Source organism: Delftia sp. PE138, from assembly GCF_018320755.1.
Taxonomy (GTDB): domain Bacteria; phylum Pseudomonadota; class Gammaproteobacteria; order Burkholderiales; family Burkholderiaceae_C; genus Comamonas; species Comamonas tsuruhatensis.
This window is the reverse complement of the sequence record NZ_JABEPN010000008.1, coordinates 107,465-158,972: the sequence shown is the minus strand read 5'-3', so window position 1 is coordinate 158,972 and position 51,508 is coordinate 107,465. Positions and strand designations below refer to the sequence as shown.

65 protein-coding genes, 1 tRNA gene and 1 pseudogene (2 of these 67 cut by a window edge) are annotated in these 51,508 nt (G+C 66.5%); 17 read left to right on the top strand and 50 right to left on the bottom strand.

Annotation, left to right across the window (positions count from 1 at the left end; genetic code table 11):
* From HFGMBDPB_RS23910 to HFGMBDPB_RS23880, 6 genes are all read right to left on the bottom strand, one after another.
* Window positions 1–2,246, bottom strand: the 5' portion of a protein-coding gene (locus HFGMBDPB_RS23910) for a TonB-dependent siderophore receptor (RefSeq protein ID WP_212646439.1). The gene continues 136 nt to the left of window position 1, outside the view; only the first 2,246 of its 2,382 coding nucleotides appear in the window; its start codon is at window positions 2,244–2,246; the stop codon falls past the left edge of the window.
* Between the two features lie 88 nt (window positions 2,247–2,334).
* On the bottom strand, window positions 2,335–3,411 hold the full coding sequence (locus tag HFGMBDPB_RS23905) for a FecR family protein (RefSeq protein WP_212646438.1): 1,077 nt from the start codon (window positions 3,409–3,411) through the stop codon (window positions 2,335–2,337).
* Window positions 3,408–3,971: an RNA polymerase sigma factor gene (locus tag HFGMBDPB_RS23900; RefSeq protein WP_034366104.1), complete on the bottom strand. Its 564-nt coding sequence runs from the start codon at window positions 3,969–3,971 to the stop codon at window positions 3,408–3,410. The genes HFGMBDPB_RS23905 and HFGMBDPB_RS23900 overlap by 4 nt, the downstream gene beginning before the upstream one ends.
* 146 nt (window positions 3,972–4,117) lie before the next feature.
* The gene (locus tag HFGMBDPB_RS23890; protein WP_249343665.1) at window positions 4,118–6,934 is read right to left on the bottom strand and encodes a sensor histidine kinase; all 2,817 of its coding nucleotides are present in this window, start codon (window positions 6,932–6,934) and stop codon (window positions 4,118–4,120) included.
* Window positions 6,935–6,949: 15 nt separating this feature from the next.
* A complete protein-coding gene (locus HFGMBDPB_RS23885; RefSeq protein ID WP_017407051.1) occupies window positions 6,950–7,120 on the bottom strand; it encodes a hypothetical protein in 171 nt (56 codons plus the stop codon).
* A complete protein-coding gene (locus HFGMBDPB_RS23880; RefSeq protein ID WP_017407052.1) occupies window positions 7,120–7,491 on the bottom strand; it encodes a response regulator transcription factor in 372 nt (123 codons plus the stop codon). The genes HFGMBDPB_RS23885 and HFGMBDPB_RS23880 overlap by 1 nt, the downstream gene beginning before the upstream one ends.
* Before the next feature lie 113 nt (window positions 7,492–7,604).
* On the opposite strand from HFGMBDPB_RS23880, the gene HFGMBDPB_RS23875 reads away from it, so the two are divergent.
* A complete protein-coding gene (locus HFGMBDPB_RS23875) occupies window positions 7,605–8,255 on the top strand; it encodes a response regulator (RefSeq protein WP_016450119.1) in 651 nt (216 codons plus the stop codon).
* Entirely contained in the window at window positions 8,252–9,064 is an 813-nt protein-coding gene (locus HFGMBDPB_RS23870; protein WP_046240185.1) for an Hpt domain-containing response regulator, read from the top strand. The genes HFGMBDPB_RS23875 and HFGMBDPB_RS23870 overlap by 4 nt, the downstream gene beginning before the upstream one ends.
* Before the next feature lie 24 nt (window positions 9,065–9,088).
* Here HFGMBDPB_RS23870 and HFGMBDPB_RS23865 read toward each other — a convergent pair whose 3' ends face one another.
* The 5 genes from HFGMBDPB_RS23865 to HFGMBDPB_RS23845 all read right to left on the bottom strand — a co-directional run bounded on the left by HFGMBDPB_RS23865 (window position 9,089) and on the right by HFGMBDPB_RS23845 (window position 16,667).
* The gene (locus HFGMBDPB_RS23865; RefSeq protein ID WP_016450117.1) at window positions 9,089–9,286 is read right to left on the bottom strand and encodes a hypothetical protein; all 198 of its coding nucleotides are present in this window, start codon (window positions 9,284–9,286) and stop codon (window positions 9,089–9,091) included.
* A complete protein-coding gene (locus HFGMBDPB_RS23860) occupies window positions 9,283–10,425 on the bottom strand; it encodes a PepSY-associated TM helix domain-containing protein (RefSeq protein WP_047219775.1) in 1,143 nt (380 codons plus the stop codon). Before HFGMBDPB_RS23860 ends, HFGMBDPB_RS23865 begins: the two co-directional genes overlap by 4 nt.
* A gap of 100 nt (window positions 10,426–10,525) precedes the next feature.
* Window positions 10,526–12,694: a TonB-dependent receptor gene (locus tag HFGMBDPB_RS23855; protein WP_046240187.1), complete on the bottom strand. Its 2,169-nt coding sequence runs from the start codon at window positions 12,692–12,694 to the stop codon at window positions 10,526–10,528.
* 75 nt (window positions 12,695–12,769) lie between these two features.
* Window positions 12,770–15,301 carry a TonB-dependent siderophore receptor gene (locus tag HFGMBDPB_RS23850; protein ID WP_212646437.1) on the bottom strand — a complete coding sequence of 844 codons (2,532 nt, stop codon included), beginning with the start codon at window positions 15,299–15,301 and terminating at the stop codon, window positions 12,770–12,772.
* A gap of 169 nt (window positions 15,302–15,470) precedes the next feature.
* Window positions 15,471–16,667 (bottom strand): MFS transporter, encoded by a 1,197-nt coding sequence (locus HFGMBDPB_RS23845; protein ID WP_212646436.1) that lies wholly within the window; start codon window positions 16,665–16,667, stop codon window positions 15,471–15,473.
* 95 nt (window positions 16,668–16,762) lie between these two features.
* On the opposite strand from HFGMBDPB_RS23845, the gene HFGMBDPB_RS23840 reads away from it, so the two are divergent.
* Window positions 16,763–17,350 carry a TetR/AcrR family transcriptional regulator gene (locus HFGMBDPB_RS23840; protein WP_212646435.1) on the top strand — a complete coding sequence of 196 codons (588 nt, stop codon included), beginning with the start codon at window positions 16,763–16,765 and terminating at the stop codon, window positions 17,348–17,350.
* On the opposite strand, the gene HFGMBDPB_RS23835 is transcribed toward HFGMBDPB_RS23840, so the two are convergent.
* Window positions 17,347–18,726, bottom strand: a complete 1,380-nt coding sequence (locus tag HFGMBDPB_RS23835; RefSeq protein ID WP_047219778.1) for an aminotransferase-like domain-containing protein — start codon at window positions 18,724–18,726, stop codon at window positions 17,347–17,349. The two genes, HFGMBDPB_RS23840 and HFGMBDPB_RS23835, sit on opposite strands and share 4 nt — an antisense overlap.
* A 124-nt stretch (window positions 18,727–18,850) precedes the next feature.
* On the opposite strand from HFGMBDPB_RS23835, the gene HFGMBDPB_RS23830 reads away from it, so the two are divergent.
* Window positions 18,851–19,714, top strand: a complete 864-nt coding sequence (locus HFGMBDPB_RS23830) for a DMT family transporter (RefSeq protein WP_012203816.1) — start codon at window positions 18,851–18,853, stop codon at window positions 19,712–19,714.
* A gap of 51 nt (window positions 19,715–19,765) precedes the next feature.
* Here the strand turns inward: HFGMBDPB_RS23830 and HFGMBDPB_RS23825 are convergent, their stop codons facing one another.
* Together HFGMBDPB_RS23825 and HFGMBDPB_RS23820 are read right to left on the bottom strand one after the other, a co-directional pair.
* Window positions 19,766–20,695, bottom strand: coding sequence for a tripartite tricarboxylate transporter substrate binding protein (locus HFGMBDPB_RS23825; RefSeq protein ID WP_203399880.1), 930 nt, complete (start codon window positions 20,693–20,695; stop codon window positions 19,766–19,768).
* Between the two features lie 3 nt (window positions 20,696–20,698).
* Window positions 20,699–21,628, bottom strand: a complete 930-nt coding sequence (locus HFGMBDPB_RS23820; RefSeq protein ID WP_012203818.1) for a LysR family transcriptional regulator — start codon at window positions 21,626–21,628, stop codon at window positions 20,699–20,701.
* A 145-nt stretch (window positions 21,629–21,773) separates the two neighbouring features.
* Between HFGMBDPB_RS23820 and HFGMBDPB_RS23815 the strand changes: the two genes are divergently transcribed.
* Window positions 21,774–23,162: a hypothetical protein gene (locus tag HFGMBDPB_RS23815; RefSeq protein ID WP_212646434.1), complete on the top strand. Its 1,389-nt coding sequence runs from the start codon at window positions 21,774–21,776 to the stop codon at window positions 23,160–23,162.
* 363 nt (window positions 23,163–23,525) lie between these two features.
* Here the strand turns inward: HFGMBDPB_RS23815 and HFGMBDPB_RS23810 are convergent, their stop codons facing one another.
* Both HFGMBDPB_RS23810 and HFGMBDPB_RS23805 read right to left on the bottom strand, forming a co-directional pair.
* Window positions 23,526–24,416, bottom strand: a complete 891-nt coding sequence (locus tag HFGMBDPB_RS23810) for a LysR substrate-binding domain-containing protein (RefSeq protein WP_016450106.1) — start codon at window positions 24,414–24,416, stop codon at window positions 23,526–23,528.
* Window positions 24,417–24,480: 64 nt separating this feature from the next.
* Window positions 24,481–24,879, bottom strand: coding sequence for a hypothetical protein (locus tag HFGMBDPB_RS23805; protein WP_212646433.1), 399 nt, complete (start codon window positions 24,877–24,879; stop codon window positions 24,481–24,483).
* 713 nt (window positions 24,880–25,592) lie between these two features.
* On the opposite strand from HFGMBDPB_RS23805, the gene HFGMBDPB_RS23800 reads away from it, so the two are divergent.
* A complete protein-coding gene (locus HFGMBDPB_RS23800) occupies window positions 25,593–27,671 on the top strand; it encodes a bifunctional 2',3'-cyclic-nucleotide 2'-phosphodiesterase/3'-nucleotidase (RefSeq protein ID WP_017406749.1) in 2,079 nt (692 codons plus the stop codon).
* Window positions 27,672–27,743: 72 nt separating this feature from the next.
* Here the strand turns inward: HFGMBDPB_RS23800 and HFGMBDPB_RS23795 are convergent, their stop codons facing one another.
* A complete protein-coding gene (locus tag HFGMBDPB_RS23795) occupies window positions 27,744–28,352 on the bottom strand; it encodes a PaaI family thioesterase (protein ID WP_017406748.1) in 609 nt (202 codons plus the stop codon).
* A 105-nt stretch (window positions 28,353–28,457) separates the two neighbouring features.
* Here HFGMBDPB_RS23795 and HFGMBDPB_RS23790 point away from each other — a divergent pair, with 105 nt between their 5' ends.
* Complete coding sequence (locus tag HFGMBDPB_RS23790; protein WP_126313096.1) at window positions 28,458–28,931, top strand: MarR family winged helix-turn-helix transcriptional regulator; 474 nt, start codon at window positions 28,458–28,460, stop codon at window positions 28,929–28,931.
* A 35-nt stretch (window positions 28,932–28,966) separates the two neighbouring features.
* Window positions 28,967–30,250, top strand: coding sequence for an MFS transporter (locus HFGMBDPB_RS23785; RefSeq protein WP_012203827.1), 1,284 nt, complete (start codon window positions 28,967–28,969; stop codon window positions 30,248–30,250).
* Between the two features lie 30 nt (window positions 30,251–30,280).
* On the opposite strand, the gene HFGMBDPB_RS23780 is transcribed toward HFGMBDPB_RS23785, so the two are convergent.
* Window positions 30,281–30,940, bottom strand: a complete 660-nt coding sequence (locus HFGMBDPB_RS23780; protein WP_013803859.1) for a Smr/MutS family protein — start codon at window positions 30,938–30,940, stop codon at window positions 30,281–30,283.
* 62 nt (window positions 30,941–31,002) lie between these two features.
* A complete protein-coding gene (radC, locus tag HFGMBDPB_RS23775; RefSeq protein WP_016454292.1) occupies window positions 31,003–31,683 on the bottom strand; it encodes a RadC family protein in 681 nt (226 codons plus the stop codon).
* A gap of 97 nt (window positions 31,684–31,780) precedes the next feature.
* On the opposite strand from radC, the gene HFGMBDPB_RS23770 reads away from it, so the two are divergent.
* A complete protein-coding gene (locus HFGMBDPB_RS23770; protein WP_016450099.1) occupies window positions 31,781–32,251 on the top strand; it encodes an FKBP-type peptidyl-prolyl cis-trans isomerase in 471 nt (156 codons plus the stop codon).
* A gap of 1 nt (window position 32,252) precedes the next feature.
* Window positions 32,253–33,251: a 4-hydroxy-3-methylbut-2-enyl diphosphate reductase gene (gene ispH / locus HFGMBDPB_RS23765; protein ID WP_212646432.1), complete on the top strand. Its 999-nt coding sequence runs from the start codon at window positions 32,253–32,255 to the stop codon at window positions 33,249–33,251.
* 76 nt (window positions 33,252–33,327) lie between these two features.
* Here the strand turns inward: ispH and HFGMBDPB_RS23760 are convergent, their stop codons facing one another.
* Window positions 33,328–34,026: a CBS domain-containing protein gene (locus HFGMBDPB_RS23760; RefSeq protein WP_016450097.1), complete on the bottom strand. Its 699-nt coding sequence runs from the start codon at window positions 34,024–34,026 to the stop codon at window positions 33,328–33,330.
* Window positions 34,027–34,163: 137 nt separating this feature from the next.
* Between HFGMBDPB_RS23760 and serS the strand changes: the two genes are divergently transcribed.
* Together serS and HFGMBDPB_RS23750 are read left to right on the top strand one after the other, a co-directional pair.
* Window positions 34,164–35,480, top strand: coding sequence for a serine--tRNA ligase (serS, locus tag HFGMBDPB_RS23755; RefSeq protein WP_016454294.1), 1,317 nt, complete (start codon window positions 34,164–34,166; stop codon window positions 35,478–35,480).
* 33 nt (window positions 35,481–35,513) lie between these two features.
* Window positions 35,514–35,603: transfer RNA gene (locus HFGMBDPB_RS23750), tRNA-Ser, on the top strand.
* A 37-nt stretch (window positions 35,604–35,640) separates the two neighbouring features.
* Here HFGMBDPB_RS23750 and HFGMBDPB_RS23745 read toward each other — a convergent pair.
* The 28 genes and pseudogenes from HFGMBDPB_RS23745 to HFGMBDPB_RS23615 form a co-directional block, all read right to left on the bottom strand.
* On the bottom strand, window positions 35,641–36,642 hold the full coding sequence (locus HFGMBDPB_RS23745; protein WP_212646431.1) for a tyrosine-type recombinase/integrase: 1,002 nt from the start codon (window positions 36,640–36,642) through the stop codon (window positions 35,641–35,643).
* A gap of 53 nt (window positions 36,643–36,695) precedes the next feature.
* Window positions 36,696–36,794 (bottom strand): annotated as a pseudogene (locus HFGMBDPB_RS30095) (helix-turn-helix domain-containing protein); the annotation flags it as partial.
* A 44-nt stretch (window positions 36,795–36,838) separates the two neighbouring features.
* Complete coding sequence (locus tag HFGMBDPB_RS23740; RefSeq protein ID WP_212646430.1) at window positions 36,839–37,255, bottom strand: hypothetical protein; 417 nt, start codon at window positions 37,253–37,255, stop codon at window positions 36,839–36,841.
* Between the two features lie 104 nt (window positions 37,256–37,359).
* Window positions 37,360–37,599, bottom strand: coding sequence for a hypothetical protein (locus HFGMBDPB_RS23735; RefSeq protein WP_212646429.1), 240 nt, complete (start codon window positions 37,597–37,599; stop codon window positions 37,360–37,362).
* Window positions 37,596–37,994 carry an MreC domain-containing protein gene (locus HFGMBDPB_RS23730; RefSeq protein ID WP_212646488.1) on the bottom strand — a complete coding sequence of 133 codons (399 nt, stop codon included), beginning with the start codon at window positions 37,992–37,994 and terminating at the stop codon, window positions 37,596–37,598. Before HFGMBDPB_RS23730 ends, HFGMBDPB_RS23735 begins: the two co-directional genes overlap by 4 nt.
* A complete protein-coding gene (locus HFGMBDPB_RS23725; protein WP_212646428.1) occupies window positions 37,991–38,215 on the bottom strand; it encodes a hypothetical protein in 225 nt (74 codons plus the stop codon). Before HFGMBDPB_RS23725 ends, HFGMBDPB_RS23730 begins: the two co-directional genes overlap by 4 nt.
* Window positions 38,212–38,553, bottom strand: coding sequence for a hypothetical protein (locus HFGMBDPB_RS23720; RefSeq protein WP_212646427.1), 342 nt, complete (start codon window positions 38,551–38,553; stop codon window positions 38,212–38,214). Before HFGMBDPB_RS23720 ends, HFGMBDPB_RS23725 begins: the two co-directional genes overlap by 4 nt.
* Before the next feature lies 1 nt (window position 38,554).
* Window positions 38,555–38,863 (bottom strand): hypothetical protein, encoded by a 309-nt coding sequence (locus HFGMBDPB_RS23715; RefSeq protein ID WP_212646426.1) that lies wholly within the window; start codon window positions 38,861–38,863, stop codon window positions 38,555–38,557.
* Window positions 38,860–39,276, bottom strand: a complete 417-nt coding sequence (locus HFGMBDPB_RS23710) for a hypothetical protein (protein ID WP_212646425.1) — start codon at window positions 39,274–39,276, stop codon at window positions 38,860–38,862. The genes HFGMBDPB_RS23715 and HFGMBDPB_RS23710 overlap by 4 nt, the downstream gene beginning before the upstream one ends.
* Window positions 39,273–39,992, bottom strand: a complete 720-nt coding sequence (locus HFGMBDPB_RS23705; protein ID WP_212646424.1) for a hypothetical protein — start codon at window positions 39,990–39,992, stop codon at window positions 39,273–39,275. The genes HFGMBDPB_RS23710 and HFGMBDPB_RS23705 overlap by 4 nt, the downstream gene beginning before the upstream one ends.
* 120 nt (window positions 39,993–40,112) lie before the next feature.
* Window positions 40,113–40,556 (bottom strand): hypothetical protein, encoded by a 444-nt coding sequence (locus tag HFGMBDPB_RS23700; protein WP_212646423.1) that lies wholly within the window; start codon window positions 40,554–40,556, stop codon window positions 40,113–40,115.
* 113 nt (window positions 40,557–40,669) lie between these two features.
* Window positions 40,670–41,590 carry a DNA cytosine methyltransferase gene (locus tag HFGMBDPB_RS23695; protein ID WP_212646422.1) on the bottom strand — a complete coding sequence of 307 codons (921 nt, stop codon included), beginning with the start codon at window positions 41,588–41,590 and terminating at the stop codon, window positions 40,670–40,672.
* A gap of 64 nt (window positions 41,591–41,654) precedes the next feature.
* Entirely contained in the window at window positions 41,655–42,146 is a 492-nt protein-coding gene (locus HFGMBDPB_RS23690) for a hypothetical protein (protein ID WP_212646421.1), read from the bottom strand.
* A 2-nt stretch (window positions 42,147–42,148) separates the two neighbouring features.
* The gene (locus HFGMBDPB_RS23685; RefSeq protein WP_212646420.1) at window positions 42,149–42,403 is read right to left on the bottom strand and encodes a hypothetical protein; all 255 of its coding nucleotides are present in this window, start codon (window positions 42,401–42,403) and stop codon (window positions 42,149–42,151) included.
* Window positions 42,404–42,412: 9 nt separating this feature from the next.
* The gene (locus HFGMBDPB_RS23680) at window positions 42,413–43,021 is read right to left on the bottom strand and encodes an ERF family protein (protein WP_212646419.1); all 609 of its coding nucleotides are present in this window, start codon (window positions 43,019–43,021) and stop codon (window positions 42,413–42,415) included.
* Between the two features lie 224 nt (window positions 43,022–43,245).
* Window positions 43,246–43,572, bottom strand: coding sequence for a hypothetical protein (locus HFGMBDPB_RS23675; RefSeq protein WP_212646418.1), 327 nt, complete (start codon window positions 43,570–43,572; stop codon window positions 43,246–43,248).
* Window positions 43,569–43,751: a hypothetical protein gene (locus HFGMBDPB_RS23670; RefSeq protein WP_249343664.1), complete on the bottom strand. Its 183-nt coding sequence runs from the start codon at window positions 43,749–43,751 to the stop codon at window positions 43,569–43,571. Before HFGMBDPB_RS23670 ends, HFGMBDPB_RS23675 begins: the two co-directional genes overlap by 4 nt.
* 8 nt (window positions 43,752–43,759) lie before the next feature.
* Window positions 43,760–44,161 carry a hypothetical protein gene (locus HFGMBDPB_RS23665; protein WP_212646416.1) on the bottom strand — a complete coding sequence of 134 codons (402 nt, stop codon included), beginning with the start codon at window positions 44,159–44,161 and terminating at the stop codon, window positions 43,760–43,762.
* The gene (locus HFGMBDPB_RS23660) at window positions 44,158–44,562 is read right to left on the bottom strand and encodes a hypothetical protein (protein ID WP_212646415.1); all 405 of its coding nucleotides are present in this window, start codon (window positions 44,560–44,562) and stop codon (window positions 44,158–44,160) included. The genes HFGMBDPB_RS23665 and HFGMBDPB_RS23660 overlap by 4 nt, the downstream gene beginning before the upstream one ends.
* A 1-nt stretch (window position 44,563) precedes the next feature.
* Window positions 44,564–44,869 carry a hypothetical protein gene (locus tag HFGMBDPB_RS23655; RefSeq protein WP_212646414.1) on the bottom strand — a complete coding sequence of 102 codons (306 nt, stop codon included), beginning with the start codon at window positions 44,867–44,869 and terminating at the stop codon, window positions 44,564–44,566.
* Between the two features lie 67 nt (window positions 44,870–44,936).
* Entirely contained in the window at window positions 44,937–45,317 is a 381-nt protein-coding gene (locus HFGMBDPB_RS23650; protein WP_212646413.1) for a hypothetical protein, read from the bottom strand.
* Window positions 45,318–45,326: 9 nt separating this feature from the next.
* Window positions 45,327–45,812 (bottom strand): hypothetical protein, encoded by a 486-nt coding sequence (locus tag HFGMBDPB_RS23645; RefSeq protein ID WP_212646487.1) that lies wholly within the window; start codon window positions 45,810–45,812, stop codon window positions 45,327–45,329.
* Complete coding sequence (locus HFGMBDPB_RS23640; RefSeq protein ID WP_212646412.1) at window positions 45,802–46,098, bottom strand: hypothetical protein; 297 nt, start codon at window positions 46,096–46,098, stop codon at window positions 45,802–45,804. The genes HFGMBDPB_RS23645 and HFGMBDPB_RS23640 overlap by 11 nt, the downstream gene beginning before the upstream one ends.
* On the bottom strand, window positions 46,095–46,436 hold the full coding sequence (locus tag HFGMBDPB_RS23635; RefSeq protein WP_212646411.1) for an XkdD/Y8K6 family phage-associated protein: 342 nt from the start codon (window positions 46,434–46,436) through the stop codon (window positions 46,095–46,097). Before HFGMBDPB_RS23635 ends, HFGMBDPB_RS23640 begins: the two co-directional genes overlap by 4 nt.
* 218 nt (window positions 46,437–46,654) lie before the next feature.
* Window positions 46,655–46,810 carry a hypothetical protein gene (locus tag HFGMBDPB_RS23630; RefSeq protein WP_212646410.1) on the bottom strand — a complete coding sequence of 52 codons (156 nt, stop codon included), beginning with the start codon at window positions 46,808–46,810 and terminating at the stop codon, window positions 46,655–46,657.
* Between the two features lie 48 nt (window positions 46,811–46,858).
* A complete protein-coding gene (locus tag HFGMBDPB_RS23625; protein WP_212646409.1) occupies window positions 46,859–47,149 on the bottom strand; it encodes a hypothetical protein in 291 nt (96 codons plus the stop codon).
* Window positions 47,150–47,242: 93 nt separating this feature from the next.
* Window positions 47,243–47,440 carry a hypothetical protein gene (locus HFGMBDPB_RS23620; RefSeq protein ID WP_212646408.1) on the bottom strand — a complete coding sequence of 66 codons (198 nt, stop codon included), beginning with the start codon at window positions 47,438–47,440 and terminating at the stop codon, window positions 47,243–47,245.
* Window positions 47,437–47,622: a hypothetical protein gene (locus HFGMBDPB_RS23615; protein WP_212646407.1), complete on the bottom strand. Its 186-nt coding sequence runs from the start codon at window positions 47,620–47,622 to the stop codon at window positions 47,437–47,439. The genes HFGMBDPB_RS23620 and HFGMBDPB_RS23615 overlap by 4 nt, the downstream gene beginning before the upstream one ends.
* 1,105 nt (window positions 47,623–48,727) lie before the next feature.
* On the opposite strand from HFGMBDPB_RS23615, the gene HFGMBDPB_RS23610 reads away from it, so the two are divergent.
* Complete coding sequence (locus HFGMBDPB_RS23610) at window positions 48,728–49,051, top strand: hypothetical protein (protein WP_212646406.1); 324 nt, start codon at window positions 48,728–48,730, stop codon at window positions 49,049–49,051.
* 172 nt (window positions 49,052–49,223) lie between these two features.
* Here the strand turns inward: HFGMBDPB_RS23610 and HFGMBDPB_RS23605 are convergent, their stop codons facing one another.
* Complete coding sequence (locus HFGMBDPB_RS23605; RefSeq protein WP_212646405.1) at window positions 49,224–49,904, bottom strand: hypothetical protein; 681 nt, start codon at window positions 49,902–49,904, stop codon at window positions 49,224–49,226.
* Between the two features lie 15 nt (window positions 49,905–49,919).
* Window positions 49,920–50,579: a LexA family transcriptional regulator gene (locus HFGMBDPB_RS23600; protein WP_249343662.1), complete on the bottom strand. Its 660-nt coding sequence runs from the start codon at window positions 50,577–50,579 to the stop codon at window positions 49,920–49,922.
* A 67-nt stretch (window positions 50,580–50,646) separates the two neighbouring features.
* On the opposite strand from HFGMBDPB_RS23600, the gene HFGMBDPB_RS23595 reads away from it, so the two are divergent.
* The 4 genes in view from HFGMBDPB_RS23595 to HFGMBDPB_RS23580 are tightly spaced (at most 27 nt apart) and all read left to right on the top strand, a layout consistent with a single transcriptional unit that may run on beyond the window.
* Entirely contained in the window at window positions 50,647–50,874 is a 228-nt protein-coding gene (locus HFGMBDPB_RS23595) for a hypothetical protein (protein WP_249343660.1), read from the top strand.
* Between the two features lie 27 nt (window positions 50,875–50,901).
* Window positions 50,902–51,108: a hypothetical protein gene (locus HFGMBDPB_RS23590; protein WP_212646404.1), complete on the top strand. Its 207-nt coding sequence runs from the start codon at window positions 50,902–50,904 to the stop codon at window positions 51,106–51,108.
* 18 nt (window positions 51,109–51,126) lie between these two features.
* On the top strand, window positions 51,127–51,345 hold the full coding sequence (locus HFGMBDPB_RS23585; protein WP_212646403.1) for a hypothetical protein: 219 nt from the start codon (window positions 51,127–51,129) through the stop codon (window positions 51,343–51,345).
* Window positions 51,335–51,508, top strand: the 5' portion of a protein-coding gene (locus tag HFGMBDPB_RS23580; RefSeq protein WP_212646402.1) for a hypothetical protein. Its footprint extends 132 nt past the window's final position; only the first 174 of its 306 coding nucleotides appear in the window; it begins with the start codon at window positions 51,335–51,337; its stop codon lies off the right edge, out of view. Before HFGMBDPB_RS23585 ends, HFGMBDPB_RS23580 begins: the two co-directional genes overlap by 11 nt.

Here is a 51,508-nt window from a genome sequence, read left to right as displayed (position 1 = left end):
GTCAGCGGGTAGGCGGCGTAGACGGACCAGACGCCGTAGCCGCCCGCGCGCCAGCGCACGGTGCCCAGGGTGTCGTAGAACTCGCTGACGGCGCGCACGCCCGCGCCCAGCTCCAGCCCCTGGGCCACGGGGCCGGCCACGCGGTAGCGCGCCCACAGGTTCACGCTGTGGCGCGGCGACATGGTGCTGAAGTCGGTGCCCGTCTGCGTGACGGTGCCCTGCAGGTATTTGGAGCGCATGTAGGCGTAACTGGCCGCCACGTCCCAGCGCGGCGACAGCGAGCCGACCACCTCGGCCTCGAAGCCTTCGGAGCGCACCTTGCCTGCGGGGATGACGAAGGCGGCGTCGGCGGGATCGGCCAGCGCGCGGTTGCTGTCCTGCATGCGGTAGACGGCGGCGGTGGCATTCAGGCGTCCGTCCAGCAGGCTGCCCTTGATGCCGGCTTCCACCTGCCGGCCCTCCCGCGGGGCGATCTGGCCGCCACCGGCCAGGCGCCCGCTTTGCGGCTGGAAGATGCGCGACTGGCTGGCGTAGAGCGTCCAGCTGTCGTTCAGATCGAAGAGCACGGCGGCGAAGGGCGTGAACTGGCCATCGACCTCGTAGCCCGAGCGCGTGTTCTGCAGCCGGTCCGAGGTTTCTGTCTTCCACCAGCTCTTGCGCGCGCCCGCCACCAGGGTGAGGGCCTGCGTGGGCTTGATGCGCAACTGGCCGTAGACGCCGCGCAGGCTGGTGCGCGTAGTGTCGTCGGCAAAGGGCTTGAAGCTGGGCTCGGGGATGGAGGAGGGGTCGTAGTGGAACAGGTCGGCCGGCGTGTTCATGGCGCCGCGCAGCATGCGCAGGTGCATGTTGGAGCTGCGGTAGTCCGCGCCCGCGATGAAATGGTGCGTCTGCCCGGCCCATTGCCAGGGCGTGCTGTAGTAGATGTCGGCCGTGGTGTCGGCGTAGTCGCGGTCCACGGTCTGGGCCTGGGTGAAGCGGCTGATGCCGGTGTCAGAGACGGCCGAGTAGCCGTTGATGTACTTGTCGCGCTGCTGGCGCAGCACACGGCGCGCGGCCAGCTTGAACAGGCCGCCGCCGTCGAGCCGCGTCTCCGACTCGATGAAGCCGGCCAGCGATTCGGGCGCGGCGCGGCCCCAGTCGGCGGCAATGGCCACGTCGCGCGGAATGGGGGCCAGCCTGCCGTCGGCGTGGGCGGGCAGGCCGGTGTCGTAGTTGCCCCGGCCGCGCTGCCAGGTGGCGCCCACCGAGACCGTGCTTTGGGAAGTGATGTCCAGCTCCACCGTGCCGTACAGCGCCTGCTTGTGGCCGTCCATGGCCATCACGGGGCTGCCGAAGTTCTCGTGCAGCGCCACCACCCGGCCACGCAGGCGGCCATCTTCGGACAGCGCTCCGGTGACATCCACCTCGGCCCGCTTGCGCCCCCGCGAACCCAGGCCGATGGAGCCCTGGCCCTGGTAGTCCGGCAGGGCGCGCTTGCGCACCAGGTTGAGCATGACGCTGGGCTCGCCCGCGCCCGAGAACAGCCCGGCCGGCCCGCGCAGGGCCTCGACCCGGTCGAACAGGGCCAGGTCCAGCGTTTCCTGGGTGGCCGGATTGCCGCTGACGGTGAGACTGTCCAGCTGGTAGGTGGAGGACTGGTAGCCGCGCGAGAGGATGTCGCTGCGCCCGCCCGTGCTGCTTTGCCGGCGCACGACGATGCCGGGCACCACCTTGGCGGCTTCGGTGAGCTCCACGAAGTTCTGGTCATCGAGCCGTGCGCGCGAGATCACGGATACGGACTGCGGCGTCTCCCGGGCCGTCAGCTCGATCTTGGTGGCCGCGCTGGCATAGGGCGCCCGGTAGCTGCCCGTGCCTTCCGTGCGGCCGTCGCGCAGGGCCGTGGCCGTCACCCGCACTTCGTCCAGCGCGGTCTGCGGGCGCGCCGGGGCGGGGCGCAGCAGCCAGCCGCCCCGGGGCTGGGCAGAGGCTTGCAGGCCGCTGCCGGCCAGCAGGCGCTGCAGTGCCTCGGCCGGCTCCAGGCGGCCCTGGACGGCGGGCGCGGTCTTGCCTGCGAGCAGGGCGCTGTCGGCCGCGATGCTGGTGCCGGTGGCGCGCGCCAGGGCCTTGATGGCGTCGGCCAGCGGCTGGGCCGGCAGGTCGATGTCGGCAGGGGCGGCCAGGGCTGGCGTGCAGGCCAGGGCCGCCGCGCAGGCGAGCAGGGACAGGCAGGCGCGTGCCGGGCGGGAGGAAAGAGGGCGGGCGGGCATGGCGGGAACGTTCTCCTGGGTATCGGTTGTGCTCGCCTGTATGACGGGGCAGCCCGCCGGATCCCTGATGTGCGTTGGCCGCTTTTTTTCAGTTTTTCCGGATTTTTTCCGGCGCCGTGCTGCGCGGGGCCAGCCAGGTGGCGCCGTCGCGCTCCTGCACGCGCACGGCGGCGATGCGCGGCAGCGCGTCCAGGAAGCTCTCCACATCGGCGCGCTGCACGGCGGCCGTGATGCGCGGCCCGCCCGTGCCGTCGGCGACGGCCGCACGCACGGGCTGGCGGCGCCAGCGCGACAGCGTGGCCGCGATCTCGCCCAGCCCGGCGCTGTCGAAGACGATGAGGCCGCGTTCGATGGACGAGAAGCTGTCGCGCGCATCGCGTTGCACGCGGCGGGGGAGGGGGCTGGCGTGGGCGCCATCGGCTCCGGGTGCGGCACCGGGGGCGGCACCGGCGCTTTCGTCCGGCAGTTCCCCCACTTCGCCAGCCTGCAGCAGCAAGGACGGTTCTCCGTCACCACCTTTCACCGCCAAACGCACCGTTCCATGCTCCACGCCCACCCGCACCAGTCCCGGCAGGCGGTTGACGGTGAAGCGCGTGCCCAGCACGGTGATGCGGGCCTGGCCGGCGGCGATGGTGAAGGGGCGGTCTGCATCCCTGGCCACGTCGAACAGGGCCTCTCCCTGCTCCAGCACCACGGCGCGCTGGCGGCGCGTGTAGCGCGTGGCGATGCGACTGGCCGGTCCCAGGGTCAGCACGCTGGCGTCGGGCAGGTTCAGCACGATGCGTTCGCCAATCGCACTGTCGCGGGCCAGGGCGAACACGGTGGTGTCCTGCCATTCAAGCCAGCCGCGCCATGCCAGCAGGCCCGCCGTGCCCAGGCCGGCAACGCCCAGCACGCCGCGGGTGATGATCGCGCGGCGCGTGTTGCTGCGTGTGTTGCGGCGCTGGCGTGCGGCGGTGTCCACCGCCGTGGCCAGGGCCTCGGTGCGGGGCGTGGAGTCGAAGTCCTGCCACAGCGCCTCGAAGGCGGCGTATTCGGCGGCGTGGCGCGGGTCGGCGTCCATCCAGCGGCGCCAGGCAGCGGCATCGGCGGCGCCCGGCCGCGCTCCCGCATCCCGGTGCATGCGTATGAACCAGCGCGCGGCTTCCTCGCGCGGCGTGCTCATGGCGCGAGCAGCTCGCGTGCGGCGCGCAGGTCCAGCAGGGCGCGCATCAGGTGGCGCTCCACCATGTTCAGGCTGATGCCCAGCATGGCGGCAATCTGGGGCTGGGAGTGGCCTTCCACCTTGCACAGCCAGAACACCTCGCGGCAGCGCGCAGGCAATCCCTGGATGACACGCTGCACGGCGCCCAGGCGCTGCTGCAGGTCGGCCAGCATCTCGGCCGAAGGCGCCGTGAAGGCTTCCTGCAAGGCGATTTCGTCCGCGCGTGCCACCGGGTGCTGCGCGGCGCCGGCCTCGCCTGCCAGCTCGGGCAGGGGCACGAAGCGGCGCTCATGCGCCATCAGGTCGGCCAGCACGGTGCGCGCCACCACGCGCAGGTAGGCATGCGGCTGGGCGATGCCTTCGTGCCGGCCGCTGAGGGCGTAGCGCACGAAGGCGTCATGCAGCACATCCTGCGCGCGGTGGATGCAGCGCGTGCTGCGCCAGATGGCGGGCAGCAGGCTGCCATAGGCCCAGTGCAGGTCCAGGCCCAGCCAGGCGGCAGGAGTCGGATGGCGTGTCATACAAGCAAGCGGGGAGGAAAGGCAGGCGGGCAGGGCGGGACGAAGTGCTGGCATTCTAAATGAGACTTTTTCTCATTTGTTGCCACCCGTTTGCCACTTGTTCACCACCCGTTTGCCGGCCGCAGGCGCGCCGGCCGGCGGTGCCGCTACAGCAGCTCCGCCGGGCGCGTCTCCGATGCGCTGCGGCAGGGAAGGGTGATGCGAAACAGCGAGCCGCCCTCGGGCCGGTTGCTGGCCACGATGGTGCCGTCCATGGCGTCGATGATCTTGCGGCAGATGGCCAGCCCCAGGCCCGTGCCGCCCGAGCCGTTGCGGGTCTTGCTGGACTGCACGAAGGGCTGGAAGATCTTGTCCAGCTCCTGCGGCGGAATGCCCGGGCCCTGGTCGGAGAAGGCGATGCAGATGTCGCCCTGCCCGTCGATGCGGCCCTGCACATCGATGCGCCCGCCGATGGGCGAGAACTTGATGGCATTGGCCAGCACATTGCGCACCACCTGCTGGAAGCGCACGGGGTCGGCCTTGGCGATCAGCGGGGCGTCGTCGAGTTCGAGCCGCAGGTCGATGAGCTTGTGCTGCTGCTGCGGCTCCAGCTCGCGCACGACCGGCCGGATCAGGCTGCGCAGGTCCGTGCGCTCCAGGTGGATGGTTCCCACGGCGCTGTCCAGCTTGGCCACATCGAGCAGGTCATTGACCAGGGCCAGCATNCCGTCGATGCGGCCCTGCACATCGATGCGCCCGCCGATGGGCGAGAACTTGATGGCATTGGCCAGCACATTGCGCACCACCTGCTGGAAGCGCACGGGGTCGGCCTTGGCGATCAGCGGGGCGTCGTCGAGTTCGAGCCGCAGGTCGATGAGCTTGTGCTGCTGCTGCGGCTCCAGCTCGCGCACGACCGGCCGGATCAGGCTGCGCAGGTCCGTGCGCTCCAGGTGGATGGTTCCCACGGCGCTGTCCAGCTTGGCCACATCGAGCAGGTCATTGACCAGGGCCAGCATGCGCTGGCCCGCCGCATGGATGTCGTTGAACATGTCGGCCATGGCGGGATTGCCGCGCGAGCGCAGGCTGCCCAGCTCGGCAAAGCCCATGATGGACTGCAGCGGGGTGCGCAGCTCATGGCTCATGTTGGCGACGAATTCCGACTTCACGCGGAAGGCCTCCTCGGCCGCGTCGCGGGCCTCGCGCGTGGCATGCTCGGCCGCGCGGAATTCGCTCACATCCACAAAGATGCTGAGCACGCCGGTGGTCTGCCCCTGGGCATCCTTGACCGCCGCCTTGGAGATCTGCACGTCGCGGTAGCTGCCGTCCATGTGGGGCAGCCGGGCCTCCAGCACCATGCGCTGGCCCGAGCGCATCACGACCTGGTTGCTGCGTATCTGCAGCAGGGCATCGTCGCGCGAGTGCAGGCCCTTGATCTCGTGGCCGAGCACGGCATAGCGGCCGCGGCCGAAGAAGTCCTCCCAGGCCTTGTTGACCAGTACCACGCGGTGGTCCGCGTCGGTGACCAGCATGGGCAGGGGCGTGGTCTCGAACAGCAGGTGCTGGAAGGCCAGCTGGGTCTGCAGTTCCTGCTGGGCCTTCCAGCGGGCCGTCACGTCCACGGCGCTGCCCGCGAAGCCCACGAGCCGGCCGTCGCGCAGCAGGGGGACGACGGCGATGTCGCAGAGTATTTCCCGGTGGCCCGGCAGCTGGAACATGGCCTGGCAGTTGCGCGGCGCCAGCCGGGCCAGGGGATCGAGCAGGGCCTGGATCTGCGCGCGGTACGGGCCGTCCACGATGTTCTCCAGCGGCTGCCCTACGGCCTCGGAGCTGGGCTGGCCGGTCAGCTGTTCCCAGCGTGCGTTCACGAAGGTCAGCAGACCCTCGCTGTCAGTGCGAAAGATCAGCTCCTGCACGCTGCGCATGAGCACGGCCATCTCATGCTCGCTGCGCGCCAGGCGCGCCTGGGCCTGCTCCATGGCCTGCTGTGCCGTCTTCTGCTCCCTGCGCGTCTTGAGCACCGACCAGCTCAGGCCCAGCACCAGGGCCAGCAGGGCCACGCCGGCCACGAAGAAGGCGAAGGCGTCATCCCTCCAGCGCGCCACCAGGGCTGCGTAGGGCTCCTCCACCACCAGCAGCAGCGGCCAGTTGCGCACGGTGCGAAACGACACGATCTCATGGGAGCCGAGCATGCCCGCGCCGATGTAGGAGCCGAATTCGCTGTGCGGCAGCCATTGCCGGAACAGCGGTGTCTGCAGCACGGCGGTCGCCTGCACGCCCGTGCCCGCATTGGTGCTGGCCAGCGGCCGGCCGTCGTAGGTCAGCAGCACGGCCTCGTAGCTGAGGATCTCCAGCGTGGCCTGGTAGAAGTTGGCCACGGCGTCGGGGTTGATCAGGGCCACCAGCACGGCGGGCATGCCGTTGTCCTGGTGAAAGCCCAGCAGCTGCGGCAGAAACGATACGCCGCGCGGCGACGGGTGCGCGCGGGGCGCCAGGGCCGACAGGCCACGGCCGGGCACCAGCCGGCCCAGCAGGGGCTTGCCGGGCACGACGACGGCGCTCTTGTCGTGCAGCAGCTCCTGCATGTCGATCTGCTGGCCGGCCTCGCCCGCCTGGGTGCTGGCCAGGATGAGTCCCTTGTCGTCGAGCAGGGCCATGCTGCGCAGGTAGGGCAGCTGGGCGATCAGCTGGGCCATGGCGGCCTCGCGCGTGCTGCGCGTGCTGCCGGCGGCCAGGATGGCGGGGTGGTGCGCCAGGCTGGACAGGGCCATTTCGGTGTTCTCGAAGGTCTTGGCCGTCTGGTCCTCCAGCACGCGCGCCAGCAGTGCGGCCTGGGACTTGCTCTGGTCGGCCTCGGCGTGCAGCTGGCTCCAGACGAAGAGCACCAGCCCGGCAAGCACGCATAGGGCAAAGGTCAGCACCAGTGCCTTGATGTGGGCGCTGCGTCCGGCACCCAGGAAATGATGCGCGGTAGCTCGATCAGACATGATGAAGATGCTCCATCAGAAATTCCGGGGCGCGACGATGGCGGTCAACCCGTCGTGCGGCACAGGAACGGGCCGGGCCGGCGCGAACGCCTGCATCCAGTGCCAGCCGTCCGCCAGCCTGCGGCTGGACGGGCCGTCTGCCATGGACAGGTCCACGCGGCCGGTCTCCCGTGCGCGCATCATCATCAGTCGCTCCTTTCAAGGCTGGCCAGGATCTGCAGCAGCCGGGTCGGGCTGAAGGGCTTGACCAGGTATTCGTCGGCGCCCGCATTGAAGCCCGCCTCGCGGTCCTCTGCGCTGTCCCGGGCGGTGAGCAGCACCACCAGGGTATGCCGCAGATCGTAGGAGGTCTTGATGCGACAGCACACCTCCAGGCCGTCCAGCGTGCCGGGCATCATCATGTCCAGCAGCACGATATCGGGCTTGTTGCGCTGGGCCACGGCCCAGGCTTCGTCGGCGGTGGGCACCTCCATGACCTCGTAGGCGCCGGACTCCAGCGTCATGCGCAGCAGTTTGCGGATGTCGGCCTGGTCTTCGACGATCAGTATCTTCTTCATGGCGGACCTTTCACAACGCAGTTGAAGGGGGCTGCGTGAGGCTAAATCATAAATATCAAATTCATCAAATTTATATTGAATTTTTCAATCGTATTTGATGCAAAATTGCTGCCATGTCCGAGAACAGCACCCCATCAGGCCAAATTCCGCACTACACGACTGCCGAGGTGGCAAAGCTGCTGGGCATGGCCGTGCGATCGGTCCAGCTCATGGTCGATCGCGGCGAGCTGGAGGCCTGGAAGACGCCCGGAGGCCATCGCCGCATTACGCGCGCTTCCGTGGAGCGCTGGCGCAGCAGGCAGGGCGAGCGCGCAGCGCCCGGGGTGCCCGGCGCACCAGCGGTGGCACAGGCGCCGGCCCCTGCCCAGGCGGGATCGGGCACCGGGCAGCGCGTGCTGCTGATCGAGGACTCCGTGCACTTCCAGAATCTGGTACGCATGCTGGTGCAGCGTCACTTTCCCGACGTCCAGCTGCATGTGGCGAACGACGGGATCACGGGCATGGCGCTGTACGGCCAGATCCAGCCCGATGTGCTGCTGGTGGACATCCTGCTGCCCGACATCGATGGAGCCGCCCTGATCACCACCTTGCGCACCCATGAGCAGTTCGCGCGCTGCAAGCTGCTGGTGGTCACCTCGCTGGAGGCGTCAGAGCGCGAGGCCTATGCCTTCGCATTGGGCGGCGTGCGCGTGATCCACAAGCCCCAGCTGGTGCAGGAACTGCCCGAAGCGCTGGGCGGGCTGCTGGGCGGGCCGGCGGCGTGAACGCGCCCCTTCCCGCGGTCCTGCTGGTCGAGGACGATGCCTCGATTGCGCGGTTCGTTGCGCTGGCGCTGGAGGGCCTGCCCCTCACGCTGGTGTCCTGCACGAGTGCGGAGCAGGCCCAGCAACTGCTGCAAACCCAGTCCTTTGCCCTGCTGATCACCGATCTGATGCTGCCCGGCGCCTCCGGCGTGGAGCTGATCGAGTGGCTGCGCCGCTCGCCGCAGGCGGGCTGCTGCGCCGTGGTCTTCAGTGCCGGCGTGCGGGCCGATGTTGCGCTGCAGCTGGAGCAGTTGAAGGTGTGGCGCGTGCTGCTCAAGCCGGTGTCGGTGGCGCAACTGGTGGACTGCGTGGAGTCGGTGCTCCAGCAGCATGCGCCGCCTCCCCCTCCCAGGCAGGAGGCCGGGACGGGCGAGGGCGCCGATGCGCAGCCGGATGTGCGACCGGATGTGCGACCGGATGTGCAACCGGAGGCGCCGTCGGACGCGCTCGCCATCGCCAATTTCTTTGGTGGCGACGCAGGCCTGTTCCACAGCTACCGTGACATCTGCCTTGCACACTTGCCCGACGATATCGCCCGGATGGAGGTCCTTATCGCGGAGCAGAACGCCATGGCCCTGCGCAGGCAGGCGCACAGCCTGCAGAGCGTTTTGCGCCTGCTGGGACAGGAGCGGGCCAGCGGACTGACCAGGAGCCTGGAGCAGGCCTGCCTGGCCGGCGACTGGGCCGGTGTCACCGATGTCTGGCGGCCACTGGGCGAAGCCTTGCAGCAGCTGCTGGAAAGCGCAGGCCAGCGCGACCCGCGCGACTGAGCGCCGTGCCGGCCTGCCCCGGCTTCAGCCCGGCGGCCTGCGCCGCAGCCATCCATGCCAGATCCCTGCCGCCGTGGGAACGGCCAGGCAGACTCCGGCCAGCATGTCGCCAAGGCCGCCGTCGCTGAACAGGGCCGAGACCAGGCCGATGGCCGTCAGCACGCCCAGCGCGATGGGCCAGCCCCAGAGGGCGAGAAAGCCCCGGTGTCGCGCGCCGCTCATGCCGAGACCTCCTTGCCGCGCGGCGCGGGCTGCGCGGCCGGCAGGCTCTTGCCCTTTTTGACCCACAGGTACAGGCCGGTGCCCAGCACGATGATGCTGGCGATGTCCAGCAACGCCCAGAGGATCTGCATGGCCCGCCCGCCGTAGTCGCCGAAGTGCAGCGGCTGGGACACCAGCAGCGCCGTCAGATACCAGGGCAGGGCGGGCGCTGCCGTGACCTGGGCGGTCCTGGCGTCCACCAGCACGGGCAGGAACAGGCGCGAGGTCAGGGGCTCGTTGCCGCGCAGGAAGAAGGTGTGGTGGTGCGGGCTGGAGAACGTGGTGCCGGGGAAGGCGATGAAGTACAGCCTGGTGCCCGGCACCTGCTGCTGGGCGGCCTGCAGCGATTGCTGCAGCGAGGCGCGCTCCGCCACCGGCACCGTGTCCTGGCCCTGGTAGGGCGCCAGCACGCTGCTGAGCTGGTCATGCTGCCAGTACTTGATCAGCAGGTCGGCCCAGGTATTGATCATGCCGGTGGCGCCCACCACGAACAGCCACACCAGGGTGACGATGCCCAGCAGGTTGTGCAGGTCCAGCCACTTCAGGCGCGGCTGGCGCGTGCGGCGCACGGTGCCGAAATCGAGCTTGCGCATGAAGGGCGCGTACAGCACCACGCCGCTGACGATGGCGATCAGCAGCAGCAGCCCCATGAAGCCCAGGAACAGCTTGCCCGGCAGCCCCGCGAACAGGTCCACGTGCAGCTTGAACATGACCCACATGAAGCCCTGGTCGAAGCGCGGCTGGGCCAGCAGTTCGGCCGTGCGCGCATCGATGACCACGGAGCGGAAATCGTCCGTGGGCGCCGGCGTGGGCGTCATGGTGACGAACCAGAGGTCGTCGGTGTCGTCGGACTTGGAGACGAACTGCACCACGCGGTCCGGGTGCTGGGCACGGGCCACCTCCAGCACCTTGTCCAGGCTGGCATGGGGCGTGCCCTGGGGCATGGGCGGGGCCTCCACCTCGGTGCCCAGCAGGTGGCCGATTTCGTGGTGGAAGATCAGCGGAAGGCCGGTCAGGCACAGCAGCAGCATGAAGACGGTGCAGACCAGGCTGCTCCATTTGTGCAACCAGGCCCAGGTCTTGATCGTGTGGCTTTGCATGGGGTGTTCTTTTCTCTGACAGAAGGGGGCCGGGGGCCCCCGCCATCACCGCGCCCCCGGCGCCATGCCGGGGGCGGGGCGGTTGCCGGTTGCCGGGGGCTTAGAAGTCCACTTGTGCCGACAGCATCAGCGTGCGCGGTGCGCCCGTGGTGGTGTAGCCGGCGGCAGTCACCCAGTAGCTCTTGTTGCTGACGTTCTCCAGGCTGGCGCGCAGCACCACCGGCTTGCCGGCCACGTGGGTGCGCAGGCGTGCGCCCAGGTCCAGGCGTGTCCAGCCGGGCATGCGCAGGATGTTGGCCGCGTCGTAGTACATGGACGAGGTGTGGATCACGCGGCCGTTCAGGCTCAGGCCCTCCACCCAGGGCGTATCCCAGTCCAGGCCCAGGTTGAAGGTGCGCTCGGGCACGCCGTTGGCATCGTTGCCCTGGTTCACGCCGCCTGCCGTGCGCGAGAGCTTGGCGTTGTTGAAGGCCGCGCTGGCCAGCAGGCGCAGGCCCTTGTGGATCTCGCCGTAGGCGGTCAGCTCCAGGCCGCGGTTGCGTGTCTCGCCGCCGAAGCTGTAGACATTGGTCACCGGGTCTGTCATGGAGCCCGGGCGCTGGATCTGGTAGAGCGCGGCCTGCGTGGTCATGCGGCCCCAGTCCACCTTCACGCCGACCTCGTACTGCTTGGACTTCTGCGGCGCGAACACCTGGCCGGCATTGGCCGTGTTGGGCCCGGCCGTGCCGCCTGCCGACAGGCCTGCCGTGTAGTTGGCGTAGACCGCGACATGGTTCTGCGGCTTGAACACCACGCCGGCCAGCGGCGTCACGGCGCTGGCCTTGTACAGCGTGGTGCCGCTGGCGTTCTTCTGGTCGATGGTCTGGTCGCGCAGGCCCACGGTCACCAGCAGGCGGTCGCTGAACAGCGCCATGGTGTCGGCCAGCGCCAGGCTGTGCTGCGTCAGCTCGGCGTTCTTGGTGGGCGCGCCGCGCACGAAGTCGATGGCAGGCAGGGGCGACGGGTTGTAGATGTTGGAGGGGACGGCTTTGGTGGTCAGCTGGTAGAAGTAGCCGCTCTCGCGGTCCATGTAGTTGGCCGCGGCCACCACGGTGTGGCCGATGGCGCCGGTCTTGAAGCGTGTGCGCAGGCCCACGTCGGCCGAGGTGGTCTTGTTGAACTCGTCGTAGAAGCCGTTGCGCACGGTGAAGTTGCCCAGCGAGTCGATGCGCTGCACGGCCGTGGGGAAGCTCTGGTCGCTGGACACATCGCTGTAGCCCACGCCGCCGTAGACGGAGGTGTTGGCGTTGATGTCGTATTCCACGCGCGAGATCACGGTCTTGGCCTTGTCCAGCAGTTCCGTGCCCGGGTTGAAGTTGGTGCGGCTGTCGGGCACGGCTGGCACCTGGGTGATGCCGGCCAGGAAGGCGCTTTGCGGGCGGAACTCCGTGGTCTTGCCGCTGGTGGTCAGCGCGTCCAGCGACCAGCGCAGGCCCTGGCCTTCGTAGTCCAGGCCCACCGAGGCCAGGCCCAGGCGCTGGCGGCCGCCGTCGATGTTGCCTTCGCCGTTGCGCCACACGCCGTTAACGCGCACGCCCCACTGGTTGTCTTCGCCAAAGCGGCGGCCCACGTCCAGGTGGGTGCCGAACTGGGCCTTGCCCATGTAGGTGGCGGTCAGGCGGTTCAACGGCACGTCGCCCGCGCGCTTGGTCACCACGTTGATGCTGCCGCCGATGCTGCCGCTGGGACCCACGCCATTGGTCAGCGAGCCGGGGCCCTTGAGCACTTCCACGCGCTCGATCACCTCCAGCGGCAGGCGCGTGGAGGGCGACAGGCCGTACAGGCCGTTCACCGACACATCGCGCATGGACAGGGAAAAGCCCCGCACCTGGAAGTCATCGCCATAGCCGCCGCGCGCCTGCAGCGTGCGCACCGAGGCATCGTTCATCACCACGTCGGCGATGGTCAGCGCCTGCTGGTTCTCGATCAGCTCCGAGGTGTAGTTGGTCGTGCTGAAGGGCACGTTCATCTGGTCGGTCTTGCCCAGGATGCCCAGGTCGCCGCCGCGCGCGATCTGGCCGCCGGCATAGGTCTTTTGCAGTCCGCCGATGGCCTCGGCCTGGTCGCTCACCGTCACCTCCTTGAGGGCCGGGCCCTCGGCCGTCTGGGCCGCCACGCCCACGGCGGCCAGGGCCAGGCCGGCGCCCAGGCATTGGCGGATCAGGCGCGTGAGGGGATGGGGAGCGAAGCGGAAGTCCGCAGGAGTGCTGTGGTGCGTCATGGCAGTCATGTGCAAAGGTTGGAAAAACCGTGAAGAAAAACCGGGGAAGAAAAACAGGGAAAGGAGGGCAGGCCGGCCGTGGCCCTAGAAGCGCGCGCGCAGCGACACCGTGACGTTGCGCGGATCGCCGTAGTAGTTGTTGAAGTAGGTGCTGTTGGGCGAGAACTTGGCGTAGTAGCGCTTGTCCAGCAGGTTGCTCACGTTCAGCTGCAGCGAGTAGGTGTCGTCCAGGCGGTAGGCCAGCAGCGCGTCAAAAAGCGCATAGCCACCCTGGCGGGTGGTGACATCGCCCACGCTGGCGTAGGCATCGCTTTGCAGCCGCACGCCGGCGCCTGCGGTCCATCCCTGCAAGGGCCCCTTGAAGCGGTGGCTGGCAAACAGGCGCAGCGCATGGCGCGGGTCCACGGGGCGCAGCGGCTGGCCCACGTTGGCCTCGGAAGCGTCGCGCAGGTACCTGGCCTGGGTGTAGGTGTAGCCGGCCAGCACCTGCCAGCCTGGCGCGGGCTCGCCGGACAGCTCCAGCTCCCAGCCCTGGCTGCGGCTCTTGCCGCCGGCCATGAAGCAGTGGCTGGTCGGGTAATACGGCAGGCAGGGCATGGCCGATGCCGTGTCCTGCATGGCGCTGCCCACGCGCTGGATGCGGAACACCGACACGCTGGCCTGCAGCCGGCCGTCCATGAAACTGCCCTTGAGCCCGGCCTCCAGGTCCTCGCCCCGGGCGGGCGCCAGGATGCTGCCGTCGGCGGCCTTCTTGTCCTGGGGGCTGAAGATCTCGCTGTAGCTGGCATAGGCGTCGAGCGTGTCCGACAGCGCATGCACCAGGCCCGCATAGGGCGTCAGCTCGCGGCGCACGCTGTAGCCGCTTTGGGCATTGCCGGGTTCGAGATAGCTCCACCAGCTCAGGCGCGCGCCGGCAATGGCGGTGAGCGAGTCGGTCAGCGACAGCCGGGCCCGCGCGAATCCGCCGTACTGGTGGATGTGGGACACGGGCGATGAATAGGCGTTGCCGTTGCCCTCGCTGTAGAAGGGCTCGGGGTAGCTGGTGTACGGATTCCAGCCACGGATGTCCACATTGCGCAGCGGGCTCACGCCCCAGTAGCCCGTGGCGCCCGTGCTGCGGATGCGCTGCAGGTCGGCGCCCAGCGACAGCTCGTGCCTGCGGCCCAGGGCCTCGAAGGGGCCGCTGGCCAGCAGGCTCAGCGCGTTCTGCGTGCTGCCGTCGCCGCCATAGATGGAGGTGCTGACATCGAACAGGTAGGGATTGCTGTCGCTGGCCCTGGAAAACGAGGTCTGCTTGAACCCGTCCGACCGAAACCGCGTGTGCGCCGCCTGGGCCTTCAGTTGCCAGCCGCTGTCCATCCGGTGCTCCAGCTCGGCAAAGGCCTGCTGGTTGTGGCGGTCCCAGGTATTCCAGGGCGTGCCCAGGTAGGTGCTGCGCGGCAGGCCGAGCTGGCTGCCGTCGGCGGCGGCGGGCAGGCCGCCCCAGGAGCCCGTGGCCTGCAGGTCCGTGTGCTGCAGGCCAGCCGTGAGCGTGGTGCGCGGCCCCAGGTCCGCCTCCAGCACGCCGTACAGGCCCAGGCGCTTTTCCTTGCGCGCGGTCTGGAACGATGCCTTGTCGTCCGCCAGCGCCACCAGCCGGCCGCGCAGCGTGCCGGCTGCGTTCAGAGGGCCGGACAGGTCGGCCTCCATGCGCTGGCGGTCCCAGGAGCCCAGCGTCAGCGCGGCCGAGCCCTGCCATTGCGCCGTGGGCCGCTTGCGCACCATGTTCACCATGGCCGAGGGCGAGCCCGCGCCACGCAGCAGGCCCGTGGCGCCGCGCAGCACCTCCACGCGGTCCAGCATGGCCGTATCGGGCTGGATGAAGGTGGAGGCCGAGGCCACCTGGTTCACATTGAGCCCGTCCACCTGCAGCGAATCGATCTGGTAGCCGCGCGAGTAATAGGCGATGCGCTCGCTGTCGATGTACTCCACCGTCACGCCCGGCGTGTGCTGCAGCACGGCATGCAGGTCGGGCAGGGCCTGCTCGTCCAGCCACTGGCGCGTGAGCACGGTCACGGGCTGCGGAATGTCGCGCACCGACTGAAGCCCCTTGTAGCCCGTGACCAGGCTGGCCGCGTAGCTGTCCGATGCCTCGGTCGTGGCACTGGCCGGCGCCGTGGCCCGGACCGTGACCGTGCCCAGCGTGTGCCCGCCCGGGCCCGTGCCCGAGGCCGCCGCTGGCAGCGGCCGCAGCGTATAGACGCCGCTGGACTCGCGCACCGCCTGCAGCGCCGTGCCCTGCAGCAGCCTGGCAAAACCGTCTTCCACGCCATAGCTGCCCTGCAGCCCCGGGGACTGCAGCAGGCCCAGCTGCGCGGCATCAAACGACAGCGCAACGCCCGCCTGGTTGGCGTACTGCGCGATCACATGCGTGAGCGGGCCGGCCGCAATCGAAAAGCTGCGCTGGCCGGCTTGGGCGGCCTGGGCGGACGGCGCCGCATGGACGCAGTCCGCTGCCGTGGCAACCAGCATCGCCACCCCCAGCACCGCTGCCACCCCAGCCATCCCCATGGACGCAGGCCAGCCCCATTCGGCTGCAAGGCCGTCCTGGGGCTGGTGGGGGAGGGTGCGGGGCATGGGGCTGGGAAAAGTGGAGTGACTCCCCGTATGCCGAACAAGCCCTGCCGATCCTGCAAGTTCGGCTGGACTTTTTTTGCGCCGCTGCTGAGATTTTCTCCCTTACTTCCCGTTGATCACCAGGTGGAGTAAGGCTGGATTGCTATGGTTTTATTTTTCAACCAATGCCTCAGGACACCACCACCGGCCTGGGCTGGCGCGTCCCCGCCAGCGCCAGGCCCGCGAACAGCATCAGCATCAGGCCGTAGGCATAGGTGACCGGCAACAGGCCGAAGCGCGCGGCGGCCATGCCCGCCGCGATGGCCGGCATGCTGAACGCCAGGTAGCTGGCGATGTAGATGGCCGAGATCAGGGCGCCGCGCTCGTGCGGCTCGGCCAGCGGGATCACGCTGCGCAGCGCGCCCTGGAAGCCCACGCCAAAGCCCGCGCCCGCCACCACTGATGCCCCCAGCACCAGGGGCAGGCTTTGCAGATGGGCGCCGACCAGCAGCAGGGCCACCCCGGCCAGCAGGCCGCTGCCGCCGAACTGCAGCATGGCGCGCGGCGCGCGGCTGCGCAGCGTCCAGATGGCGGCGGCGGCGCTCAGCGTGTTGATGCACACGGCAAAGCTGGCAGCGACCTCCGAGCCCGTGACCGAGCGGATCATCGACGGGCCCAGCGACAGGTAAAAGCCCCCCAGCGCCCACACCGTGATGCTCATGGGCAGCACGCGCATGAAGTCGGCCCGGGCCTGGCCCGGAATACGCACGCGGGGGCGCATGGCGGCCAGTGCGCCGGGGCGGCGCGCGCCCGTCTCGGGCAGCACGGCCATGGCGGCGGCCACGGCCACGAAGATCAGCGCCATGAGCCAGAACACCAGGCCCAGCTGCTGGCGCCACAGCTGCGCGAACTCGCCCGCCACGACAATGCCCGCCGCCATGCCGACCATGGGCGCCATGGTGCTCACCAGCGTGCCGCGCTCGCGGTGCAGGTCCAGCAGCGCCGCGCCCATGGCCGCACTGGCCATGCCGGTGGCAAAGCCCTGCAGCACGCGCGCCAGCACCAGGGCCTGCACGTCGCCCGCGCGGGCGAACACCGCCAGCGAGACGATCTCCAGCAGCAGCGCCGCCAGGATCACGGGCTTGCGGCCCAGGTGGTCCGACAGCGCGCCCGTGGTGAGCAGGGCCAGCAGCAGGCTCAGCGCATAGACCGCGAAGACCAGGGTCAGCATGCCCGAGGAAAAGCCCCAGTCCTGCTGGTAGAGCCGGTACAGCGGCGTGGGCGCGCTGGAGGCCGCGAAGAAGCTGCCCAGGCCGAAGGCCAGGACGGCCAGGCTGCGGCCGGGCCGGGCAGCGGGAGTGGAGTTGGATGGTTGCAGTACCGACATGGTTAAGAGCCCTGCTGCACAATTAATGCAAAGTTTTTGCGTTAGCGAATTCTGCGCTTGTGCGCTGTTAACGCAAATTTTTAGCTTTAATAACCATGAGCACGCAAGTCCCATCCCTTTCCAAAACAGGCGGTCCCGCCCGTCCCGGCGGACGCAGCGCGCGCATCCAGGCCACGGTCTACCAGACCGTCAAGGGCCTGCTGGAAACCATGCCGCGCGAGGAACTGAGCTTTCCGCTCATCGCCGCCCAGGCGGGCGTGACGCCGTCCACCCTCTACCGGCGCTGGGGCGACCTACAGCAGCTGCTGGCCGATGTGGCCGTGGAAATCATCCGGCCCACGGCGGCGCCGCTGGACACGGGCACGCTGGAGGGCGACCTGCTGGCCTGGGCCGAGCAGTTCCTGGAGGAATCGGCCTCGCCGCTGGGCCGCACCATGCTGCGCGACATGGCCGCCGCAGCGGGCAACGAGCACACGCCCTGCGCCTGCGTGGAAATCCTGCGCGGGCAACTGGCGCAGATCGGCGAGCGCGCAGCGCGGCGTGGCGAGGCGATGCCCGCTGCGGACACCCTGATCGACGCGCTGGCCGCGCCCATCGTCTACCGCGTGCTGTTCGACCTGCCGCCGTCCCTGGAACACGTGCAGGCACGGGTGCGCGGCCTGCTGCAGGCTGAAACGGCCTAGCCCTTCAGCGCCCGCGCCAGCACCTCGAAGATCCGCGCATCCGAGCACTGCGCCACATTGAAGCGCAGGAAGTCGCCTGCGCTCTGCGACTGGCTGAAGGCATTGCCGGGCGCCAGCACCACGCCATCTTCCAGGCAGGTGCGCGCAAGCGCCGTGGCATCCATGCCCCCGGGCAACTGGCACCACAGGAACATGCCGGCCTGCGGCACCAGCCAGGGCTTCATGCCCAGGGCCTGCAGCCGCGCGGCCGTGCGTTCCATCTCCTGCGCCAGCCGCAGCCGCACGGACTCCATGTGCCTGCGGTAGCCGCTGTCGGTCAGCGTGCGCAGCACGATGTCGGCGGCCATGCGCCCGCCGCCGAAGTTGGTGGCGATCTTCAGGTCCGCCAGGTCCTGCGTCCAGTCGGGCCGCGCCGCGATGAAGCCGCAGCGCAGCGAGGCCGACACCGTCTTGGAGAAGCTGCCGATCTGGATCACGCGCGACAGGCCGTCGAAGGCCGCCAGCCGGGGCGCCGCATGGGTCTCCAGGTCGCAGAAGATGTCGTCCTCCACGATCACCAGGTCCGAGCTGTCGGCCAGCTTCAGGATGCGGTGCGCCACCAGTGGCGACAGCGTGGCGCCCGTCGGGTTGTGGATGGCCGAATTGGTGATGTACAGGCGTGGCGAATGCGCCTGCAGCGCGTCGGCGAACCGGGCCACGTCGGGCCCCTGCGGCGTGTAGGGCACGCTCACGGCCTGAACGCGGTGCGCCTTGAGCAGCGCATGGAAATTGAAATAGCAGGGGTCGTCGATCAGCACCGTATCGCCGGGCTCCAGCAGGAAACGGCAGACCAGGTCGATGGAGTGCGTGCCCGACTCCGTCAGCAGGATCTGCTCTGGCGAGGTCTCCAGCCCCATGGCGGCCATGCGCCGCGCCAGCAGGCGGCGCAGTGCCGGGTGGCCCAGCGGCGTTGCGTACTCCGTCAGCTCCAGCGTGCCCGAGCGCGCCAGGGAGCGCAGCGCGCGGCGCACGCCTTCCTCGTACAGCCATGAAGGCGGCAGCCAGCCGCAGCCCGGCTTGAGCGCGTGGGCATCTGCCTGCAGCGACTGGCGGGCCAGCCACAGGGGGTCGACCTCCCTGTCCACGCGCGGCCCGATACCGCCCAGCGCCAGCGGCGCCACCGGCCCCGCCACATAAAAGCCCGAGCCCGGGCGCGAGGCGATCACCCCCTCGGCCGCCAGCCGCTCATAGGCCTCCACCACCGTGGACACCGACACCTGCATGGCCTGCGCCTGCGCGCGCACCGAGGGCAGGCGCGTGCCGGGCAGGTAGGTGCGCGCGGCAATGCGCGACTGGATCTCTTCCATCACCGCCTGGATGCGTGTGCCGCTGCGCATGGCTGCTCTCTCTTCTGTAGTGGATTTGTGTGCATAACAGTTCTTTTGAATTGTATTGGACTGTCTATGGAAGATCCGGCCGTGCAATGGCCCACTGCCCGCTGCAAACCAAGGAGCTTTTTTGATGGACAAGACAAGCAGCGGGTGGATCAACGGATTCATCGGCGTGGCGATCTTTGCGGGATCGCTGCCGGCCACCCGCGTGGCGGTCGCCGACCTGGACCCCACCTTCCTGACCTGTGCGCGCGCCAGCATCGCGGCATTGCTGGCCCTGGCCATGCTGCTGGCGCTGCGCCAGCCCCGGCCCGCACGTGCCGACATGCCTTCGCTGGCGCTGAGCGCGCTGGGCGGCGTGGTGGGCTTTCCGCTGCTGACCGCGCTGGCGCTGCAGTACGTCACCTCGGCGCATTCCATCGTCTTCGTGGGCCTGCTGCCCCTGTCCACGGCCGTGTTCGCCGTGCTGCGCGGCGGCGAGCGGCCGCGCCCGGCGTTCTGGCTGTTCTCGCTGGCGGGCGCGGCCTTCGTGGCCGGCTATGCGGCCGTGGGCGGGGCCGGGGGCTCGCTGCGCGGCGATCTGCTCATGCTGGCCGCCATCATCGTCTGCGGCCTGGGCTATGCCGAGGGCGCGCGTCTGTCGCGCACGCTGGGCGGCTGGCAGGTCATCAGCTGGTCGCTGGTGCTGGCCCTACCCGTCATGCTGCCGGCCGCCCTGCTCAGCATGCCGGCATCGCTGGCCGATGTGGGCCGGCCCGCATGGCTGGGCCTGGCCTATGTCTCGCTGTTCAGCATGCTCATCGGCTTTGTGTTCTGGTACCGGGGCCTGGCCCAGGGCGGCATTGCGGCCGTGGGCCAGATCCAGCTGCTGCAGCCCTTCATGGGCCTGGGCCTGGCGGCCCTGCTGCTGCATGAACAGGTGAGCTGGGGCATGGTGCTGGTCACCATGGCAGCCGTGGTCTGCGTGGCCGGGGCCAAGAAGTACGCGCGCTGAGCCCGTCCGGCGTGGTGCAGGGCGTGGTGCGGGGGGAGCGATGCAGGGCGGTCAGCGCCCGGCCTCGCGCATCACCTGCTGCGCGAACTCTGTGGCCGAACCCTCGAACGGCTGGTTGCTGGCCGCCTCCAGCCGGCTGCGGATGGCCGGCGCGCGCAGCGCCTGGGCCACCGCAGCATTGATGCGCTGGGCCAGCGCTGGCGCCATCTGCGGCGGCGCGAACAGGCCGAACAGCGAATCCAGGTTGGCCTGCGCATGGCCCAGCTGCGCCAGCGTGGGCACATCGGGCAGGGCCGCCAGCCGCTTCGGCGCGCCCACGGCCAGGGCCTTGAGGCGGCCCGCGCGCAGCGCCTGCAATTGCAGCGGCGCCACATTGGTGGACAGCAGCTCGAAATGCCCGGCCAGCGCATCGTTGAGCTGCTGGCCCCCGCCCTTGTAGGGCACATGCACGATGGGAATGCGCGTGGCCTGCTCTATGCGCTGCAGCACGGCGTGGCCCGTCGTGCCCTCGCCCGTCGTGGCCCAGCGTATGCCGCCGGGCATGCCGCGCGCCTCGGCCAGCATGCCCTCGAAATCTGCGGCCTTCAGCGCCGGCGTGCCCACCAGCAGCATGGGCGTGCGCATCACGCCAGCCACGGGCGTCACGGAGGCTGCGGCCAAGCCCACGGCGGTGGCGGCGGCAAAGACCAGGGTGCGGCCGTCGGGCGCGCTGCGCGCCAGCAGCTCCAGCGCCACGGTGCCGCTGGCGCCGGGGCGGTTGTCCACGATCACGGCCGTGCCCCATTGCTGCGCCAGTTGCTCGGCCAGGGCGCGGGCCACCATGTCGCTGACACCGCCTGCGGGGTAGGCCACCACGATCCGCACGCTGGCGCCCGGCCAGGCGGGCCGGGCCGGCAATGCCTGGGCGGGCCAGGCCAGCGCGCAGGCAGCCGCCGCCAGCAGGGCGCGCCGGCCGGTATCGGTGCCTTGCGGTGCCCGCATGCCTCAGCCGCCCGGCGCCTGGTGGCGCTGCGCCAGCTCGCGCGCCAGGGCGATGAAGGTGGCCGCGGGTCCTGCGCCGCCGGTTTCCGTGCCGGCCTCGCGGTGCACCAGGGTGAGCGGGGCGCTCAGCCGCACGGCGGGCTCGAAGGCGCGGTAGACCACGGCCTCGGGATGGGCGCCGCGCACCGAGGCCGGCACGATGGACAGGCCCACGCCCGCCGCCACCAGGTTCACATTGGTCATCATGCGTTCCACCTCGGCGGCCACCTCCACCTGTACCTTGTGCCGGGCGCACAGCGCCAGCAGGTTCGCGTACAGCCCCGGGGCGCCCGTGCGCCGCACAAGGATCAGGCGCTCGCCATCGAGCTGCCTGAGCGCCACGGGCCGCGATGCATCGCGCGCCAGCCTATGGTCCACGGGAATGGCCAGCAGCGCGGGCTCCTGCAGCAGCGTCTCGAACACCAGGCCTTCGGGCCGGGCCACCGGCACGCGCAGAAAGCCGCAGTGCATGCGCCCGGCCTGCACGGCCTCGGTGATCTCGGCGGCATTGTTCTCGCTCACATCCAGCGCAATGTCGGGATGGCGGCCACGGCACAGGCGCAGCACCTCGGGCGTGAAGGCATGGGCCGCCGCCGAGCTGGTGAAGCCCACATGGATGCGCCCGCGCTCGCCGCGCGCAAAGGCCTGCATGCGGTCGCGCATGGCGGTGAAGTCGGCCAGCAGCCGTGTGGCCTCGCCCTGCAGCTCCAGGCCCGCGTCGGTCAGGTCCACGCCCTTGGGGTGGCGCCGGAACAGGGCAATGCCCAGTTCCTCCTCCAGCGCGCGGATCTGCTGCGACAGCGGCGGCTGCTGCATGCCCAGCAGCTCGGCCGCGCGCGTGATGTGGCCGGTATCGGCCACGGCCAGGAAGTAACGGAGATGGCGCAGTTCCATATATGTGAAAAGTATCCAGCCGATATCCTAAAAATCTTTGAAATATTGGACAAGCCTCTACAAAATCCCATCCAGTCACCGATGAGACCGCTTGCCGCGGCGCGGCAGGTGACTTCCAACAAGAAGCCAAGACAGGAGACAAGGCATGCAAGCATCCGCGTATTTCCCCCTGCGTCCCGCCAGCGCCTCGCTGCTGGCCGCGCTCGCCCTGGCCGGTTGCGGCGGCGGCTCGGCCGTGCTGCACGGGCCGGTCACCTCCATCGAGACCGCGCCCAAGAGCACGGCCTGCCCTGCCGAGATTCCTGCGGGCGTCAGCTGCTGGGCCGGGCAGGACTCCAAGGGCGCCTACTACCTGATCGCCAAGCCCGCGCAGTGGAACGGCACCCTGGTGCTGCACGCCCACGGCGGCCCCGACCTGGCCGCGCCCACCGCCGCCCGTGCGGCCGAAGACCTGGTGCGCTGGTCCATCATGGTGCGCGCAGGCTACGCCTGGGCTGGCTCCACCTACCGCCAGGGCGGCGTGGAAGTGCGCGCCGCCGCCGAGGACACCGAGCGCCTGCGCGGCATCTTCCGCCAGCATGTGGCCAAGCCGCAGCGCACCATCCTGCACGGCCAGTCCTGGGGTGCGGGCGTGGCGGCCAAGGGCGCGGAAATGTTCAACGAGCAGACCGTGGGCGAGCGCCCCTACGACGGCGTGCTGCTCACCAGCGGCGTGCTGGGCGGCGGCACCCATGCCTATGACTTCCGCACCGATCTGCGCGTGGTCTACCAGTACCTGTGCGGCAACCACCCGCGCCCCAATGAGCCGCAGTACGCGCTCAACCTGGGCCTGCCCGCTGACGCCAAGATGCGCCAGGCCGACGTGGCCCTGCGCGTGAACGAATGCCTGGCGCTGGACAAGCCCGCCGCCCAGCGCACGGCCGCGCAGCAGGCGAAGATCGACACCATCACCAAGGTCATCAAGATCCCCGAAAGCGCCATCCAGTCGCACATGAACTGGGGCACCATGCACTTCCAGGACATCTCGGCCAAGCGCACGGGCGGCGCCAGCCCCTTCGGCAACGAGGGTGCGGTCTATGCGGGCTCGGCCGACGATGCCGCGCTCAATGCCGGCGTGCTGCGCTACCGCGCCGACCCTGCGGCCTACCGCAAGTTCGCCGATGACACCGACCCCGTGGGCAGGATTGGCGTGCCGGTCCTCTCGGCCAAGTGGATCAGCGACCCTACGGCCTTCGTGGAGCTGGATGCGCGGTTTCGTGCGGTGATGCAGCAGGGCGGCAGCGGGGACCGGCTGGTGCAGACCTTTACGCGGCAGGGGACGCACAGCTATATCAGCGATGCGACCTATCCCACCTTGATGACTGCGTTGATGCAGTGGGTGGAGGCGGGGGTGAAGCCGACTGCTGCGGGGATTGCTGCTGCTTGTGTGGGGAATGAGGCCAAGTTTGGGGTGGGGTGCAGTTTTGATGCGGCTTATGTGCCGGCTGCGTTGGGGGCCCGGGTGCCTGAGAGGGCGCGGCCTTCTTTGCAGTGAGCTGGTTTTTCCTGCCGTGGGTTCGTTTTTAACCCTGCCGGGTGGTGGTTTTTCGAGGCCGGGTCTCGGCCCGGCGGCCGACCTACCTTCTTTTGCTTCGCCAAAAGAACGTAGGCCAAGAAAAGGCGACCCGGATGTCCGCGACCCCTTCGCTGCGCTGCGGGGCAACCTGCGTCGGGCCGCCTGCGGGGTTCGCCGCAGAACTCACTGCGCGCTGCGCGCTCCGTTCAGACAACTGCGGCGAGTCAGTTGACGAAGCAGTCCTGTCCTTCGGCAGGACTGCAACCCCGCAGGCGGCCCGACGCAGGCGCTGACATACGGGGAGTTTGCTCGGGCCTTTGCTTCGCTCGGCCTGGTGTTTTTTTAGCGGGGCATGTTGGTTCTTGTGGCGGGGGCCAGTTGCGCCGCGAACTCGCGCGCGGCCGCACTGTAGCTGGCGCCTCGGCGCCACAGCAGGCCGGCGGTGCGGATGAGCTGGGGGGCGACCAGATGGATGGCCACCATGTCCGTGGCCTGCTGGGCGGCGCGCTCGGGGACGATGGTGGCCATGTCGCCCCAGCGGCACAGCGCGATCAGCGATTCCACCGAGCCCATTTCCGCGCGCAGCAAGGGCGTGACGCCTGCGGTGCGCAGCCCGTCCTCGATCAGGCTGCGCGTGTAGAACGTGCGCGGCAGCAGGGCCAGGGGCACGCCGGCCAGCGACTTGACGGACAGCGTGCGGCGCCCGGCCAGCGGATGCGAGGGGTTGACCAGCAGCATCATGCGTTCGTCGAACAGCGGCAGCGCGTCCAGCTCGGCGCGCTGGGGCGGGTGAAAGCTCACGCCCAGGTCCAGGCTGCCGTCCAGCAATCCCTGCTCCACGGGCGGGGCCAGCAGCTCGATCACCACCACGTTGACCTTGGGGTAGGCGCGCATGAAAGCCGCCACGGCCGGGGCGACCAGGGTGTTGAGGAAGGTGGGAATCACGCCGATGGTCAGCGTACCGGTCTGCAGCTCGCTGAGGTCGGCCAGCGCCATGCGCCCGGCCTCCACCTCATGCAGCGCGCGCTCCGCATAGTTGCGGAACACAACTCCGGCCTGCGACAGCTTCAGCCCCCGGCCAATGCGCTCGAACAGCGCCATGCCCAGCTCCTCCTCCAGCTGGCGCAGCCCATGCGAGAGCGTGGACTGCGTGACATAGAGGTTTCTGGCCGATGTCGTCAGGTGCTCGGTCTTGGCGATATCGACAAAGTAGCGCAGCTGGCGCAGTTCCATGGGTGAAGGCAAGGGGGTGTTCGGCGGGCCAGTTTCTCACAGAGATACGGGCGCGCCGCACAGTTCACTCGCCGTCGTCCTGGTCCACGAACTCCACCAGCTCCGGCAGCATCTCCAGCTGCTGGATAGCATCCTTGAGCCGCAGGCCAAAGCGTGATTCCGGCCGCCCGAAAGCGCCCTGCGCCAGCCGCAGCGCCGCCGTTGCCTTGATCCACTCCACCTCGAAGGCATAGCGGTCCGCATGCTGCTGGACACCCATGCGCTTGATGTGCTCCAGCGCCAGCTCCACGGCGCAGTCCACATCGACTTCGCTGTCGTCCCTGTCGGGATCGTCGGTCATCAGTTCGATCAACTGCTGCAGCGTGCTCTGCACCAGGCCCAGCGAGGCGTGCATGGCCTGCCGCCAGGTGGGAAGAAAAGGTGGTTGGGGAGGGGCCGCCTGAGCGGCGGTGAGAGGGTGCATGTCTTGGTTCCTGTATGAATCAAGAGAACCACACGCCACCGTACGACGGGCAACGGGTGGACGGGATGTTCGTAACACGTATACAGACGTGCGGCCATCCTTGCGGGTAAGCCCATCCCGTCCAAAACCGTTGGAGACGGACGCGCGACGACGCATCTGCCCCAGGAATCTGGACATGACAAAGCCCCCTTCAAGGTGGGGGCCGCACCTCTGTATTGGTGTTACGACACACCAAGCCTTTCGGCCTGCCGCAAGTTTAACGGCTGCGTATCAAGAAACCAGGCCGAGCGCAGCGAAGGCCCGAGCAAGCTCCCCGTATGTCAGCGCCTGCGTCGGGCCGCCTGCGGGGTTGCAGTCCTGCCGAAGGACAGGACTGCTTCGTGATCTGACTCGCTGCGGTTGTCTGAGCGGAGTTCACGCAGTGAACGCAGCGAGTTCCGCAGCGAACCCCGCAGGTGGCCCGACGCAGGTTGCCCCGCAGCGAAGCGAAGGGGTCGCGGACATCCGGGTCGCCTTTGCTTTGCCTACTTTCCTTTGGCGAAACAAAGGAAAGTAGGTCGGCCGCCGGGCCGAAACCCGGCCTCGAAAAACAACCCCCCGGCAGGGACAAAAAACAGCACCTGACCAAGACCAGACCAGAACAGACCAGCTGTCACACCCCTGTAAACCCCCACCACCACACTCCCCCCCTTCACCACCCCCACAAAAACCACATGCCACTGAGCAACCTCCCCACATTGCAATCCCTGCTCCTGTCCCGCCGCCTGGCGCTGAGCGTCCTGGCCAGCGCCGCGCTGGTGGCCGCCTGCGGTGGCAGCGACAGCAACGACAGCACGACGCCCCCGGTGGCCAGCCAGCCCGCGACGGCCACGCTGGCCGTGCTGGAGACCACGGATCTGCACTTCAATGTGCGCAGCTATGACTATTTCAAGCTGGCCGAGGATGCCTCCTACGGCTTCGAGCGCACGGCCACGCTGGTGCGCGCGGCGCGCAAGGAGTTTGCCAATACGCTGCTGGTGGACAACGGCGACACCATCCAGGGCACGGCCCTGGCCGATTACGAGGCCGAGGTGGCCAAGATCCCCTGCACGCAGCAGCTGTCCATGTACAAGGCCATGGGCGCGCTGGGCTTCGATGCGGGCACGCTGGGCAACCATGAGTTCAACTACGGCCTGCCCTTCCTGAACCAGGTGCTGGGCGGCGGCCTGGACGTGGACGGCGTGGACAAGTCGGTCAAGTGCGCGGGCAATGGCTTTCCGGTGGCGCTGTCGAATGTCTACAGCAGCAAGACCAAGCAGCCGCTGGTGCAGCCCTACGTGATTCTGGAGCGCAAGATCGCGGCCAAGGACAAGGATGGCAAGGCGGTGGAGCTGCCCATCAAGATCGGCGTGATCGGCTTCACCACGCCGGGCATCATGAACTGGGACAAGCGCTATCTGGAGGGCAAGCTCTACACCGAAGGCGCCGTGGAGTCCGCCCAGAAGTACCTGCCCGAGATGCGCGCCAAGGGCGCCGACGTGGTGGTGGCCATGCTGCACGGCGGCCTGGATGGCGCGGCCTACTCGCCGACGATGGAAAACCCCGGCCTGCACCTGAGCAAGGTGGCCGGCATCGACGCCATGGTCATGGGCCACCAGCACGGCGTGTTCCCCGATACGGCGGCCACGCCGGCGTTCACGCAGGCGGGCGTGGACAACAAGGCGGGCACCATCAACGGCGTGCAGTCGGTGATGGCCAGTTCCTGGGGCAAGGCGCTGGGCGTGATCCAGCTGGCGCTCAAGTGGGACGGCAAGCAGTGGAGCGTGGACAAGAGCGCGGGCAAGAGCGAGCTGCGCAATATCCAGACCGGCAAGGACGCCGCAGGCAAGGCCACCTACGTGGCCGTGGACCCGACGGTGGCACCGCTGATCGAGAGCCAGCACCAGGCCGCCATCCAGTACGTGAAGACGCCCATCGGCAGCACGGACTTTCGCATGAGCACGCTGTTCGCCGATGTGGGCGACCCGGGCGCCATCCAGATCGTCAACCAGGCGCAGCGCGACTATGTGGCCGACTATGTGAAGGCCAGCCTGCCGCAGTACGCGCAGCTGCCCGTGCTGTCGGTGAGCGCGCCGTTCAAGTCGGGCTTCCAGGGCGGCGCCGACTACACCGACGTGGCCGTGGGCCCGCTGGCCATCTACAACGCGGCCGACCTGTACCTGTACCCCAACACCGTGTATGCGGTGAAGGTGAATGGCGCCGACATCAAGGACTGGCTGGAGGCCGCTGCCAAGCGCTTCAACCAGATCGATCCGGCCAAGACGGGTGAGCAGCAGCTGATCAGCACCTTCCCGGGCTACAACTTCGACATGTTCACCACGGCCGATGTGCAGTACGAGATCGACGTGACCCAGCCCGTGGGCAGCCGCATCAAGAACCTGCAGTACCTGGGCAAGGCCATCGACCCCGCGCAGGAGTTCGTGATCGCCACGAACAACTACCGCGCCACCAGCGGCAAGAGCTTCATCGCCAAGCTCGACGGCTCCAGCGCCATCTGGGCCTCGCCGGACGCCAACCGCGACGTGGTGATCGGCTACGTGCGCAAGAACGGCAGCATCACGCGCGCTGCCAATGGCGCGGCCAAGAGCTGGCGCTTCACCAAGGTGGCCACCTCGGCCAACGTGGTGTTCAGCTCCGGCGCCAACGCGCTGCCGGTGGCACAGGCTGCGGGCCTGGCCAACATCTCGCTGGTGGCGGCCGATGACGGCTCGGGCAAGGGCACGTCCAAGTACCGCCTGGATCTGTCGAAGTAAGTTCCGGCAGGCAAGCAACAAAAAAGCCCCGTGCATCTGGCACGGGGCTTTTTTGCTTGTGCCGAACGGGCTTCAGCGCGCAGGCGGCAGCTCGAACACCAGGCAGGTGGTGGTGGCGTGGGCGTAGAGCGTGCCATCGGGGCCGACCAGGCGCGCCTCGGCCGTGGCCAGCTGGCGGCCGCAGTGCAGAACGCGGCCTTCGGCGCGCACGCGCGGCACGCGCGGGGTCAGGGCCTTGACCAGGTTCACGCCCAGCTCGGCCGTGGTGTAGCCCCGGCCCGGCGGCATGCAGGTGTGGACGGCGCAGCCCAGCGCCGAGTCCAGCAGGGTGGCGAACCAGCCGCCGTGCACCGTGCCCATGGGGTTGAGGTGGTTGGCGCCGGGGCGGCCCTGGAAGACGGCGCTGCCTTCGCCCACGGAAATCAGCATGAAGTCCAGCGTGCGTGCAATGGGCGGGTAGGGCAGTTCGCCGCGCAGCATGGCCTGCATCAGCTCCAGCCCGCTGCGGCCTGCGACCTGGTCGGGGCGCGACACGCCTGCGCCGGGGCCGGCGTCCAGCCGGAGGGTGACCGCCTGTTCCTCGTCCAGCCAGGCTTGCAGGGCAGGGGAGATGGCACCGGTGGTGGCGCTGGAGGTGAGGCTGTGGGCGGCCTGCTCCGGGGAGTGGGTGCGGGTGTCCATGGAATGTCTCTCTTTCATTGGGAAAAGTGCGGGCGCCAGGCTGTCTGGGATGGCGGCGTGGATATTATTGTATCTACAACAGTTGTATATGCAATAATCTGCGCCATGCCAGTGAATCCAGACATCCTCGCCGTGCCCCAGGGCTGCACCAACCACCGCGTGCGCCAGCTCATGCGCAGCGTGGGCCAGGTGTACGACGCCCATCTGAACGAGACGGGGCTGCGCATCACCCAGTACTCGCTGCTCAGCCACGTGCTGGCCGCCAGTCCGGTGCGGCCCTCGGACCTGGCGCGGCGCATGCGCATGGACGCCTCGACGCTGACGCGCAACCTCAAGCCGCTGATCGACGCCGGCTGGGTGTCCATGGGCCAGGGCGAGGACCAGCGCAGCCGCCTGGTGCACATCACCGACGCGGGCCAGGCCAAGCGCGAAGAGGCCAAGCAAAGCTGGAAGACCGCACAGAACGAGCTCAACGCCCGCCTGGGCCTGGAGCGCGTGGCGGCCCTGCATGCGCTGATCGACGAATGCCTGGTGCTGCTCGATGGCGATGGCCACGCTGCAGACGGCCCGCAGGCATAGGCCCTACCGAATTCCCAACCCCCGAAGAGACTCCCATGCTCTCCAACTCCACGGCGCGCTGGCTGCAGCGGCGCGGCATCCACTACGGCTGGCTGGTCGCGGCCATCACTTTCCTCACCATGCTGACCATGTCGGCGGCGCTGGGCCTGCCGGGCGCCATGCTGCAGCCGCTGTCGCGCGAGTTCGGCTGGAGTACGGAGCAGATATCGAGCAGCCTGGCGCTGCGCTTTGCGCTGTTCGGCCTGCTGGGGCCGTTTGCGGCCGTGATGATGGAGCGCTTCGGCCTGCGTGCCGTGATGTGCATGGGCCTGGCCCTGGTGGGCGGCGCCATGGCGATGGTGACGCAGGCCACGCAGCTGTGGCATTTGTTTTTGCTGTGGAGCCTGCTGCTGGGCATGGGCACGGGCCTGACGGCGCTGGTGCTGGGCGCCGTGGTGGCCAACCGCTGGTTTGCGGCGCGGCGGGGCCTGGTCATCGGCGTGCTCACGGCCAGTGCGGCCACGGGGCAGCTGGCCTTCCTGCCGCTGGCCGCCTGGATGATCGAGCACTGGGGCTGGCGCTCGGCCACGGTGCCGGTGTTCGTGGCCAGCGCCTTGATTGCCGTGCTGGCTTTGCTGTTCGTGCGGGACCGGCCTTCGGACCTGGGCCTGGCGCCCTTTGGCGGCGATGCCTCGGCCCCGCCGCCACCGGCCATGGCCATGAACTTCGGCACGCCCTTCAAGGTGCTGGCCGAGGCCGCGCGCAACCGCACCTTCTGGCTGCTGGCGGGCACCTTCTTCATCTGCGGCCTGTCCACCAACGGCCTGGTGCAGACGCACTTCATCTCGCTGTGCGGCGACAACGGCATGGGCGCCGTGCCCGCCGCGTCGGTGCTGGCCATGATGGGGGCCTTCGACTTCGTGGGCACCGTGCTGTCGGGCTGGCTGTCGGACCGCTACGACAACCGCAAGCTGCTGTTCTGGTACTACGGGCTGCGCGGCCTGTCGCTGTTCTGGCTGCCGCATTCGGAGTTCACCTTCTACGGCCTGGGCCTGTTCGCCATGTTCTACGGGCTGGACTGGATCGCCACGGTGCCGCCCACGGTCAAGCTCACGGCCCAGCATTTCGGGCCGCAGAAGGTGGGGCTGGTGTTCGGCTGGATCTTCGCGGCCCACCAGCTGGGCGCGGCCACCGCTGCCTGGGGCGCGGGCCTGACGCGCACTTTGCTGCTGACCTATACGCCCGCGCTGTATGCGGCCGGCCTGGCCTGCCTGGTGGCGGCGGTGATGGCGCTGGTCATAGGGCGGGCGCGCAAGGCGGCGGCGGTGGCCGCGGCCTGAACCCCATCACAGCTCACGCCATCCACGCCTTCAGTACAGCTGGCGCTTGCCTGGCTGCAGCAGGACGACCAGGGCGCCCGCGCCACCTTCGGCCGGGCGGGCCTGCACAAAGGCCAGCACTTCCTTTTTCTGCACCAGCCAGCGCAGCACGCGGCCCTTGAGCACGGGGGTCTTGCCCGGCGAGCCCAGGCCCTTGCCGTGCACCACGCGCACGCAGCGTATGCCGGTGCGGTGGGACAGGCGGATGAACTGGCCCAGCGCCTCGCGCGCCTCGTCCACGCGCAGGCCGTGCAGGTCCAGCTGGCGCTGGATGCTCCACTGCCCGGCGCGCAGCTTGTGCGTCACGTCCAGGCCGATGCCGGGGCGCCGGAAGCTGAGCTGGTCGTCGGTGTCCAGCAGGGTGCTGACGTCGAACTCGTCGCTCATGGCCTCCTGCAGCACGCGCTGCTCGTCCAGCTCCAGCTGCAGGGGCAGCGGCTCGGGGGGCTCGGGGGCATGGAGGTGGCGGGCGTGCGCGGACTTGAGCGCATGCACCGGGCCCACGGTGTTCTCGAACAGCTTTTGCTCGGCCAGGAGGCGGCGCGCCGCCTCGGCGCGCTGCTGCTGGAGCAGGGCCTCTTGGGCGGCGGCTTCGGCCAGTGCGCGGCGCACTGGCGCGAGGTCCTGCAGGCTGGTGGCTTTCAAAGTCATGGTGACGCCGGTTGTACCGCAATTTCGGCACCCCGGCGGCCATGGCGGGCCCAGCCGGGGTCCTACAGCATCCCCTGGCCCGCCATGGACAGCGCGGCGCCCGGCGCGACGATCACATGGTCCAGCACCTGGATGTCCATCAGGCCCAGGGCAGCCTGCAGGCTCTGCGTGACGGCCCTGTCCGCAGCGCTGGCCTGGACATGGCCGCTGGGGTGGTTGTGGGCCAGGATGACGGCACCCGCGTGGTGGTGCAGGGCGCGCAGCACCACTTCCCGGGGGTAGACGCTGGTGCGCGTGAGCGTGCCGCGGAACATCTCCTCCAGCGCGATCAGCCGGTGCTGGCTGTCCAGGAACAGCACGGCGAACACCTCGTGCTGGCGTGCTGCCAGGTGCAGCTGCAGGTAGCGCGCCACGGCCTCGGGCGAGGCCAGGGCAGGGCGCTCGCGCAGTTGCTCGGCCGTGGCGCGGCGCGCCAGTTCGAGCACGGCCAGGAGTTGTGCGCACTTGGAAGGCCCCAGCCCCTTGATGGCCTTCAGGTCGGCGTGTCCGGCCTGCAGCAGCCCGGACAGGCCGGGCCGGCCGGGCAGCTGCAGCAGTTCCTGGGCCAGCTGCAGCACGCCCTTGCCGGCCATGCCGGTGCGCAGCACGATGGCCAGCAGTTCGATATCGGAAAGCGCCGAGGGGCCGTGTGCCGCGAGCCTTTCGCGCGGCTGGGCCTGGGCGGGCAGGTCTTTGAGAGCCATGGTTCAGCCAGGTGAGGGGCGCCGCAGGGGCACCGTTGCACGGGGCGTGGGGGCATGGATGTTTTTCTACAATACGGGCCAGTTTATCGGGACTTCCATGACCTCTAGCGCTTCTTCCCCGGCCCACCCCACGGTCCAGGCCGGCTCGTTTCTCACGCTGCACTACCGCCTGTCGGGGCCTGCAGGCGATGTGATCAACACCTTCAACGACAAGCCCGCCACGCTGTCCCTGGGCGCGGGCGAGCTGTCGCCCGCCGTCGAGCAGCGCCTGCTGGGCCTGGCCGAAGGCACGCGCACCACGTTCGAGATGCCGGCCGGCGAAGCCTTCGGCGAGCGCAACGGCGACATGATGCAGTGGGTGGCGCGCAAGCTGATGAACGAGCTGGGCGACCCGCACGAGCAGTACGCGCCCGGCGACGTGGTGCAGTTCCCCACGCCCGACGGCCTGGGCAGCTACGCGGGTGCCGTGGTGCAGGTGCGCGAGGACGGCGCCGTGCTGTTCGACTTCAACCACCCGCTGGCCGGCCAGCCGGTGACCTTCGAAGTGCAGATCATCGGGGTGCTCTGAGGTGCCGGATACGACCTCGCCCCAGGAAATCCTGCTGGCCGAGCCCCGGGGCTTCTGTGCCGGCGTGGACCGCGCCATCGAGATCGTGGAGCGTGCGCTGGCCAAGTTCGGCGCGCCCATCTACGTGCGCCACGAGATCGTGCACAACACCTTCGTGGTCAACGATCTCAAGGCCAAGGGAGCGATCTTCATCGAGGAGCTGGACGACGTGCCGCCCGGCTCCACCCTGGTGTTCAGCGCCCACGGCGTGAGCCGGGCGGTGCAGGAAGAGGCGCGGCGGCGCGGTTTCTCCATCTTCGACGCCACCTGTCCGCTGGTGACCAAGGTGCATGTGGAAGTGGCCAAGCTCGCCAAGGAAGGCTACGAGTTCCTGATGATCGGCCACAAGGGGCATCCCGAGGTCGAGGGCACCATGGGCCAGCTGTCCGAGGGCATCCACCTGGTCGAGGACGAGGCCGATGTGGCCCGTGTCGCCCCCCGCCAGACCGAGAAGCTGGCCGTGGTCACGCAGACCACGCTGTCGGTGGACGATGCCGCCGGCATCACGGCGGCCATCCGCGCCCGCTTTCCGCAGGTGCGCGAGCCCAAGCAGCAGGACATCTGCTACGCCACGCAAAACCGCCAGGACGCCGTCAAGGTGCTGGCGCCGCAGGTGGATGTGCTCATCGTCGTGGGCAGCCCCACCAGTTCCAACAGCAACCGCCTGCGCGAGCTGGCCGCGCGCCTGGGAACGCCCGCCTACATGGTGGACAACGCGGGCGAGCTGTGCGAGGAATGGTTTGCCAATGCCGGGCGCGTGGGCCTGACGGCCGGCGCCTCCGCCCCCGAGGTGCTGGTGGACGAGGTCATCCAGCGCCTGCGCCAGCTGGGCGCGCTGTCGGTGCGCAAGATGGATGGCATCGAGGAGACCGTGAAGTTCCCGCTGCCCAAGGGTCTGAAGATCGACGCGGCCACGGGCCTGGAGATCTCCGTGGGCAAGCAGCCCGAGACGGGCGGCTGAACCGCAGGCGCAGCGGACATTGGCCAAAAAGCAAACGGGCGCCTGGCGCCCGTTTTGCATGGTGGGGCCGAAAGCCTCAGCTCCACAGATCCAGCGGCGGATCGGAGGCCACGGCGCGCAGGATGTCGGTGCGGCTGATGAAACCGGCCAGCAGGCCCTGCTCATCGGTCACGGGCAGGCCCGGCAGGCCGGTCTCCAGCAGCACGCCGGCCACGCGGCGCAGGTCGGTGGTGGTGGCCACCGTGGGTATGGGGGAGATCATGACCTCGTTCACGGGCCGGCGCGCCAGGGCAATGGCGTCCTTGATCGCACCGGGCTCGGGCAGCAGGTCCAGCGGCGCCATGTCGGCACGCAGCAGCAGCCCGACCACGCGGCCACCGGCATCCAGCACGGGGGCCTGGGCCACGCCGTGCTCGGCCAGCACGCGCCAGGCGTCGTTGACACCGGCCTCGGGCGACACCGTCACGGCCTCGTGGCTCATCACGTCGGCCACGGTCTGCAGGGGCTGGCGTGGCTGGCTGGGGCCTTTTTCCGTGGAAAGGTAGGCATCGACCGCGCCACGGCTGCGCGGAGCGGGCTCCGGCGCGCCGGCAGGCTGGCCCGCGAGGTCGGCCAGGATGGCGGGGAACGAGGCGGCGGCGTCGCCCGCCATCACATCGGCCGAGCGCGTGCGCAGGGCCTGCGGGCGTTGTACGCGGCGCACGGGCGCCACCTGGCCCAGCCGCTCGGCGGGACCGCGAAACATCTGTCCGTTGGGACCGAAGACAAAAAACATGGGTGCTCCCGGGTGCGCAAACCGCTGTGGGCGGCATATTGGAAGTATCGGCGCCGGCGCGGGATTTCTGTAGCGGCAAGACCCCCAACGCCCAGGGGCGGGCGCTGCCATGGCGATACCGCCTAAAATTGCCGGCTATGCTCGATATCCTTCTTCTTCGCAAAGACCTTGACTCGGCCGTCGCACGGCTGGAGACCCGCAAAAAGCCCCAGGCCTTCCTGAACGTGGAGGCCTTCCAGTCCCTGGAAGCAGAGCGCAAGTCCCTGCAGACACGGACCGAGGAGCTGCAGTCCAAGCGCAACCAGCTGTCCAAGCAGATCGGCATGCTGATGGGCAAGGGCGAGAAGGATGCGGCCGAGGCCGCCAAGGCCGAAGTCGGCAGCCTCAAGACCGAGCTGGACCAGTCGGCCACGCGCCTGGAGCAGATCCAGGGCGAGCTGCACGCCATGCTGCTGGCCGTGCCCAACCTTCCGCACGACAGCGTGCCCGTCGGTGCGGACGAAAGCGGCAATGTGGAGGCGCGCCGCTGGGGCACGCCCAAGACCTTTGATTTCGAGGTCAAGGACCATGTGGACGTGGGTCAGCCGCTGGGCCTGGATTTCGACATGGGCGTCAAGCTGTCGGGCTCGCGCTTCACCGTGATGAAGGGCCCCATCGCCCGCCTGCACCGCGCCCTGGCGCAGTTCATGATCGACCTGCAGACCGACTCGCATGGCTACACCGAGTGCTATGTGCCCTACGCCGTCAATGCCGACTCGCTCAAGGGCACGGGCCAGTTGCCCAAGTTCGAGGGCGACCTGTTCGCCGCCAAGAAGGGCGGCCAGGACGGCGAGCCCGTGCCCGACAACGCGGCGCTCTACCTGATTCCCACGGCCGAGGTGCCGCTGACCAACTTCGTGCGCGACGTGGTCGTGGCCGAGGACCAGCTGCCCATCAAGCTCACGGCCCACAGCCCCTGCTTCCGCTCGGAGGCCGGCAGCTACGGCCGCGACACGCGCGGCATGATCCGCCAGCACCAGTTCGACAAGGTCGAGATGGTGCAGATCGTGCACCCGGAAAAGAGCTACGAGGCGCTGGAAGAGATGACCGGCCACGCCGAGGCCGTGCTGCAGAAGCTGGGCCTGCCCTACCGCGTGATGAGCCTGTGCACGGGCGACATGGGCTTTGGCTCGGCCAAGACCTATGACCTGGAAGTCTGGCTGCCTGCGCAGAACACTTACCGCGAGATCAGCTCGGTCTCCAACTGCGAGGCCTTCCAGGCCCGCCGCCTGCAGGCGCGCTTCAAGAATGCCCAGGGCAAGAACGAGCTGGTGCACACCCTCAACGGTTCCGGCCTGGCCGTGGGCCGCACGCTGGTGGCGGTGCTGGAGAACTACCAGAACGCCGACGGCTCGGTGACCATTCCCGAGGCGCTGCGCCCGTACATGGGTGGACAGACTTTGCTGAAGGCCTGAATTTTTAGGCTATAATTTCAGCTTCGACGCTGCGGAGAGGTGGCAGAGTGGTCGATTGTACCTGACTCGAAATCAGGCGTACGTGCGAACGTACCGAGGGTTCGAATCCCTCCCTCTCCGCCAGAATGCAAGCCGCTTGAGTGCTATCAAATCGATAGTATCAAGCGGCTTTTTTTCGCTCTGTGGTGGGGGATTTTTGCCCTATCTTTTTGATTGCCACATCGAGGGACCGTGTGGCTAGGTGGGAGTACCGCGCAGTGCTCCGCTGATCCTTGTGTCCGAGCACGGCCCCCACGGTGTAGAGGTCGATGTCGTTGTTGATCATCTCCGACGCCGCCGAGTGCCGCAGATCGTGGAAATGCAGATCCTTGTGCCCGAGCGCCCGGGCCGCTTCCCTGAAGTACGACTGCACTGTGATCTTTGCAGGCTTGCGCGACGTGTTGTGCGCTGCCGTCCAGACCCTGGGATGAATCGGCACTATGCGCGGCTCGCCATTCTTGGTGTCGTCCAGATGCCAGCGTCCTCCCTCCACTCTGGCGGACAGGATCTCTCCCAGCCGCATGCCAGAGTAGAACGCTATGCGAATCACGCGCCGCACCTTGCGGTTTTTGATCTTGCGCGCGATCCTGAGCATTTCTCGGCGGTCGATGTACACCCGCCGTTCGTTGCGCACCTGGGGGGTGATCACCCGGGCGCCTGGGTCGTTGGCGCCGAAGCCGTGGTATTTCCACGCATACCTACATGCGGCCACCAAGTAGCGGATGCGGGCGCGGATCGTTGCGGGGGCCATGTCCTTTCCGTACCGTGACTTGCCAGACTTCTGAGCCACAGCGCGACAAACATCTGCCAGGGCGGACATCGGCTTTCCGCTGTATGCCCAGGCGATCAGGCCAAGCTCCCGAGCAACATTTCCGCCTTGCTTGAGGTTGCTGGCGCGCTCATGCAGGTACAGGCCAACAGCATCTTCTATCAGCCGGTCCTCTGTACCAATTCCATTCGCGGTCGCGTAGATGCGCGCGGACTCTTTTCGGTCGTATTCGTCAGCTTGGGCCGCACTCCAAACTTTCGGAAGGCGCTTTCTAATACGGACACGCCCGCCGTTGATGATGCGGTCAAATTCAAAGACGTACGTACCACGCGATTTATCACGGACGATCGACATTGTTGCTTGTACTCCAGGATGTCTGTTTCATCGAAATTCACGTTGCGGCCGATTCGGTAGCAGGGGATTGGACCACCAGGGGCCGCGAGCCCGTACACCTTGCGGGGGCTGACCCCCAGCAGCACGGCGGCTTGTTGAGCGGAGATTGGCATGCAGTCCTCCATGAAAAAGCCCCGACTAGCGGGGCTGGGGTTGGTCAGGATGTGATCTGCTCCAGGGCCATTTCACCGAGCTTGCTCAGGGTGAGCGGCTTCTGCGTCATGGCGGATTTCTTGTTCGGTGTGACAGTCATTTGGCTGTCGATCACGGCTATCTCGCCTGTGTCAGCTCTGTCTTCCCCCGCCCAGTACAGATGGCCGTTGACCTTGATGCCGATGCCGTCGAGATGGAGAATCAGCCAATTCATCCACTCGTTGTAGTCGTAGAACTTCTCGCCCTCGTCCCAGACGATGTGCGACAGGTCTTCAGACGGCACCCATTGGAGATAGCTGTTCGGCTTGTCGCCCTGGATCAAATCTGGTTTTTGGTTGAACTCCAGCAGAGTCTTGGCCTCTTGCATGGTCAGCGCGCGGCTGAGCGCCAGGGCGCCGGTGAATCGTGTCGTGTATCCCATGTCATCCCCTCAAATGAAAGAACCCGCTGGTGCGGGCTCTGGTTGCTGGTCCTGTGGCTCTTGCCACCTGTCGCGCTTGTCGCCGCGCTCGCGGGCTCGCTTGCTCATGGCTTGTCCTTCATGGCTCGTATGGCGTCTGCAGCGGCGTCGCAGCCCTTTTCCCAGTGCCACGCGCCGTTGCCCAGAAACTCGCCAGGGATTGGCAGGTCGTCGCATGCCTTGGCGGCCTTCTCAAGCGCGCACCGCCAAGCCCACTCGACCTTCTCCTGCTCGCTCAGGGCGCCCCACTGGTTCATGTGGTCAGCCTGGGAGTTCCAGGCTGCGATGATCTCTGCGTAGGTCATGACGATCCTCCGGTGATGCTGTGCGCTGTTTCGGCGTGGCGCAGGCCGTTGATGAAGTCCGCGCGGCTCTCGGCGGATGCACCCAAGTAGCCGGCCTCGGCCATCAGCTCATCCACGCGCGCTGGCGGGAGCGGCTTGCGCGCCTCCAGCTCATCCGTCTCGGCGCGCTTGAGGATGCTGTTCTCGGACGCGAGGTCCAGGGCGTCCATCTCCAGTTTGTGGACCTGTGCAAGCAGGCGCTCGTTCTCGGCCTGCAGGCGTAGCAGCTCCACGGAAGCGTCGCGCGCAACATGCCGAGGGACAGTCACATAGTTCATGTCTGGTACGGCGCCGACGATCTCCAGTGTGATCGCCAGCCGCTGGACTTTCTCGGAGGGTGTTGGTGCTGTGGTCACGGGGCTTCCTTTGGCGCGGTGTCCACGTTTGCGCGACAGAACGGGCAGCAAGGCAGGGCCATGCTTTTCTTCCCCTTGCGCAACGCGAGACGTTCGCGGGTTTGGTGGGTTTCATGGTTGCGCAGGGTCTGGTGGTCGATGAATCCCTGACTCCATGCGAACTCGGCTTCCTTGCACAGCAGCAATTCGCCACCGCGCAGCTTCTTGCATTTGTCTGTCATGCCGGTCCTTTCTGCTGCGCCTGGGCGCGCTGTGCTTTCCATTTCGCTTCCGTGACCACAGCGGTGGCGCGGTCGGTGGCGATCTCAGTCAGGACGAAAAGCGCGCGGGAGCCCAAGCCGGCGCACGCCCAGACCGTCCCGTCCTCGTCCTGGATCACGCGGCCATAGCCTGTAGGCCAGTTGTCCATGCACCCGGCGACAAGCTGCAGCAGAGGCCTGGTTTGCTTCGCCTCCACTTGCTGGCCGCGGGCCTTGTGCGGTGGCAGCGTCACGAGCCACATGAACCCAGCGCCGAAGATCGCTCCGGAGAAGAGGCCCATCCAGAAGTCCATTTGCATGTCAGCTCTCCTTGTGCGCTGCGGGGCGCGAGTACTGCCGAAGGAACATGCTCTGTTCAAGGGAAATGCCTTCTTCTTTGCAGAAGCGGATGACATTGATGAGATAGCGGTCGATGTTGGCGCCGCTGGCGGCCAGCATGGACAGCATGTACATGGCGAGGCCGGCGCCTTCGGGCAGCAGGCGGGTTTCGCCGCGTGCCTCCTTGTCGTACTCGACCACGGCCACCATGGCCAGGCCGTGCTGCTCGCACAGCTTCCCGGCCTGCCTCAGCAGAGGCGCGATCTGCTCGTCGTAGATGGCTTCGCTCATGCCGCCCCCTTGGCTGCTGCCTGGGCTGCGATGCGGGCCGCAGCGCGAACAACGGCACGGCGTGCAGCGGCGCTGGGGTCATCGCCACACTCCTCGGTGCACCAGAAACGGTCTTGTCGTCCTGCGTGCGCCTTTCCGTTGAACACTCGGATTTCGAGCCAGAGGGCCACTGCCAGGCGAAAGGCGTCGCCGTCGTCGTGCAGTGGGTTCCATGCGCGCATCGGGTAAGCGGCACTCCATAGGCACCGCTTACCCGATGTCTCGGCCCAGAACCAAGCGATGGACTTTTCTGGCCACGCCTCTCCCTCTGCAACGACGCGCATGCCCATGGCGCGCGCCTCTGCTTCACCGGCCAGGACGCGCATCCCAGCAACCCATGCCGCTGATTCGACCAGTTCTCGCTCGTCGGTCATGTCGCATTCCTTTCATTGGTCTGGGCTGAGGCTCGGTCCCAGCGCTCCAGCTCAGCCAGGCCGCAGGCAACTCCCTTCACCAGATCGCGTCGGCGGTCTTCGCCCATCGTCGGCATGGTCCAGTCCTCGGGCAGGAGGGCCTGGCCGAGCGTGGCGCCGTAGGTGGTGCTGGTCGTATCCCAGTCGCGCGCGCCATCTGGCATCAGGTACAAAGCGGCCAGGGCGCCGATCTCTCCCATCACATGGGTGTCATCGTGCTCCGTGTTGTAGCCCTCGGCCTCCATTTGGCGGCGGCGTTCAGCCAGCACATCCTGTGCAGCCTGGCTCAGTGCATCCACTGCAGGCGCAGCAGGTGCTGCTTCTGCTCCTCGCTTCCCTTCCGCGCGCCCGGCGGTCTTGCCGCACTCAAAAATGATCTGGTCGCGCGTCATCTCGGCAGTTGCGATGTAGCCCTGGGAGCATGTTGGGCAGTAAGCGATAAGCGCATCCAGTTTCTCGACATGCTCGCGCCAAAGCGCGGCATCGCGCGCATCCTCTGCCACGGGCGCAGCAGGTGCCTGGGGCGCTGCTGCCAGCATGGCGCCAGGTGGAACGATCAGCACGCCATGCGGATCACTCGCAATGTCGCGCGCATCCCGTGGCTCACCTGTGTATGGGTTGAACAGCACGGGCGGCACATAGCGACCTTTTGGAGCGATGTATCCAGTTTCATTCATGGTTTTCTCCAGCGCGCGGCGCCATGGCCCAGCGGTATGCCGCTGCGATGCCAAAGGCCAAGATGATCAAAAGGAACACGGCCCATTCCATGAGCCAGCGGTATTCGGTTGCTTCGCAGTTCATGGCTGGCCTGAGTTTGGGTTGCCGTCCGGGTAGACGCCCAATCGGGAATCACGCTGGTCGCGCATCAGCTTTCCAAGCTCAGCCGCGCCATTGCCGGCGATGGTCATGCCCTGGTGCTGGATCGGGGCTGCAGGCGCTTCCAGGGCGGGCGCTGCCATGGGCTCCAGCAATATCATTGCGTGCTGCAACAGCAATTCGGCGTTGTAGTCGTGGCTTGCGATCTTGGCCTTGATTTCGGCCAGCGTGTACCACTCCGTGATGCCGGGAGCCACAGCGGCAGGAGCTGCCCCGGCGACAGCTTCCAGGGCCTGGCACACAAGGCATTCCGGGTCGCGGCTGTCGTGGGCTTCGACGTGATCAGGGCAGCTGCCAGCGTAGGTGTGGCCGATGCGGCCCTCTGCGTAGTCGCGCAGGGTCTGCCATGCGGTCTTTGTGTCCATGGGTTGCTCCTCAGTTGGATGCAATGCGCCAGAGCGCTTTGGTGGTGTTGATGACGTGGCCTGCGCGCTGCAGCAGCGAGCTGGTCGGGGGTGGGGTCGGGGTCATGGGGCGGTCAGAGATGGGCGGCCAGAGTGCTGATCACGTCGCAGGCGACGGGTGGGCACACGGAATTGCCCAGCAGGTGGGTGGCTTGGTGGATCTGCGCGGGCAGCTGGTAGTCCTTTGGGAATCCCATGGCCGCGCAGTTTTCGGGAACGGTCACCATGCGCATGTGGTCGCCATTGATCAGGGCCCAGCGCGCTTTTGTCGTCACAGTGCCGAGCGGGCGGTGAATGCTGCGACCAGTGGTGCCCGACCCGCTGCCGTAGTACGGAGCCAGGAAGCGGTCTCCGTGGGCGGCTCGGCCGGCAGCCACACGCGCGAGGGTTGCGCAGGAGCGGCCAGGCTTGTTGATCAGGCTCCAGCGTCCGGACTCGAAGTCGAGGAACGAACTGGCCGGGACGTGTTCGCGCTTCGGCAGATCCAGCACCAGGGGTGAGCGGCTGCGTGTAGCCACGATGAACATGCGCACGCGGTGCTGTGGCACGCCGTGGTCGGCGGCATCCACGATGTGTGGCGACAGCGTGTAGCCCAGTGCCTCCATGGCTGTGCGCCAGGCGGGATACAGGGACCAGGCTAAGAACTCGGGCACGTTCTCAACCACGACGGCGCGCGGGCGGTGGAACTCAGCTGCGCTGACAACGGCCCAGGCGGTGCTGCGGCTGGCGTCGTGCTGAGGGTTGCCGCTGGCCTTGCCCCGGGCTTTGCTGTGTCCCTGGCAGCAGGGCGAGGCCAGCAGCAGGTCGTGCGCTGGGACGCGGCTCCAGTCAGCCTGGTGCAGGTCCTGGCACAGGTGCTGCGCGTCGGGATGGTTCGCTGCGTGGTACTGGACAGCCAGGGGCCAGTGGTTTGCAGCCCAGATGACGGGCACGCCGGCCAGCGCGGCGCCAGTGCTGAATCCGCCAGCTCCGGCGAAGAGGTCAACAGCTTGCATGGGGTTCCTTTGGGCCAAAAAAAGCCCTCGCGGCATGCACCGGGAGGGCTTCGGGGAGGGGGTGTCAGGCTCTGGCGTCGAGCCGGTTCTTGATCGCTGTCACCTTGCGGTGGTACTCGTTGGCCGCGTAGACCCTCTCCAAGGAGTCACGAAGCTCTCGCCGCGTGCACTGCTGCTGCATCTCATTGCAGATGCGCAGGGCCTCGTAGATTGCGTCGTACTCTGGCTTTGATGCTCCCCAGGTCTGTGCACGGTCGTGGCGTGCGCTGATGGAGCGCATGGCGTCCTGCGCCGCCACCATCGCAGGCTCCATGTCCGGGAAGTGGTCGCCTGCCAAGAACCTGCCCCAGTTAATTCGCAGCGTCAGCGTGTGCCACGTCGATTCGTCGGCAGTGCCTTCGATCAGCGTAGTGGCCAGGCCGAGCGGCACAAGCTGCAACTGAGTCTCGTCTGCCTTGCCGAATCTGATGTTGATGGGCAACTGGATGTGCCCAGCACCCAGTACAGGGCGCCGCTGTTTCTTTGCCGCGCGGCGCTGGGCTCTGTTGAGTTCCATGGTCAGAATGGAGGGTCAGTTGCGTCTTGGTACTCGTTGCGGCCTTGTCGCGCAGGCGGACTTTGCTGGCCATCGCGCGGCTTCGGCTCGTTCAGATATGCCCAGCCATCCCAACCGACCGGCACGGCTTCGAGCTTTAGCATCAGTCCATTGCGGCCCTCGATAACGGCGCCGATAGTGAGGTAGCGGTTCTTTTCCTGCCCTTTGCTGTCTGTGTATTTGCCAGTGACGGCGGTTACTTCGTACTTGCGTGCCATGGTGATCTTTCAGTTTTTGATGGATTGGGCGTGTGCCTTGAGGCTGCTGCGTGTCTTAGAGTCCAGCTTGGGCCAGAGGTATGTCTTCTCCTCTGGATCGGTGATGCCCACCAACTCGCCGTAGGCGCCATGCACGTCGTTGGCATCCATGCGCTCATTAATGGCCCGGACAACGCTGTCACATACAGCCATACGCTCTGCAGACACGAGGGCGCCATCAGTTGGCTTGTGACGCGGCGCGGGCTTTTTGGATGCAGCGTTGCCGTCATCGTCTTCCGGTGCGATGCCGCATGCCGCCATCAGCCCGTACCGGCGCGCGTAAGTCAGTGCCGAGCCGTAGCCTTGGGGGTCCTGCTTGGACGCCGGGACATGCAGCTTCCCAGCGCTGATTTGCTCGCCAGATTCGTGGATGAACAGCGTTTCCACGGTCACGCCGCTAGGGTCTTCATGGCACGGCTGCATCAGCATGATCCCGTTGTTGTTGAGGCCGTCGATCACGGCTTCAACGCACGCACTCAGGTCCGCGTACTTGCTGCGGAAATGGGGGTTTTGGCTGGTCTTGAGCGCGGGGCCGAACTCCTTCTGAGCCTTGACCAGCGCTGCCGAAATTGCTTGCATGATTTCTCCTAGAAGGCGGCTTCCTCGTCGCCGTATGTGTCCACGTACCATTCCGCTGTCTGTCGCGAAACGCCGTATTCGGTGATCCATTGCTGAATCGCTTGCTCGCGTTGTTCGTCGCTCATGGTGATCTCGGTTGCGCTAGAAGGCGCCTGAGTTGATGGCGGCCAGGGCCAGCGTCAGCGCACTGATGCCGGACCACAGGAATGCGTAGAAGAGGTGTTTCATGGCATGGCCTTTCCGATCTCGGCGGCGACATGAACAATGGCGCGGCGCATCTGCTCGCGCTTGTCGTCGCGGAAAGTGGTGCAGCCCGCGATGCCCTGGCGCTGCGACTCGACCGTGCAGCCGTCGCCTTTGTGCTTGCCGGGCAGAATCTCGAGCCTGAGGTCCGCAGCCAGGCGCAGCGCGTCTCCGTCATCGGTCAGAGGGCTCCAGTAGGAGATTTGCCGATCAACAACGATGTAGATGCCCGTTGCGCGCTCGTCGCTTGAGTGAACGGTGTAGCCGCAGGCCTTGGCCGCCAGCAATAAAAATTCCTTGTCACTCATGGTGTCTCCTTTTGCTGCAGCGCGGCCCGGTAGCCGTTCGCCGTGGCGATGCCAGTGCCTTCCGTCAGGAAAGCCCAGGTGCTGGACCAGCGCTCGGCCTTTTCGATGAGGGGCAAGTACCGGAGCATCTCGCTGCGCAGCTGCATGTTCTCTGCTTGCAGCTCTGCGTATGTGGGCATGTCTGCGCTCATGGGATAGCTCCTTTCACCAGGGCCAGGGCCGCGCGGGCGGCGCCGGTGGCCTCAGCAGGGTTCATGATTCGCCTGTCATGGAAGGTCTTGACCTCCCCGTATGCAAGCCACGACAGAGATGCAGCCACATCTTCCAGGGCCTTTGCCAGCGCATCCCGCTGCTCCACCAGTTGGCGCGGCGTCAGGCCGGTTTCGTGGAACACATTGCCAGCCTCGGCAAATAGGCTGGCTATGGGGTTGGCTTCAGCAAGGCTGCTGTTCCGCCCAGGCTGCACCTGGGCAAAAAGACGATTTTCAAACTGCTCCTGTCCATGCCTCCAGCCTGCGTGCCGCAGCGTGTAGGTCCAATTTCCTTCCGAAAGCCAAGGCCCGGGCCTGGAGTTGATTGCTTCGCTCATGACGGCTCCTTGGTCAGCAGTGCTGTGATTGCTTCCTGTGCTGCGCGCGCGGCCTCCTCGGTTGCGAAGACACGGCCGAGCTTCTGCAAGTCAATTAGAGGATTGAGCTTTGGATCCTCGAACCATCGGAAGGCGTGGCCACAATGCGTGATGAAGTAGCCCGGGCCGCTCATCACAGGCGCCTCGATCTCGCGATCGCCTACCGTGATGGTCTTGGGCTTGATGCGGAATTCGAAGCCGCCGAAAGAGCCATGACTAACTGCTATGCAGCCCATCAAATCTGAATGCCCCGTGCCAATGTCTGTCCAGGCGTCGAGCTCGTGGTTAGTGTTTCTGAGCTGCACAGTCTCCCCATCTGCGATCCAGCGCAGCACTTGCGCGTGCGGGTGCTCTTTCTTCATCTCATCTCTCCTTGAGGCACTGGACCTCTGTATTGCTGATCCATTCGGCGTGCATGCCTGGGCACAGCCACTTGCCTGCAGCCGCGCGCTTGAGTTCTTGTGCTGTGGCCGTGGGCTGCTCCTGTGCGCCGGCTTGGCTGCAGCCGCTCAGGGCCAGCAGGAGCAGAGCGGCCAGCGCAGCGAGCAGCCAGCCGCCTGGTACGCCATCGGCTTCTGGCTCGTAGACCGGTCCAGGGGTCGAGCACTCGCGCAGGTAGCGGGCATCGGGATCGGGGTTGAAAGGCTCTGCCGGGGTCACTCGTTGCATTGCGGTGGCTCCTGAAAAGCGAAACCCGCCTGGAGGGGCGGGTTCTGTGGGGTGCTGGACTGGCGGGTCATGCGCTCCCCGTCATGCGGCGCAGTGCCGCTCTGGCGTCCCTCATCTGGACTAGATGGTCCGGCTCCCAGCCTTTCCCGCTGCAAACCGAGTCCCAGGCATTCAGTACGTTTTGCAGGTGCGCCAGCAGCTCAGGGTATGACGCTGCCCGGAATTCCTTGTCCAGACGGAGCCTTTCGGCTGCCCGCTCTTGGGAGCGGCGCACCTCGTACTGCCTGTTCCATTCTTCATCTCTTTTTGCTTTTCGGTCTTTCACAGCCGGAGGGTGATGAAGGCCGCAGTAATGCTTTCCTTCGTGCTCGAACTTGGCCGTTTTCCCGCAGATCCTCTTTGAGTAAAAGGGCCCAATTCGGCTGCAGCATTTGTGTTCGGATTTCATCGGTTCTCCTCAGATAGCGTCAGCGCTGAACTCCAGCGCCTGGGGTTGGGTTGCGAGCGCGGCGCGCAGGGCATCGGGTGCCAGCGGTGCGGCGTACAGGTAGCGCACCTCGTAGCCATCGGCGGCATAGCTTGGGTCGGAGAGCACCATCTGGACATGCTCGATCGAGCAATTGCCCCATGCTTTGTCACCCTTGAATCGGCACTGACCACCCACTGGTGCGTGCCCTGCGGAAAGTGCTGCCTTCCACTGGTCATCACGCAGGCGCGCAATTTCTTCTGCAAACTCGCGCTCTGTGCTTCCAAAGCGTGGGCTTCCATAGACCCGTCGATATACCCGTGCCACGTCTGTGTCCGTGATGTGCTCAGGCGGCATCGGCTCTGCGAACTGGCGCTGCAGCGCGGCTTCGAGCGTTGCGCAGCGGGCCTCAAGCTCCATCAGCCGGAACTCGGCCAGGGCAGGGTGGCGAGCCACTGTGGCGGCGTCAGGCAGCATTGCGGGCCTCCTGCATGTCTCGGCGGGCGCACTGTGTGGCGTAGAGGCCCAGCCAGTTTTCGATGTGGATGCAGATCGTTGCGTAGTGCGCTGGTTCGGCGATGGCTCTGGCCAGTGAGTAGGGCGCTTTGTGCAGCGCCTCTTCCACGAACTCGGGCGCAAACGGCGGGCCGTAGTGCTCCAGGGTGTATGCATCAAGAGCAGCGTCATCGGCGTCGTACTCGCTTTCGCGCGCGGCCAGAGCATCAGCGTCTCGGCTGGCGAGGCATGGGATACGTGCGTTCATTGCGCGCTCCTGGTGGCTTTGGCGATGGCAGCCATAGCCTGCTTGCCAACATCTGTTTCTTCGAGCAACCAGTACCCTGCGTCGCCAGAGTCGGCAAGCTGCTTGTAGTCATCGAAAATGGCTTGCAGAGCCTCCAGCAGCTCCGGCGCGGCGGCGATCAGGCAGCCATCAGGCCCGTTCCACCCGCCGTTCGGCAGCTCAACATCGGGGTGGCCGTCTGATGGCTGCACCGTGGCATACAGGACATCGCCGTCTTTGCCAGTGGCTTTGCTGGACAGCCTGCGAAAGCTGTTTGAGGTCCACCATTCCCACGGGCCGGGTGTGTGCTTGTCTTGCATGAAGCCTCCTTGCGGCCCGCAGGCCAATGAAAAAGGCCCTGCATTGCAGGGCCTGGGTGTAAAGAGCCGCGTGGTGCGCGCAAATCGCTTGCGATCAATCCATCTCCGGTGCGCGCGCGGCTGGAAAACCATCACAACTGCAACCGGCAGAGCTGCAGCACTATCCCGAGGGACCCAGTTGCAGATGTGATGGGCCCTGGGCTTGCCAGGGCTGGGGGTCAGCGCACAAAAGCCTCTGCACTGACCTGATATGCGTTGCCAACTTTTCTCGCCGCTGCGAGCCGCCAGCCAACGATCCTCCTGCCATACCAGAGCGTCACCAGCACGTACTTGATTTCACGCTCGGCAGGCTGCTTGATGCGCTCGGTAGCCATCTCTCATCTCCTTGGTGTGCCCCGGCTACGAGCCGGCGGAGGGGTTGGTTAGATGCCGCGCCGCAGTAATTCAGCGGGTTTCGTTCTAGCGATGAACTTGAGTTCCGCATCAAGCTGCTTTCGGGTCATCTTGTGCTTCTCCATGAGCTCCTGAGCGCGCTGGTCAGATAGCTGGGCAACCATGGCCAAAGCCTTGGTCTTCTTCGCGTCGAACTCGGCCTTCCGTGCATCGAGTTCATTTCGCTCCGCGATCGCCTTCTCGCGCTTGTAGCTGTCAATCTGTTTGTCGATGTTCCCGCGCTTTGACAGCGGAACATTCAGTACTCCGTGATCTAGCATTGCTACTCCTTGAAAAAACGAAGCGCACTCGGCGAATGCGCTTGGGTCTTTCCCCTGTTGACGTACAGGGGGTGCTGCCTCGGTAAAGAGGGATCACTCCGAGCCGATGACTGAGTCGATATAGTTCCTGCAGTCGTCCAAGTCGCCAGTACCCCCCACGCTCAGCACATATGCCGAAAACTGCGCGCAGTGGTTTGCCGATCCCATGTTTGCCATAGCCCACACAAGGCGAGCGGTATCGTCTTGCTTCTGCGGCGCCATCTGCATTTCCTGGGCCGAATTGCCTTTCATGTCGCTCTCCCGTAATCCGATACCAAGAAGTGAGGGATCTGCTCGAGATCCAGCTCTTCGTCATCCTCTTCTTCGCGCGCCTGAGGCGAAGCGGAGATTGCTGGACCGAGGTGGCCCAGCATCCGGGCTCGCTCTGTGTGCTGATCACGCTCGGCAAGTGCGAGCATCTGGATGATGTTCATGTGCTCCTCCTATGTTCGTGCTGTAAACAGAAACGGCCTCCCTGAGAAGCCGTTTTTGTTTGCCCAGATGTCGCTCTGGGCTGCGCCGGTTTCCCGGTCATGCTGCGGCTTCACTGATTGCGTTGAGGGGTCGCCACTCCCAAGTACCCGGTGCCTGATGGCTCCATGCCCGGTAACTCGCCTTTCGCATGTCCGCGAGACTGCGCGGCCAGGTGGTGGCCTAACACATCGGCCTGACGTCGTGCTTCATGTGCTCTCCTTCGCAGCGCGGGGCTGCTTGTGTTTCGCCGGATGTCCGCGCCGGCTCGCGATGCTTTTTTGATCTACCCCAGCGGGGGCCTAGGGCGCAGGTGTTGGTTCGTGCGCTCGCTGTCTTTTCGCTTTCGCTTCTGCCGACAGATCACAGGGGCAGGGCCTTGCGGCCTGTTCATCCTTCCTTGAGAGCTACAGAGAGATGCGGGCCGGACGGCAATTCCCGGCTATGACACTGTCTGACGTGCCTCGCAAGCCACGCTCCCGCGCTTTCGCGCCGTCTTGGGCATGGACTGATTACCCTCCCGAGGTCATCAACCCTCGCGTTTCGACTGTGGTGCACCCCCGTTACCTTTGGTGCCTCCGCATCTCTCTGTAGCCCTCTGTTGTTAAAGACCAGTCAGCGCCCGGCCGATCCCGTGACACCCGCCGCCGCAACACGCACGCCCCTAGAGGCTCAACCTGCCCTCTGCTTCCTGTCGGGCTTCCCGGCTCCGTATCGCTTGCCGAGGTCGTTTCGCGTTTGTTGCTGCGTCTGGGATAAACTGTACCGAGATCGGTATGTGGTGTCAATACCGAAATCGGTACGTGGCGAAAATATTTCTGCCACGGCCTACAGCAAGGCACGGACGCAAAAAAGCCCGCGCGGGGCGGGCTAGGAGGTTGTGATGGGTGACTGGATGCCTTCGTTAGTAGATGGGGTGTGGATCCGTAAGGAGGCCCTACCCTTCAAGAATCGCCTGGTGAATCTTCAACTCACCGAGGCTGGCCGCCGTGGCCTGGATGGCATGGTGAAGTGGAGCGACATAGAGAAGAGCGGCGAAGTGCCTAAGCACTGGCCGAAGGAGCAGCCATGACATTGACCCAGCGGCTAGCCAAGTTTGTAGTGAGTGAACGGTATCTTCATGCCGCACTCATGGCAGGAAAGGCTGAGCGTTCTCTTGGGCTCATCCTGCTGCTGCAGCAGGGATATATGACGCTTCCCGAAGCAATGGCTGCAGTACTTTGGCGCGGATTCAGTTGGCTGTCCAACTGCTTTGTTCATGCGAACAAAAACGCCCGTAGCGACTTCATGAAGATCAAGACCGCTAGATTGGCGTTCAAAGTCTTCGAGGTGTCTTTTTTCTTCTTCAAGTACGCCTATGCGCGCTCGGAGCGAAGAGTTCTCCCCAAGTAGCTCATTGCACTTTTGGACAAGATCAACGATCTTGATATGTAGATCTGCGGTCAGGCTGTTCAACTCAGCCTGCTTGACTACATCATTCGCCGACCTTCCAAGGTCAACAACAGACTTCACGGCACCCAAGGCCGCTGTGATTTCTGCAATCATGGCTCCCCCATACAGGCTGTCACCAGCAGTTGGTCTGCACGCCCATGTTCGTTTGCCGAGAGTTGCAGTTCATCTGCGGCGCGAACATAGGCGTCACCGGCCTTGGCTGCATGGACTGGATTAGGTTGTTCAGTCCGTTGTTTATGGCGTTTTCACGGACCATGCGCTCCTGAGCATCGATCATTCTCTGCTGGGCCTCTAGTTGCCTCTGGGCGGCTTCACGGTTGGCCTGATCCATGGCGGCAGCGGCTGCCGCCTGCTTTTGCCTCTCTTGAGCCTGCATGAACAGCCTTCCTGCTTCTTGCACCTGCCTGTCTATGTCTGCCTTGATGAAGATCTCAACGTCTCGTCGCTCTGCATGAAACTCTTTCCAAAGCTTTAGCTTGCCACTTGCCCCGTTGATGAACGGCTCCATGCCCAAAGCAAGGTACTGGCGGCCATTGTCAGCACGTGATTCAGGAAGGCAGCCTTCCCAGGCTTTCGCTGTGATCTTCAGGTTTTCCCGATCCCGCTTCGATATCGGCGAGTCGTCCGTCCTCGCATCCACACTGTTGTAGTCCATCCGCAGTTTGGGTTTGATGGCGTCTGGGATCTTCGGGAACAGGCACCCCACAAAAGGATCCTGTTGTGGCTGTGTTTGCGGCTCATCAGCATAAGCAGCTCCACATGCTATGGCTGCTGAAAGCAGAAGATATTTCATGCGGTCTCCTCCGATTTAAACCTTTGCCCCCATCCAGATAACTCGGCCCTGGATCAAAGCGTCGGCCTTGCCATCAATCACGATGTCTGGATGCTCGTCTTTGTCAGCGTTGTCAGAGATGGCGAGCCACGTTCCAGCAACCTTCTGGAAGCGCTTGACCAGCATCTCCCCATCCCATGAGAAGGCGTAGACGCTGCCATTTCGAGGCTCCCTGTCTGCACGGTTGAGCAGCAGCACCGCGCCGTCGCGCAAGGTGGGCTCCATGCTTGTGCCCACGACATTCACAACCGCTGCATTGACTGGGCTCACGCCCGCGTTCTTCAAGAAATCGCGACGGAACTGCAGAGGGCTCAGGTGCTCTACGACGCTGTTTGACCGTCCCGGCCCAGCGCCCACCTCAACGCTCAGGTGGGAGATCTGGATGAAGTCGTCTTCGTCGCTGACCTGGCCGCGCAGTAGGGCGTCCAGCGTGATGCGGAAGTAGTCGGCGAACTTCTGCAGCGACTCGACACGCACACCGGTGTCGCCAGCTTTGATCCGAGACAGCGTTCCCTGGCCAATGTCATAGCCAGCCCGCTTCATCTCCAGGCGAAGGCCGCCGATCGACTTCTCGCCTATGAGCGAGGTCGCCGTGTCCGCCAGGTTGTAGTTGCAGGTGTCTTCCATGAACGGCATTGTTTTTCCTTGCCGTACCGATAGCGGTATGTTAGAGTCGTACCGAAATCGGTTTATGACCCTATCCATGAACACACCCATCACCACCTATTTGCGCCAGAAACTGACCGAGGTCGGTACATCTGGCTTCGAGCAACTGGCCAACGACACGGGTGTCAAGGTCAGCTTCATCCGCAAGTTCTTTTACGGCGGACGCGAGAACCCGCGCGTCATGACGGTGCAGCCGCTGCTGGACTACTTCCAAGCCCAAGACAAGAAGACGCAGCCCAAGCGCCGCGTCCCTGCCTCCCGCTAACCCAACAACAAAGATCCCGAGCCTCCTATGTACGACAACCGATCCCAAGTCCGAAACCTGCGCGTGAACCTCTCTGTGGACGAGGCGGACTACTACCTCATCAAAGGAATGGCGATGAAGAACGGAAGGCAGATGACGGCGATGTGGCGTGAGCTGGCCGTGGCGAAGGCAATGGAGATTCATGAGGAATATCTTGCCGAGATGCGTTTCGCAAATCGAGCCACGAATGCGTAACACGCAGACGGAAACGACGTGGCCAAGCGTATCCACCTCTCCCTGGAACTAGCTGGCCGTGATCTGAAGCGCATCGAGCAAGCTGCGCAGGATCTCGGCCTCACGCCAGAGGAATTGATGCAGCAGGCATCAGACAGCGCAGCTCAAAAGCTGTTCGTTCTGCCAACAACGCGGAGCGCAAAAGTCCTCTATGTCGAGGCATTCAAACCTAGGAAGCGAGGCCGCAATGCTGGTTGAAACACAAATGCGTAACGCAGACGTGACGCATCTGGTTCGTGCTCATGACCCACTGACCAGTGTCATCGCTGCAGAGCGCTCCTCGTCATTCTCTGGCGGTCACTGTGACCGCATCCTGGCCGCACTCAACGCTGGCCCAGCAACTGCCCACGAGCTGCAGCTG

Coding starts and splice junctions, on each gene's coding strand:
- HFGMBDPB_RS23905 (WP_212646438.1), bottom strand. CDS start 3,411: ATGAGCACGCCGCGCGAGGAAGCCGCGCGCTGGTTCATACGCATGCAC.
- HFGMBDPB_RS23900 (WP_034366104.1), bottom strand. CDS start 3,971: ATGACACGCCATCCGACTCCTGCCGCCTGGCTGGGCCTGGACCTGCAC.
- HFGMBDPB_RS23885 (WP_017407051.1), bottom strand. CDS start 7,120: ATGATGATGCGCGCACGGGAGACCGGCCGCGTGGACCTGTCCATGGCA.
- HFGMBDPB_RS23880 (WP_017407052.1), bottom strand. CDS start 7,491: ATGAAGAAGATACTGATCGTCGAAGACCAGGCCGACATCCGCAAACTG.
- HFGMBDPB_RS23875 (WP_016450119.1), top strand. CDS start 7,605: ATGTCCGAGAACAGCACCCCATCAGGCCAAATTCCGCACTACACGACT.
- HFGMBDPB_RS23865 (WP_016450117.1), bottom strand. CDS start 9,286: ATGAGCGGCGCGCGACACCGGGGCTTTCTCGCCCTCTGGGGCTGGCCC.
- HFGMBDPB_RS23860 (WP_047219775.1), bottom strand. CDS start 10,425: ATGCAAAGCCACACGATCAAGACCTGGGCCTGGTTGCACAAATGGAGC.
- HFGMBDPB_RS23855 (WP_046240187.1), bottom strand. CDS start 12,694: ATGACTGCCATGACGCACCACAGCACTCCTGCGGACTTCCGCTTCGCT.
- HFGMBDPB_RS23850 (WP_212646437.1), bottom strand. CDS start 15,301: ATGCCCCGCACCCTCCCCCACCAGCCCCAGGACGGCCTTGCAGCCGAA.
- HFGMBDPB_RS23845 (WP_212646436.1), bottom strand. CDS start 16,667: ATGTCGGTACTGCAACCATCCAACTCCACTCCCGCTGCCCGGCCCGGC.
- HFGMBDPB_RS23840 (WP_212646435.1), top strand. CDS start 16,763: ATGAGCACGCAAGTCCCATCCCTTTCCAAAACAGGCGGTCCCGCCCGT.
- HFGMBDPB_RS23835 (WP_047219778.1), bottom strand. CDS start 18,726: ATGCGCAGCGGCACACGCATCCAGGCGGTGATGGAAGAGATCCAGTCG.
- HFGMBDPB_RS23830 (WP_012203816.1), top strand. CDS start 18,851: ATGGACAAGACAAGCAGCGGGTGGATCAACGGATTCATCGGCGTGGCG.
- HFGMBDPB_RS23825 (WP_203399880.1), bottom strand. CDS start 20,695: ATGCGGGCACCGCAAGGCACCGATACCGGCCGGCGCGCCCTGCTGGCG.
- HFGMBDPB_RS23820 (WP_012203818.1), bottom strand. CDS start 21,628: ATGGAACTGCGCCATCTCCGTTACTTCCTGGCCGTGGCCGATACCGGC.
- HFGMBDPB_RS23815 (WP_212646434.1), top strand. CDS start 21,774: ATGCAAGCATCCGCGTATTTCCCCCTGCGTCCCGCCAGCGCCTCGCTG.
- HFGMBDPB_RS23810 (WP_016450106.1), bottom strand. CDS start 24,416: ATGGAACTGCGCCAGCTGCGCTACTTTGTCGATATCGCCAAGACCGAG.
- HFGMBDPB_RS23805 (WP_212646433.1), bottom strand. CDS start 24,879: ATGCACCCTCTCACCGCCGCTCAGGCGGCCCCTCCCCAACCACCTTTT.
- HFGMBDPB_RS23800 (WP_017406749.1), top strand. CDS start 25,593: ATGCCACTGAGCAACCTCCCCACATTGCAATCCCTGCTCCTGTCCCGC.
- HFGMBDPB_RS23795 (WP_017406748.1), bottom strand. CDS start 28,352: ATGGACACCCGCACCCACTCCCCGGAGCAGGCCGCCCACAGCCTCACC.
- HFGMBDPB_RS23790 (WP_126313096.1), top strand. CDS start 28,458: ATGCCAGTGAATCCAGACATCCTCGCCGTGCCCCAGGGCTGCACCAAC.
- HFGMBDPB_RS23785 (WP_012203827.1), top strand. CDS start 28,967: ATGCTCTCCAACTCCACGGCGCGCTGGCTGCAGCGGCGCGGCATCCAC.
- HFGMBDPB_RS23780 (WP_013803859.1), bottom strand. CDS start 30,940: ATGACTTTGAAAGCCACCAGCCTGCAGGACCTCGCGCCAGTGCGCCGC.
- radC (WP_016454292.1), bottom strand. CDS start 31,683: ATGGCTCTCAAAGACCTGCCCGCCCAGGCCCAGCCGCGCGAAAGGCTC.
- HFGMBDPB_RS23770 (WP_016450099.1), top strand. CDS start 31,781: ATGACCTCTAGCGCTTCTTCCCCGGCCCACCCCACGGTCCAGGCCGGC.
- HFGMBDPB_RS23760 (WP_016450097.1), bottom strand. CDS start 34,026: ATGTTTTTTGTCTTCGGTCCCAACGGACAGATGTTTCGCGGTCCCGCC.
- serS (WP_016454294.1), top strand. CDS start 34,164: ATGCTCGATATCCTTCTTCTTCGCAAAGACCTTGACTCGGCCGTCGCA.
- HFGMBDPB_RS23745 (WP_212646431.1), bottom strand. CDS start 36,642: ATGTCGATCGTCCGTGATAAATCGCGTGGTACGTACGTCTTTGAATTT.
- HFGMBDPB_RS23740 (WP_212646430.1), bottom strand. CDS start 37,255: ATGGGATACACGACACGATTCACCGGCGCCCTGGCGCTCAGCCGCGCG.
- HFGMBDPB_RS23735 (WP_212646429.1), bottom strand. CDS start 37,599: ATGACCTACGCAGAGATCATCGCAGCCTGGAACTCCCAGGCTGACCAC.
- HFGMBDPB_RS23725 (WP_212646428.1), bottom strand. CDS start 38,215: ATGACAGACAAATGCAAGAAGCTGCGCGGTGGCGAATTGCTGCTGTGC.
- HFGMBDPB_RS23720 (WP_212646427.1), bottom strand. CDS start 38,553: ATGCAAATGGACTTCTGGATGGGCCTCTTCTCCGGAGCGATCTTCGGC.
- HFGMBDPB_RS23715 (WP_212646426.1), bottom strand. CDS start 38,863: ATGAGCGAAGCCATCTACGACGAGCAGATCGCGCCTCTGCTGAGGCAG.
- HFGMBDPB_RS23710 (WP_212646425.1), bottom strand. CDS start 39,276: ATGACCGACGAGCGAGAACTGGTCGAATCAGCGGCATGGGTTGCTGGG.
- HFGMBDPB_RS23705 (WP_212646424.1), bottom strand. CDS start 39,992: ATGAATGAAACTGGATACATCGCTCCAAAAGGTCGCTATGTGCCGCCC.
- HFGMBDPB_RS23700 (WP_212646423.1), bottom strand. CDS start 40,556: ATGGACACAAAGACCGCATGGCAGACCCTGCGCGACTACGCAGAGGGC.
- HFGMBDPB_RS23695 (WP_212646422.1), bottom strand. CDS start 41,590: ATGCAAGCTGTTGACCTCTTCGCCGGAGCTGGCGGATTCAGCACTGGC.
- HFGMBDPB_RS23690 (WP_212646421.1), bottom strand. CDS start 42,146: ATGGAACTCAACAGAGCCCAGCGCCGCGCGGCAAAGAAACAGCGGCGC.
- HFGMBDPB_RS23685 (WP_212646420.1), bottom strand. CDS start 42,403: ATGGCACGCAAGTACGAAGTAACCGCCGTCACTGGCAAATACACAGAC.
- HFGMBDPB_RS23680 (WP_212646419.1), bottom strand. CDS start 43,021: ATGCAAGCAATTTCGGCAGCGCTGGTCAAGGCTCAGAAGGAGTTCGGC.
- HFGMBDPB_RS23675 (WP_212646418.1), bottom strand. CDS start 43,572: ATGAGTGACAAGGAATTTTTATTGCTGGCGGCCAAGGCCTGCGGCTAC.
- HFGMBDPB_RS23670 (WP_249343664.1), bottom strand. CDS start 43,751: ATGCCCACATACGCAGAGCTGCAAGCAGAGAACATGCAGCTGCGCAGC.
- HFGMBDPB_RS23665 (WP_212646416.1), bottom strand. CDS start 44,161: ATGAGCGAAGCAATCAACTCCAGGCCCGGGCCTTGGCTTTCGGAAGGA.
- HFGMBDPB_RS23660 (WP_212646415.1), bottom strand. CDS start 44,562: ATGAAGAAAGAGCACCCGCACGCGCAAGTGCTGCGCTGGATCGCAGAT.
- HFGMBDPB_RS23655 (WP_212646414.1), bottom strand. CDS start 44,869: ATGCAACGAGTGACCCCGGCAGAGCCTTTCAACCCCGATCCCGATGCC.
- HFGMBDPB_RS23650 (WP_212646413.1), bottom strand. CDS start 45,317: ATGAAATCCGAACACAAATGCTGCAGCCGAATTGGGCCCTTTTACTCA.
- HFGMBDPB_RS23645 (WP_212646487.1), bottom strand. CDS start 45,812: ATGCTGCCTGACGCCGCCACAGTGGCTCGCCACCCTGCCCTGGCCGAG.
- HFGMBDPB_RS23640 (WP_212646412.1), bottom strand. CDS start 46,098: ATGAACGCACGTATCCCATGCCTCGCCAGCCGAGACGCTGATGCTCTG.
- HFGMBDPB_RS23635 (WP_212646411.1), bottom strand. CDS start 46,436: ATGCAAGACAAGCACACACCCGGCCCGTGGGAATGGTGGACCTCAAAC.
- HFGMBDPB_RS23630 (WP_212646410.1), bottom strand. CDS start 46,810: ATGGCTACCGAGCGCATCAAGCAGCCTGCCGAGCGTGAAATCAAGTAC.
- HFGMBDPB_RS23625 (WP_212646409.1), bottom strand. CDS start 47,149: ATGCTAGATCACGGAGTACTGAATGTTCCGCTGTCAAAGCGCGGGAAC.
- HFGMBDPB_RS23620 (WP_212646408.1), bottom strand. CDS start 47,440: ATGAAAGGCAATTCGGCCCAGGAAATGCAGATGGCGCCGCAGAAGCAA.
- HFGMBDPB_RS23615 (WP_212646407.1), bottom strand. CDS start 47,622: ATGAACATCATCCAGATGCTCGCACTTGCCGAGCGTGATCAGCACACA.
- HFGMBDPB_RS23610 (WP_212646406.1), top strand. CDS start 48,728: ATGACATTGACCCAGCGGCTAGCCAAGTTTGTAGTGAGTGAACGGTAT.
- HFGMBDPB_RS23605 (WP_212646405.1), bottom strand. CDS start 49,904: ATGAAATATCTTCTGCTTTCAGCAGCCATAGCATGTGGAGCTGCTTAT.
- HFGMBDPB_RS23600 (WP_249343662.1), bottom strand. CDS start 50,579: ATGCCGTTCATGGAAGACACCTGCAACTACAACCTGGCGGACACGGCG.
- HFGMBDPB_RS23595 (WP_249343660.1), top strand. CDS start 50,647: ATGAACACACCCATCACCACCTATTTGCGCCAGAAACTGACCGAGGTC.
- HFGMBDPB_RS23590 (WP_212646404.1), top strand. CDS start 50,902: ATGTACGACAACCGATCCCAAGTCCGAAACCTGCGCGTGAACCTCTCT.